General features: G+C 74.3%; 39 protein-coding genes and 1 pseudogene (2 of these 40 cut by a window edge). 10 read left to right on the top strand and 30 right to left on the bottom strand.

The features are described 5' to 3' along the window. A protein-coding gene (locus ACRAS8_RS30055) for a phytoene desaturase family protein (protein WP_438489122.1) crosses the window boundary here: on the bottom strand, positions 1 to 367 show its beginning. Its footprint begins 1259 nt before the window's first position; the window shows 367 of its 1626 coding nt (coding positions 1-367); the start codon lies at positions 365 to 367; its stop codon lies beyond the left edge, outside the window. Positions 368 to 562: 195 nt separating this feature from the next. Between ACRAS8_RS30055 and ACRAS8_RS30050 the strand changes: the two genes are divergently transcribed. Next, positions 563 to 1861: a glycoside hydrolase family 27 protein gene (locus ACRAS8_RS30050; RefSeq protein WP_438489121.1), complete on the top strand. Its 1299-nt coding sequence runs from the start codon at positions 563 to 565 to the stop codon at positions 1859 to 1861. A gap of 262 nt (positions 1862 to 2123) precedes the next feature. On the opposite strand, the gene ACRAS8_RS30045 is transcribed toward ACRAS8_RS30050, so the two are convergent. The 6 genes from ACRAS8_RS30045 to ACRAS8_RS30020 all read right to left on the bottom strand — a co-directional run bounded on the left by ACRAS8_RS30045 (position 2124) and on the right by ACRAS8_RS30020 (position 9196). Next, positions 2124 to 4112 carry a protein kinase domain-containing protein gene (locus ACRAS8_RS30045; protein ID WP_438489120.1) on the bottom strand — a complete coding sequence of 663 codons (1989 nt, stop codon included), beginning with the start codon at positions 4110 to 4112 and terminating at the stop codon, positions 2124 to 2126. Positions 4113 to 4219: 107 nt separating this feature from the next. Continuing rightward, positions 4220 to 5074 carry an oxygenase MpaB family protein gene (locus ACRAS8_RS30040; protein ID WP_438489119.1) on the bottom strand — a complete coding sequence of 285 codons (855 nt, stop codon included), beginning with the start codon at positions 5072 to 5074 and terminating at the stop codon, positions 4220 to 4222. Positions 5075 to 5097: 23 nt separating this feature from the next. Then, positions 5098 to 6297: an acyl-CoA dehydrogenase family protein gene (locus ACRAS8_RS30035; RefSeq protein ID WP_438489118.1), complete on the bottom strand. Its 1200-nt coding sequence runs from the start codon at positions 6295 to 6297 to the stop codon at positions 5098 to 5100. 216 nt (positions 6298 to 6513) lie between these two features. Further along, complete coding sequence (locus ACRAS8_RS30030) at positions 6514 to 6996, bottom strand: SH3 domain-containing protein (RefSeq protein ID WP_438489117.1); 483 nt, start codon at positions 6994 to 6996, stop codon at positions 6514 to 6516. Positions 6997 to 7137: 141 nt separating this feature from the next. After that, positions 7138 to 7902 (bottom strand): VOC family protein, encoded by a 765-nt coding sequence (locus ACRAS8_RS30025; protein ID WP_438489116.1) that lies wholly within the window; start codon positions 7900 to 7902, stop codon positions 7138 to 7140. 124 nt (positions 7903 to 8026) lie between these two features. Beyond that, positions 8027 to 9196, bottom strand: coding sequence for an FAD-dependent oxidoreductase (locus ACRAS8_RS30020; RefSeq protein WP_438489115.1), 1170 nt, complete (start codon positions 9194 to 9196; stop codon positions 8027 to 8029). Between the two features lie 406 nt (positions 9197 to 9602). Here ACRAS8_RS30020 and ACRAS8_RS30015 point away from each other — a divergent pair, with 406 nt between their 5' ends. From ACRAS8_RS30015 to ACRAS8_RS30000, 4 genes are all read left to right on the top strand, one after another. Then, a complete protein-coding gene (locus tag ACRAS8_RS30015; RefSeq protein ID WP_438489114.1) occupies positions 9603 to 9785 on the top strand; it encodes a hypothetical protein in 183 nt (60 codons plus the stop codon). Between the two features lie 145 nt (positions 9786 to 9930). Further along, positions 9931 to 10200, top strand: coding sequence for a DUF5133 domain-containing protein (locus tag ACRAS8_RS30010; protein WP_438489113.1), 270 nt, complete (start codon positions 9931 to 9933; stop codon positions 10198 to 10200). Between the two features lie 76 nt (positions 10201 to 10276). Then, positions 10277 to 11245 (top strand): LLM class F420-dependent oxidoreductase, encoded by a 969-nt coding sequence (locus ACRAS8_RS30005; RefSeq protein ID WP_438489112.1) that lies wholly within the window; start codon positions 10277 to 10279, stop codon positions 11243 to 11245. A gap of 113 nt (positions 11246 to 11358) precedes the next feature. After that, entirely contained in the window at positions 11359 to 13791 is a 2433-nt protein-coding gene (locus tag ACRAS8_RS30000) for a phosphoketolase family protein (RefSeq protein WP_438490638.1), read from the top strand. Positions 13792 to 13857: 66 nt separating this feature from the next. Here ACRAS8_RS30000 and ligD read toward each other — a convergent pair whose 3' ends face one another. After that, on the bottom strand, positions 13858 to 14790 hold the full coding sequence (ligD, locus tag ACRAS8_RS29995; RefSeq protein WP_438489111.1) for a non-homologous end-joining DNA ligase: 933 nt from the start codon (positions 14788 to 14790) through the stop codon (positions 13858 to 13860). Between the two features lie 176 nt (positions 14791 to 14966). On the opposite strand from ligD, the gene ACRAS8_RS29990 reads away from it, so the two are divergent. Next, positions 14967 to 16052, top strand: coding sequence for a Ku protein (locus tag ACRAS8_RS29990; RefSeq protein WP_438489110.1), 1086 nt, complete (start codon positions 14967 to 14969; stop codon positions 16050 to 16052). A gap of 39 nt (positions 16053 to 16091) precedes the next feature. On the opposite strand, the gene ACRAS8_RS29985 is transcribed toward ACRAS8_RS29990, so the two are convergent. Together ACRAS8_RS29985 and ACRAS8_RS29980 are read right to left on the bottom strand one after the other, a co-directional pair. Then, positions 16092 to 17678, bottom strand: coding sequence for an alpha/beta hydrolase (locus tag ACRAS8_RS29985; protein WP_438489109.1), 1587 nt, complete (start codon positions 17676 to 17678; stop codon positions 16092 to 16094). Positions 17679 to 17766: 88 nt separating this feature from the next. Beyond that, entirely contained in the window at positions 17767 to 18810 is a 1044-nt protein-coding gene (locus tag ACRAS8_RS29980) for an Lrp/AsnC family transcriptional regulator (protein ID WP_438489108.1), read from the bottom strand. A 156-nt stretch (positions 18811 to 18966) separates the two neighbouring features. On the opposite strand from ACRAS8_RS29980, the gene ACRAS8_RS29975 reads away from it, so the two are divergent. Together ACRAS8_RS29975 and ACRAS8_RS29970 are read left to right on the top strand one after the other, a co-directional pair. Beyond that, positions 18967 to 19488 (top strand): DNA-binding protein, encoded by a 522-nt coding sequence (locus ACRAS8_RS29975; protein ID WP_438489107.1) that lies wholly within the window; start codon positions 18967 to 18969, stop codon positions 19486 to 19488. Between the two features lie 41 nt (positions 19489 to 19529). After that, positions 19530 to 20459: a GNAT family N-acetyltransferase gene (locus ACRAS8_RS29970; protein WP_438489106.1), complete on the top strand. Its 930-nt coding sequence runs from the start codon at positions 19530 to 19532 to the stop codon at positions 20457 to 20459. Here ACRAS8_RS29970 and ACRAS8_RS29965 read toward each other — a convergent pair. Continuing rightward, positions 20456 to 21388, bottom strand: a complete 933-nt coding sequence (locus ACRAS8_RS29965; protein WP_438489105.1) for a LysR family transcriptional regulator — start codon at positions 21386 to 21388, stop codon at positions 20456 to 20458. The two genes, ACRAS8_RS29970 and ACRAS8_RS29965, sit on opposite strands and share 4 nt — an antisense overlap. A gap of 386 nt (positions 21389 to 21774) precedes the next feature. Here ACRAS8_RS29965 and dnaE point away from each other — a divergent pair, with 386 nt between their 5' ends. Further along, entirely contained in the window at positions 21775 to 25371 is a 3597-nt protein-coding gene (gene dnaE, locus ACRAS8_RS29960) for a DNA polymerase III subunit alpha (protein WP_438489104.1), read from the top strand. Next, complete coding sequence (locus tag ACRAS8_RS29955) at positions 25368 to 25757, top strand: DUF6300 family protein (protein ID WP_438489103.1); 390 nt, start codon at positions 25368 to 25370, stop codon at positions 25755 to 25757. Before dnaE ends, ACRAS8_RS29955 begins: the two co-directional genes overlap by 4 nt. Before the next feature lie 81 nt (positions 25758 to 25838). Here the strand turns inward: ACRAS8_RS29955 and ACRAS8_RS29950 are convergent, their stop codons facing one another. The 19 genes and pseudogenes from ACRAS8_RS29950 to ACRAS8_RS29860 all read right to left on the bottom strand — a co-directional run. Beyond that, positions 25839 to 27245, bottom strand: coding sequence for an SGNH/GDSL hydrolase family protein (locus ACRAS8_RS29950; RefSeq protein ID WP_438489102.1), 1407 nt, complete (start codon positions 27243 to 27245; stop codon positions 25839 to 25841). Positions 27246 to 27326: 81 nt separating this feature from the next. Beyond that, complete coding sequence (locus ACRAS8_RS29945) at positions 27327 to 27566, bottom strand: hypothetical protein (protein ID WP_438489101.1); 240 nt, start codon at positions 27564 to 27566, stop codon at positions 27327 to 27329. 108 nt (positions 27567 to 27674) lie between these two features. Then, positions 27675 to 29273, bottom strand: a complete 1599-nt coding sequence (locus tag ACRAS8_RS29940; RefSeq protein ID WP_438489100.1) for a hypothetical protein — start codon at positions 29271 to 29273, stop codon at positions 27675 to 27677. A gap of 13 nt (positions 29274 to 29286) precedes the next feature. Continuing rightward, positions 29287 to 30207 carry an ABC transporter ATP-binding protein gene (locus tag ACRAS8_RS29935; RefSeq protein WP_438489099.1) on the bottom strand — a complete coding sequence of 307 codons (921 nt, stop codon included), beginning with the start codon at positions 30205 to 30207 and terminating at the stop codon, positions 29287 to 29289. A gap of 3 nt (positions 30208 to 30210) precedes the next feature. Continuing rightward, complete coding sequence (locus ACRAS8_RS29930) at positions 30211 to 30606, bottom strand: hypothetical protein (protein WP_438489098.1); 396 nt, start codon at positions 30604 to 30606, stop codon at positions 30211 to 30213. A 151-nt stretch (positions 30607 to 30757) separates the two neighbouring features. Then, positions 30758 to 31945 carry a sensor histidine kinase gene (locus ACRAS8_RS29925; RefSeq protein WP_438489097.1) on the bottom strand — a complete coding sequence of 396 codons (1188 nt, stop codon included), beginning with the start codon at positions 31943 to 31945 and terminating at the stop codon, positions 30758 to 30760. Positions 31946 to 32085: 140 nt separating this feature from the next. Further along, complete coding sequence (locus ACRAS8_RS29920) at positions 32086 to 32757, bottom strand: response regulator (RefSeq protein ID WP_026247566.1); 672 nt, start codon at positions 32755 to 32757, stop codon at positions 32086 to 32088. Between the two features lie 93 nt (positions 32758 to 32850). Beyond that, positions 32851 to 33081 carry an MbtH family protein gene (locus tag ACRAS8_RS29915; RefSeq protein ID WP_438489096.1) on the bottom strand — a complete coding sequence of 77 codons (231 nt, stop codon included), beginning with the start codon at positions 33079 to 33081 and terminating at the stop codon, positions 32851 to 32853. A gap of 102 nt (positions 33082 to 33183) precedes the next feature. Further along, on the bottom strand, positions 33184 to 34179 hold the full coding sequence (locus ACRAS8_RS29910) for an ArsR/SmtB family transcription factor (RefSeq protein WP_438489095.1): 996 nt from the start codon (positions 34177 to 34179) through the stop codon (positions 33184 to 33186). Further along, on the bottom strand, positions 34154 to 35062 hold the full coding sequence (mppR, locus tag ACRAS8_RS29905) for an enduracididine biosynthesis enzyme MppR (protein WP_438489094.1): 909 nt from the start codon (positions 35060 to 35062) through the stop codon (positions 34154 to 34156). Before mppR ends, ACRAS8_RS29910 begins: the two co-directional genes overlap by 26 nt. Further along, positions 35059 to 36309, bottom strand: a complete 1251-nt coding sequence (gene mppQ, locus ACRAS8_RS29900; protein WP_438489093.1) for an enduracididine biosynthesis enzyme MppQ — start codon at positions 36307 to 36309, stop codon at positions 35059 to 35061. The genes mppR and mppQ overlap by 4 nt, the downstream gene beginning before the upstream one ends. Beyond that, positions 36306 to 37457: an enduracididine biosynthesis enzyme MppP gene (gene mppP, locus ACRAS8_RS29895; RefSeq protein WP_438489092.1), complete on the bottom strand. Its 1152-nt coding sequence runs from the start codon at positions 37455 to 37457 to the stop codon at positions 36306 to 36308. Before mppP ends, mppQ begins: the two co-directional genes overlap by 4 nt. 182 nt (positions 37458 to 37639) lie before the next feature. After that, positions 37640 to 38665, bottom strand: coding sequence for a guanitoxin biosynthesis L-enduracididine beta-hydroxylase GntD (gntD, locus tag ACRAS8_RS29890; protein ID WP_438489091.1), 1026 nt, complete (start codon positions 38663 to 38665; stop codon positions 37640 to 37642). 111 nt (positions 38666 to 38776) lie between these two features. After that, positions 38777 to 39928, bottom strand: a complete 1152-nt coding sequence (locus ACRAS8_RS29885) for an acyltransferase family protein (RefSeq protein WP_438489090.1) — start codon at positions 39926 to 39928, stop codon at positions 38777 to 38779. Positions 39929 to 40192: 264 nt separating this feature from the next. After that, positions 40193 to 41377 (bottom strand): acyltransferase family protein, encoded by a 1185-nt coding sequence (locus tag ACRAS8_RS29880; RefSeq protein WP_438489089.1) that lies wholly within the window; start codon positions 41375 to 41377, stop codon positions 40193 to 40195. Positions 41378 to 41541: 164 nt separating this feature from the next. Continuing rightward, a complete protein-coding gene (locus ACRAS8_RS29875; protein ID WP_438489088.1) occupies positions 41542 to 42918 on the bottom strand; it encodes an MFS transporter in 1377 nt (458 codons plus the stop codon). Beyond that, positions 42915 to 44252, bottom strand: coding sequence for a serine hydrolase domain-containing protein (locus tag ACRAS8_RS29870; RefSeq protein ID WP_438489087.1), 1338 nt, complete (start codon positions 44250 to 44252; stop codon positions 42915 to 42917). Before ACRAS8_RS29870 ends, ACRAS8_RS29875 begins: the two co-directional genes overlap by 4 nt. Positions 44253 to 44255: 3 nt before the next feature. Next, on the bottom strand, positions 44256 to 55229 hold the full coding sequence (locus tag ACRAS8_RS29865; RefSeq protein ID WP_438489086.1) for an amino acid adenylation domain-containing protein: 10974 nt from the start codon (positions 55227 to 55229) through the stop codon (positions 44256 to 44258). After that, positions 55226 to 57671: pseudogene (locus ACRAS8_RS29860) on the bottom strand (amino acid adenylation domain-containing protein); its annotated part runs 5801 nt beyond the window's last position; the annotation flags it as partial. The pseudogene ACRAS8_RS29860 and the gene ACRAS8_RS29865, both read right to left, overlap by 4 nt.

Genomic DNA, 57671 nt, shown 5'->3' with positions numbered 1-57671 from the left:
GGTCGGAGCCGGTGAGTCGGGCGAAGGAGGCGCGGGTGCGGGCCGTGCCGCCGCCGACCAGCAGGCCGGTGGGGCGGCCGGCGCGCACGACGGGGGTGTAGGAGGAGATGGTGCGCTTGCGGACCGCGAAGCGGAGGCCGAGGTCCCGGACGATCTTCGGCGGCAGCAGGCTGACGAGGTAGGAGTAGCGGGACAGCCGGGCGTCGATCCCGGGGAACGCGCGGGTGGAGACGGCGGCGCCGCCGGTGCGGTCCAGCCGCTCCAGCACCAGCACGCTGCGCCCGGCGCGGGCGAGGTACGCGGCGGCCACCAGCCCGTTGTGCCCGCCGCCGACGATGACGACGTCGTAGGAAGTCCGTTCCGGCATGCCTCTTGGTAGCACGGAGGTTCGGCCGCCGCCAGGGAGGAAACGCGCGGCGGCGGCTGAATGAATCGTTTGTTCCGGCCGGTGCGGCTTCTTGACCGGTCATCAGATGACTTCTAGCGTCCGGCCGTGCGCGCCCTGGAACCGCCCTGTTCGGCCGTTCTTCCCGGCCGGCCCACCCACCACGTGAGGTGACCCGTGTCCCATCCGTCGGTATTCCGCATCGGCCGCACCCTCGCCGGACTCGTCGCCGTCACCGCCTGCTCGGCGGGAGTGCTCTCGGCCCCCGCCTCCGCCGCCACATCCCGCGCGCCCGGCGCCAGACCGGACTCCGGGTACCCGAACCTGACCCCGACGCCCCCGATGGGCTGGAACAACTGGTCGTACTACCAGTGCGGCGGCCTCAACGAGCAGGTGGTCCTGGACAACGCCCGGGCCCTGGTCCGCAGCGGGCTGGCGCACAAGGGCTACCGCACGGTCACCGTCGACGACTGCTGGATGGCCAAGCAGCGCGGCGCCAACGGCGAGTTGGTCGCCGACACCGCGAAGTTCCCGCACGGCATGGCGTACCTCGGGCGGGAACTCCACAGGATGGGACTGAAGTTCGGCATCTACGAGGACGTCGGCAAGCTGACCTGCGGCAAGTACCCGGGCAGCTACGGGCACTTCGAGCAGGACGCCAAGCTCTTCGCGAGCTGGGGGGTGGACTACCTCAAGGCGGACGGCTGCAACGTCCCGGTGCCCAAGGGGCAGACCAAGGAGCGGGCATACCACGACCTCTACACCCGGCAGAGCCGGGCGCTGCGGGCCACCGGGCGGCACATCGTCTTCTCGGTCTCCGCGCCGGCCTACTTCCAGTTCGCCGGTGACGCGGTCTGGCACAAGGTCATCCGGTGGTCCGCGGAGCTGGGCAACCTGTGGCGGGGCGGGGCGGACATCGCGCTGGAGTCCAGCACCCCGGCCGCGAAGTGGGCATCCATCAACGGCAACTTCCGCTACAACGCCAACCTCGCCGACCTCCAGCGCCCCGGGCGCTGGAACGACCCGGACTTCCTGCTGGTGGGCGACTCCGGGCTGGGCCGGAACGAGATGCAGAGCCAGATGTCGCTGTGGGCGATGATGGCCGCGCCGCTCATCTCCAGCACCGACCTGGGCCGGCTGTCGCCGGAGGCGCTGGCGATCCTGGGGAACCGCGACGTGATCGCGGTCGACCAGGACCCGCTGGGCGTCCAGGGCCACATCGTGCAGCAGGACGGCGACGGGATGGTGCTGACCAAGCCGCTGCGCAACGGCGACCGGGCCATCGCGCTGTTCAACGGGGGCGGCACGGCCCGCACGCTGTCCATCACGGCGGGCGCCGCCGGACTGCCGCCGGCCCACTCCTACGTGGCGCGCGACCTGGTCACCGGACGCAGCGCCCGGACCGACCGGACGATCATCGCCCGCAACATCCCGCCGCACGCCACGGTGCTCTTCCGGGTCCGGCCGGAGCACTGAGCCGGCTCCCCCGCGCGCCGCGGCGGGGCCCGCGGGCGTCCGGTAGGGCGCTTCTGACGGATCTCCGCGGCGTCGCGGCGCCTGGCACGCACTCTCGCGGCGTTGCCGAAAGGTCTCCATAGCTCCGCTATGAAGCCATCCCGGCGCCTTGCGATCGGCTCGGCTTCCGAGGGATGGATCAAAGAGCCGAGACGGAGCGAGCGTAGAGAGCGGAGTGCACCAGACGCCGCTCCTTCCTCCACGGAGATCCGTCAGAAGCGCCCTACCGCCGGTGTCCGGCGCGCTCCCGGCGCAGCGCCGCGACCCGGCGGTGGAGGGCGTCCGCCTCGTCCGTCCGGCCCAGCCGTGCCAGGCACTGGGCCTGTTCGCCGCGGCTGGCCAGCGCGTCGAGGTGGGCCGCGCCCAGGACCCGGGCGCGGGCGTCGGCGACCTGGCGGTGGACGTCCAGCGCCTCGGCCCAGCGGCCGAGGCGGCCCAGTGCCACGGCGGTCTCGCGGCGGCTGGCCAGGGTGTCCGGGTGGTCGCCGCCGAGCACCCGGGTGCGGGCCGCGGCGACCTCCCGGGCCTCGGCGAGCGCCTCCGGCCAGCGGTCCTGGCGGCCGTAGTTGACGCCCAGGCCGTGCCGGGCGCGGAGGGTCTCCGGGTGGTGCGGGCCGTGGGCGCGGGTGCGGGCCGCGACCAGCTCGCGGTAGTGGGCCAGCGCCTCCGCGCTGCGGCCCAGCCGGCCCAGCGCGACACCGGTCTCGTAGCGGGCGGCGAGGGTGTCCGGGTGGTCCGGGCCGAGCGCGGCGGCGCGCCCCGCGGCCACCTCCTGATAGGCCGTCAGCGCCTCCGCCCAGCGCCCCAACTGCCCGGAGACGAAGGCGTGTTGCCAGCGGGTGGCGAGGGTGTCGGGGTGGTGGGCGCCGAGCACCCGGGCGCGGGCCTCGGCGACCTCGCGGGCGGCGGTCCGGCACTCCTCCAGGCGGCCCAGCCGGCCGAGGCCGACCGCGAGGTCGTGGCGGCAGCCGAGCGTGTCGGGGTGGTCCGGGCCGAGCAGCCGCTCGCGGACGGCCAGCACCTCGGTGCGCAGCTCCTGGGCCTCGAAGTGCCGGTCCGCCCCGGCCAGCGCGTGGGCCTGCGCCAGCCGTCCGGCCAGCGTGGCGAGAAGGGCGTGGTGGTCTCCGGGCGGGGCCGGGCGGTCGGGGCCGAGGGCCGGTGACGCCTCGCCGCGCAGCGGGTCGCCGGGCGGGGTCCAGACGTCGGTGAGAACCGCGACCGCCGGGTCCGCGGCGGTGCGGTGCGCCGGCCGGGTGCCGGCGGCCGGGGCGCCGGCGGTGATCCCGCGGGTCCAGGACGGCAGCCGCGGGGCGGGCACCGTCAGGTCGTCCGGTGCCGGGCCGGCGCCCCGGGGGGTGCGGCGGTGGCGGGCGTCCGCCAGGCGCTTGGCGAGTTCGTCGGCGTCCCGCGGACGGTCGTCCGGCTCCTTGGCGAGCAGGTCGAGGACGATCCGCTCGTACGCCTCGGGCAGGTCGGGGCGGACCGCGCGCGGCGGGTCCGGGACGGTGTCGCGGTGGCCGACCAGCACCGCCCAGGCGTCGCCCTGGGCGAACGGCGGAGCGCCGGTGGCGATCTCGTAGAGCACACAGCCCAGGGAGTACAGGTCGCTGCGGTGGTCGACGGTGCCGCCGCCGATCTGCTCGGGCGACATGTAGTGCGGGCTGCCCATGGCGATGCCGGTGCCGGTGAGCCGGGTGGTGAAGCCGATGTCGTGGCCGAGTCGGGCGATGCCGAAGTCGCAGATCTTGACCGTGCCGTCGGTGGTCCGCACGATGTTGGCCGGTTTCAGGTCCCGGTGCACCACGGCCTGTTCGTGGGTGTAGGCCAGGGCCGCGGCGATCTGCTCAGCGATCTCGACGACGTCCGGGACGGGCAGCGGCTGGCGCCGGTTGTCGTCCAGCAGCTGGCTGAGGTTGCGGCCGTTCAGCAGTTCCATGACGAGGAAGAGGATGCCGTCGTCCTCGCCGAAGTCGTGCACGACGGTGATGCCGCGGTGCTGGAGCGCGGCCGCGACCCGGGCCTCGCGGCGGAAGCGCTCCCGCAGCACCCGCAGAAAACCTGGTTCCTGCCGCTCCCCCATCGGCTTGAGGCACTTGACGGCGACCAGCCGGCCCAGCGACTCGTCACGGGCCCGCCACACCTCCCCCATGCCGCCCCGTCCGATGGTGTCGAGCAGTCGGTAACGCCCCTGGACAAGACTGTGCTCCGCCATCGCTGTCGCCGCCCCCGCTCCCGCGTTCAGCCGCGTGGATCCCCCTGTGTGCCGTGCCCGTCCAGTATGGCGGCGGAGTCGGCGGGCTTGTAGGGCCTGACGACGGGTCAGGGCCGGAAAGGCCGCGCCTCGGGGCCGAGCCTGGCCACCGCCCGCAGGACGTGCCGCGGCGGCAGCTGCCAGCGGACCCCGGCCGGGACCGCGCGCAGCAGCCGGCCGGCGCCGCGCAGCCGGCGGGTGACGGTGGCGGGCGGCGGCGCCGGCCGGCCGTAGAGCCGGTGGGCGTACGGGGGCAGCGCCGCGTAGGCCAGCCCGGCCACCGGCCGCCAGAGCAGGGCGCGGGCCGGGACGAGCGGGGCCGCGATCGGCGGGCGCCGCAGGAAGGCGTCGACCTGGCGGGCCTCGGGCGTCGGCGCGAGGTCCGGGCGGATCCGGTCGAAGTAGGCGGCGAGCGCGGCCGTGTCGCCGGGGACGGTGTCCGGGTCCAGGCCGACGAGCCGGGCGCTGGTGCGCTGTTCGTCGAGGTAGCGGTCGGCCTGCCGGTCGGCGAGCGGGTGGCCGGAGCGGCGCAGCACCTGGAGGTAGGAGTCGACCTCGGCGCAGTGCACCCACAGCAGCAGCTCCGGTGCGTCGATCCGGTAACGCTCGCCGGTGTCCGGGTCGGTGGCGGTCAGCCGGCGGTGCCGGCCGCGGACCGCGGCGCCGGCGCGTTCGGCGGCGTCGGTGGTGCCGTAGGTGAGGGTGCCGACGAAGTCGGCGGTGCGCATCAGCCGCCCCCAGGCGTCCCGCCGGCCCCGCTCGTCCATGCCGAAGGCGGCCGAGTTCTGCAGGACGCCGCGCACCGCGCGCGGGTGCAGCGCCTGGAGGTAGAGCGCGCGGACGCCCGCGATCCACATCATCGGGTCCGCGTGCAGCTGCCAGGTCACCGAGCGGGGCCCGAAGAGCCCGGGGTCGTCTGCCATCGGCCTCGCCTCCCGCCGGCCGGTCAGCGCCGCACCCGGGGCATGCCCAGGCCGATCCACGCGATGATCTCGCGCTGGATCTCGTTGTTGCCGCCGCCGAAGGTGAAGATGACCGCGGAGCGGTAGCCGCGCTCCAGTTCGCCGTGGAGCACCGCGCCGGCCGAGCCCTCCTTCAGCGGTCCGGCCGCGCCGGCCACCTCCATCAGCCAGGCGTAGGCGTCCCGGCGGGCCTCGGAGCCGTAGACCTTGACGGCGGAGGCGTCCTGGGGGGTCAGGGTGCCCTGCTGGAGGGCGTCGACCATCCGCCAGTTCAGCAGCTTCATGGCTTCCAGTCTGGCGTGGGTGCGGGCCAGCCGCCCGCGCACCCAGCCCAGGTCGATGACCCGGCGGCCGTCGGCGAGCTTGGTGCCGGCCGCCCAGCGCCGGACGTCGTGGAGCGCGCGGACGGCCATGGTGCCGTGGGCGGCGAGGGTGACCCGCTCGTGGTTGAGCTGGTTGGTGATGATCCGCCAGCCCTGGTTCTCCCGGCCGACGCGGCGGGTGGCGGGGACGGTGATGTTCTCGTAGTAGCTGGCGGTGGTGTCGTGCGAGGCAAGGGTGTTGATGACGGTGCAGGAGTAGCCGGGGTCGCTGGTGGGGACCAGCAGCATGGTGATGCCCTTGTGGGGTGGCACCCCCTCCTCGACGGGGCCGGTGCGCACCGCCAGCCAGACCCAGTCGGCGGTGTCGCCGTTGGTGGTCCAGATCTTCTGGCCGTTGACGACGTAGTGGCCGGTCTCCTCGTCGCCCTCGCGCACCGCGCGGGTCCTGAGGGCGGCCAGGTCGGTGCCGGCGTCCGGTTCGCTGTAGCCGATCGCGAAGTCGAGCTCGCCGGAGAGGATCCGGGGCAGGAAGTACGCCTTCTGCTCCTCGGTTCCGAAGCTCATGAGGGTGGGGCCGACGGTGTTCAGCGCCATCAGCGGCAGCGGCACCCCGGCCTGGGCCGCCTCGTCGAAGAAGATGAACTGCTCCATGGGCGTCATGCCGCGCCCGCCGTACTCCTCGGGCCAGCCCACGCCCAGCCAGCCGTCGGCGCCGAGCCGGCGCACGGTGTCGCGGTAGAAGCGCTTCCGGGCGGCCGGTTCGGCGTACCCGGCGTAGGCGTTGTCCGGTACCAACTCGCCGAAGTACGTGCGCAGTTCGGCGCGCAGCCGCCGCTGTTCCGGGGTGTAGTCCAGGTGCACGGCCCCTCCACCAGTCGTCCGGTCCAGTCGTTCCGTCGCCCGGCGGCCGCCGGGTGCTGACGGCCCGTCGGATTCCGCGGTCGGGGGCACAGTAGAACGCGTTCCAGTAATACGGAAGGGCAGTGACCGGCCGGGTGCGGGTACGCGAGGGGCCCGGCGCGGCACCTGGAGGGGTGCCGGGCCGGGCCCGTTCCTGATCCGCCGCGCGGGGCGGTGTCAGCCGGCGTGCTGGTATTCGTCGTTCGGCTGGTAACGGTCGCGGTGCACGTCCTTGCAGTACCGGACGTTGCCGTGGTTCGTCACGTGCTTGGCCGAGATCCAGGTCCGGCGGCTGCCGCGGATCAGGTACCACAGGTCGTTGCCGCGGATGCTCTGGGCGCGGACCTTGCAGACCAGGTAGACCCGGCTGCCGTTGCGGAGGTAGCCCTTGGACGAGGAGTCGGTGCTGGGGTACTCGCGCTCGTTCATCCCGCGGGAGGCGGTGATGGTGCCGTAGGCGTAGTCCTGACCAAACTCCATCTGGGGGACGGGCTGCTCCTGGGGAGCGGGCTGCTCCTGCGGGGTGGGCCGGGGGTGCGGCGCGGCCTGGGCCGGGGCCGCTGCGAGCAGCGTCGCCCCCAGGGCGACAGCCGTGGTCAGGGCGCCCGCACCGGCTGCGAGCTTCTTGCCTCGGGCCACGAGGACGTCGGTCGTGGGCATAGGGGTCTCCTGTTCTTGACGCGCGATGCGTTGCCGCGCAGTGCCACCCATCGGTGCGTTGCGGACATTACGCGCAAAAACCCCGAATAGTGTGGTGAAACGACGACCCTGCGGCCGATCGTGTGACGCGGGTGCGCGCGGTCAGCCTTCGGTTCCCGCCTGGTGGATGCCGAAGACGGCGCCCTGCGGATCGCGCAGCATGGCGATCCGCGGCCCGTCCGGGACGTCCGTCGGCGCCATCAGCAGCATCCCGCCGGTGTCGGCGGCCCGCGCCGCGGTCGCGTCGACGGACTCCACCGCGAAGTACGGCAGCCAGTGCGGCCGGACGTCCTCCCGGTCGCGCGCCTCCACAGTGCTCATCCCCCCGAAGTCGGCGCCGCCGATACCCCACTGGGTGTAGGTGCCGTGGGATCTGACGGACCATCCGAAGACCCGGGAGTAGAAGGCCACCGCGGACTCGGCGTCGCCGGTGGCCAGTTCGACCCAGCCGAGCGCGCCGGGCTCGTTCAGCAGCTCGGCACCGGCCAAGGAGCGGGCCTGCCAGACCGCGAAGGCGGCGCCCGCCGGGTCGGCCAGCACCGCGAACCTGCCCAGGTCGAAGAGGTCGCGCGGCGCCACCAGGACCCGGCCGCCGACCTCGGTCACCGCCGCTGCCAGGGCCTCGGCGTCCGGGGTGGCGAAGGTGACGGTCCAGGCGGTCGGCTGGCCCGGCGCGTACAGCGGGGCGGCCGCGGCGACCCGGGCGTCGCCCACCGCGAAGACCGTGTAACCGCCGGACTCCGGGCGCGGGTCGGTGTCGGCGTGCCAGCCGAAGACCTCGCGGTAATAGAGGGCGGCCGCGGGCACGTCCGAGGTGCCCAGCTCCACCCAGCAGGGCGCCCCGGGCGTGGGCTCGGTGATCTTCACGCGTTGCTCCGTCCGTCGGCGCCCCGGGCCGGGCCGGCGGTGCGCGGGGCCGCGCCGCCCCCCGGCGTCCTCCGGTGCCGATCGTCCGACGGGCGGTGCGGGCCCGCAACCCGGGCGGGCCGGGTCAGGAGGGGTGCGGGTGCCGGCGGCGGGGCAGGTGGTGGGCGGGGCGCGGGGCGTCCTGGGCCAGGGCGGTGTCCAGGTCGTGGGCGGCGGCTTCCGCAGCGGCGGCCGAGCGGGGGAAGAGCGCCGCCTCGTACGCCCGGACCGCCTGGTCCGGGTCGGTCTGCCAGGTATGCGCCTCGGCGAGGTGCCGGGCCAGCTCGCAGCCGTCCCGCAGGGCCAGGTCGGCACCCGGGACGGTGAGCGGCGTCATCAGGTGCGCGGCGTCGCCCAGCAGCGTCAGGCCCGGGGTGTGCGGCCAGGTGTGCGGGACCGGCAGCGCGAACAGCGGGCGGTTGGCGAAGCCCTCGTCGCTCTCCCGCAGCAGCGCCCGCAGCCCGTCGTGCCAGCCGTCGAACGCGGCCAGCAGCGCGGCGCGGACCGCCTCGGTGTCGGCGATGTTCAACCCCGCCTGCCGGGCCCAGTCCTCGGAGCAGCGGAAGGCGGCGTAGACCCGGATCCGGCCGCGGCCGTCGCGCCGGGCGAGCAGGCCCCGGGGCCCGGACAGCGCCATCATGGTGCCGCGGCCGACCAGTCGGGCGATCGCCGGGTGCCGGGCGTCGACGTCGTGGAGACCGGTCTCGACGAAGGTCACGCCGGAGTAGTGCGGGATCGCCTCGGACAGCTGCGGCCGCACCCGGGACCAGGTCCCGTCGGCGCCGACGACCAGGTCGAAGGTGGCCGTTTCGCCGTTGTCGAAGACGGCCTGGTGCCGGCCGCCGCCGCGCGGGTGCAGCGTCCGCAGATACCTGCCCCACCGGACGGTGCCGGGCGCGAGCGAGTCCGCCAGCAGCCGGCGCAGCTCGCGCCGGCCGATCTCGGGGCGCTCCGCGGCCGGGCCGGGCGCGGGGACGTCCTGGTCGAGCACGACGCCGGTGGGGTCCAGCAGCCGCACCTCCTGTCCGGCGGGCCGGGCGGCGGCGCGGAACTCCCGCTCCAGCCCGGCCGCGCGCAGCGCCGCCTGCCCGCTCGCCGGCCGCAGCTCCAGCGGACCGCCGGGCGCGGACCCCACCGGGCCGAGATCCCGCTCGAAGACGGTCACCGGCACCCCGTACCGCTGGAGCACCCGGGCGCAGAGCAGCCCGCCGGGACCTGCGCCGATGATCGCGATACGGAAGGTGGTGGGGGGCATGGCGCGGCGCTCCTCAGTACTCCTCGGCCCGCGGCCCGTCTCCCGTACCGGGCCGTCCTCGCTTCCAGAGGAGCACAGCCGCCCCGAAGACGCGATCGGTGCGGGCGGGCGGGCCGGGAGGGGGTGGCGTGGGGCGGTCCGGGAGGACATGGAACGGCCCCAACGAGGCTGTCGGGCGGGGGCGTTCGCCTGATGCGTGGTGCGGTGCCATGCGACGGGCCAAACGGGCGCGGGCCGACGGGCCAACGGGCGCGGGCCGACCGGCCGGCAGACACGCGGACAGCTCGGTGACAGCGAGGGGTTGCGCGGTGGGCGGTTTGCCGGAAGCGGTGGGCGGTTTGCCGGAAAGGGCGGCGGGCAGCAGATCGGCGCAGGATGGAACCACCCAGAAGGGAGGGCCGCCGGCATGAACAGGAGAGCGACCGGTGACGGGCCGGAGCCGGTGCCGTCCACGCCGCGGCCGGTGCCGCACGATCTGCCCGAGCCCGGGGCGGAGCCGTCGGAGGAGCCTGAGGAGCCGGAGCCGGCCCCCGAGGAGCCGCCCGGCGCCCGGCCCGGCGAACACCCGGCGCCCGAGCCGCCCGACTGAGCCCGCCGGGCGCCGCCCCGGAGGGGGCCGTCCGGTTGCAGCCGCCGCCCGACCGGCGCAAGGTGGGAGCCACTCCGGTCCGGGCGCGCGCCGACGCGCCGGTCAGCCGCCCGGGCACCCCGGGCCGAGGTCGGGAGAGAACGGCATGTTGCTGCCGGACAAGTCCGTACTCGCGCAGCTGCTGCGGCGCTATCGCGTCGGGGAGCGGGTGGTGCTCGCCGACCCGCACGATCCGGTCGCCCGGCGCCGGCTGGAGGACGTCGCGTACACCCTGTGCGTGCTGATGGGGCGGCGCACCGTCCATGAGGCGATCATCGAGGCGGAGCGCTACCTCGCGACGGACCGGATCGCGACGGACCGGACGGAGCCGATGGACCGGACGGAGCCCCGGACGCCCGAGCGGCACAACGGCTAGGGCGTGTCCGATGGGTCAGGGCCGGGGCCGGCGGCCGCGACCCGTAAGCACACGAGCAAGCACAGGTGAGGGCTCCATGGTGCGCATCGGCTACACGATGATGACCGAGCAGGCAGGCCCCCGGGAGCTCGTCGGCCACGTGGTGGGCGCCGAGCGCGCGGGGTTCGACTTCTCGGTGACCTCCGACCACTACTTCCCGTGGCTGGCGTCGCAGGGCCACTCCCCGTTCGCCTGGAGCATGCTGGGCGCCGCGGCGCAGGCCACCGGGCGGATCCCGCTGATGACCTACGTGACCTGCCCGACGACCCGCTACCACCCGGCGGTGGTCGCCCAGCAGGCGGCGACCCTGCAGCTGCTGTCCGGCGGACGGTTCCGGCTCGGCCTGGGGTCGGGCGAGAACCTCAACGAGCACGTGGTGGGCGGCGGCTGGCCCGCCCCGTCGGTGCGGCTGGCCAAGCTGGCCGAGGCGATCGAGATCATCCGGGCGCTGTTCGCCGGCGGCGCCGTCAGCCACCGCGGCACCTACTTCGACGTGGCCGACGCCCGGCTGTGGGACCTGCCCGACGAGCCGCCGCCGATCGGCGTCGCCGTGTCTGGCGAGCGCTCCTGCGAGATCGCCGGCCGGCTCGGCGACCTGGTGATCGCCACCGAGCCGCGGCCCGAGCTGCTGGCCTCCTTCGACCGGCACGGCGGCACCGGCAAGCCGCGGATCGGCCAGCTTCCGGTCTGCTACGACCCCGACCGCGCGGCGGCCGTCGCCCGGGCGCACGACCAGTTCCGGTGGGCGCTCGGCGGCTGGCCGGTCAACTCCGAGCTGCCGGGGCCGCGGAGCTTCGCCGCCGCGACCGAGCCGGTGCGGCCGGAGGACGTCGCCGAGGCCATCCCGTGCGGTGACGACGTGGACCGGTTCGTGGCCGCGGTGCGGCCTTACGTGGACGCCGGGTTCACCGAGGTGGCGCTGGTCCAGATCGGCGGGGACCGGCAGAAACCGTTCCTGGAGTGGGCGGAGGCCGAGCTGCTGCCCGCCCTGCGCGAACTGACGTGACGGAGCCGGGAGAAGGAGCCGGGAGTGGGAGCGCGCGCCGTCCCGACGACGGATACGGATGACGGACACGCACGACGGATACGGACGAACGGATACGGATGACGGATACGGATATGGGCAAGGACACGGACCGGGGCACCGGCCCCGTCCCGGCGACGGACACCCGCCCCGCCGCTGCGGACGCCGAGGGCCCCCTCGGCCCGGCCGAGCTGAGCGCCCTCGACGCGCACTGGCGGGCCGCCAACTACCTCTCCGCCGGCCAGATCTACCTGATGGCCAACCCGCTGCTGACCGAGCCGCTGCGCCCGGAGCACATCAAACCCCGGCTGCTGGGCCACTGGGGCACCTCCCCCGGACTGAACCTCGTGCACACCCACCTCAACCGGGTGATCAGGGCCCGGGACCTGGACGCGCTGTGCGTCTGGGGACCGGGGCACGGCGGACCGGCCGTACTGGCCAACTCCTGGCTGGACGGGACGTACACCGAGACGTACCCGGACGTGACCCGGGACGGCGCGGGGATGGCGCGGCTGTTCCGGCAGTTCTCGTTCCCCGGCGGGGTGCCCAGCCATGTCGCGCCCGAGACCCCCGGCTCCCTCCACGAGGGCGGTGAGCTGGGCTATTCCCTCGCCCACGCGTACGGCGCGGCCTTCGACAACCCGGGGCTGCTGGTCGCCTGCGTGATCAGCGACGGGGAGGCGGAGACCGGGCCGCTGGCCGCGTCCTGGCACTCCACCGCGTTCCTGGACCCGGTGCACGACGGGGCGGTGCTGCCGATCCTCCATCTCAACGGCTACAAGATCGCCAACCCAACGGTGCCGGCCCGCATCCCGCGCGAGGACCTCGACGCGCTGCTGCGCGGTTACGGCCACGAGCCGCTGCACGTCACCGGCGACGACCCGGCCACCGTGCACCAGGCGCTGGCCGCCGCCATGGACCGGGCGCTGGACCGGATCGCGTCGGTCCAGCGGCGGGCCCGCGAGGACGGCGGGACCGGGCGCCCGCGGTGGCCGGTGATCGTGCTGCGCACCCCCAAGGGCTGGACCGGTCCGCGCGAGGTGGACGGGCAGCCCGTCGAGGGCACCTGGCGCGCCCACCAGGTCCCGCTGGCCGGGGTGCGCGACCACGCCGAACACCGGCACCAACTGGAGCGCTGGCTGCGCTCGTACCGGCCGGAGGAGCTGTTCGACGAGGCGGGGCGGCCGCGGCCGGAGGTGCTGGCGTGCGTGCCGGCGGGCCGGCGCCGGCTGGGCGCCTCCCCGCACGCCAACGGCGGGCTGCTGCTGCGCAATCTGCCGCTGCCGCCCCTGGAGCGGCACGCCGTGGAGGTCGCCAAGCCCGGCACCGCCCTGCACGAGCCGACCCGGGTGCTCGGCGGACTGCTGGCCGAGGTGATGAAGGCGACGGCGCAGCGCCGGGACTTCCGGCTCGTCGGCCCGGACGAGACCGCCTCGAACCGGCTGGACGCCGTGTACGACGCCACCGGCAAGGCATGGCAGACGGCGATGCTCCCCACCGACGAGCATCTGGCGCGCGACGGCCGGGTGATGGAGGTGCTCTCCGAACACCTCTGCCAGGGCTGGTTGGAGGGCTATCTGCTGACCGGGCGGCACGGGCTGTTCTCCAGCTACGAGGCGTTCGCCCATATCGTCGACTCGATGGTCAACCAGCACATCAAGTGGCTGAAGACCGCGCGCGGGCTGCCCTGGCGGCAGCCGATCGCCTCCCTCAACTACCTGCTCACCTCGCACGTCTGGCGCCAGGACCACAACGGCTTCTCGCACCAGGACCCCGGCTTCGTCGACCACATCCTCAACAAGAGCCCCGAGGTCGTGCGGGTCTATCTGCCGCCGGACGCCAACACCCTGCTGGTGGTGGCGGACCACGCGCTGCGCACCCGCGACCACGTCAACGTGATCGTGGCCGGCAAACAGCCCTGCTTCGACTGGTTCACCCTCGACCAGGCCCGGGCGCACTGCGCCCGCGGCGCCGGCGTCTTCGCGTGGGCGGGCACCGAGGACGGCACACGGGCCCCGGACGTGGTGCTGGCCTGCGCCGGGGACGTGCCCACACAGGAGACACTGGCCGCCGCCGACCTGCTGCGCCGCCATCTGCCGGAGCTGGCGGTGCGGGTGGTCAACGTCGTCGACATGACCCGGCTGCTGCCGTCCGACGCGCATCCGCACGGGATGCCGGACGCCGAGTTCGACGCGCTGTTCACCCGCGACAAACCGGTCATCTTCGCCTACCACGGCTATCCCTGGCTGATCCACCGGCTCTGCTACCGCCGCACCGGCCACGCGCACCTGCACGTCCGCGGCTACAAGGAACAGGGCACCACCACCACGCCGTTCGACATGGTCGTGCTCAACGACCTGGACCGGTTCCGGCTGGTGATGGACGTGGTGGACCGGGTGCCGGGGCTGGGCGACCGCGCGGTGGCACTGCGGCAGGCGATGGCGGACGCCCGGACCCGGCACCACGCCTGGATCCGGGAGCACGGCACGGACCTGCCGGAGGTCGCGGAGTGGACCTGGTCCGGGTGACCGGTGAACGCGGACGGGTGGCGCTGCCGATAGACATCCTTACAGGGAGCGATAGTTGACTATGCGTCAGGTCAGCGCGTCCAGGCGCCTGCGGGCGGCGCGCAGTGAGCGGCCGCGCTGCGGCACGTCGGACCACGGGGCGGACCGGGCCTGCCGCAGCACGGCCGGCACGTCCCGCAGCGACCAGGTCCGGGCGGTCAGGTCGGGGTCGTCGAGCTGGGCGCGGCTGATCGGCGCGGCGACCGGGCCGCCCGGTTTCGCGCGGACGGTCCAGGGGGCGACCGCGGTCTGCGCATAGCCGTTGCGCTGGACGTCGAGGTAGAGGCGGTCGCCGCGGTCCTTCTTGCGGGCGGCGGTGGTGAGGCGGTCGGGGTGCCGGGCGACGAGCAGCTCGGCGACGTCCCGGGCGAAGGCGCGGACGGTGTCGAAGTCGCTGCGGCGGTCGAGCGGGACGACGAGGTGCAGCCCGCGGGAACCGGTGGTCATCAGGGCAGTGGGGAGCCGGAGTTCGTCGGTGAGGAGCGCGCCGAGTTCCCGGGCGGCCGCGCGGACCGGCTCGAAGGAGGTGCCCGGCGGGTCGAGGTCGAAGACCAGCCGGTCGGGGTGGTCCGGGCGGTCGGCGCGGGAGAGCCAGCGGTGAAGGGTGAGGCACGCCTGGTCGGCGAGGTAGAGGAGGGTCGCCTTGGTGTCGCAGAGGGGGTGGGTGACGGTGCCGCCCTCCTTGGCGACCTCGGCCCGGTTGATCCAGTCGGGGTAGTGGTCGGGGATCTCCTTCTGGACGAAGTGCGGGCCGTCCAGCCCTTCGGGGAGCCGCTCCAGCATCAGGGGCCGGCCGCGCAGCTGGGGGACCATGGCCGCGGCCAGCTGTCCGCAGTAGTCGGCGAGGTCGGCCTTGGTCAGGCCGTCGTCGGGGAAGAGCACCTTGTCGGGCCGGTGGATCTCCACGGTGCGGCGGCCGGCCCGCATCGTGACCGCGCGGTCGGTGTGCGAGGCGTTCATGCGAGCCGGGTACCCGGTCGGCGCAGCCGGGACGCTCCGGCGTCCGGGTGGTGGGCGCTCGCCCGGGAGGTGCCGGGCAGACCGCGCTCCTAGGCTGGAACGGCACCGCACACGGGCCGGACCGGCACCGCAGACGGGCTGGAACGGCACCGAACCGCACCACGAAGGCGGCTCCCATGCGCCCCACCGCGAAGTTCTCCATCAGCTTCGGTCTGGTCACGATCCCGGTGGCCGCCTACAACGCCACGGACACCGCCGCCTCGGTCAGCTTCGTACGGATCCACACGGCGGACGGCGGGCGGGTCCGCAACCAGCCGGTCTGCTCCCTTGAGGGGACCGAGGTCTCCGCCGACGAGATCGGCCGCGGCTACCGCACCGAGGACGACGCCATCGTCCCGCTGACCGACGAGGACCTGGACGCGCTGCCGCTGCCGACCGCCAGGACCCTGACGATCCTGGCCTTCGTCGCGGGCGGCGACATCGATCCGCTCCAGATCGGCAAGGGCTACTACCTGGGCGCGGACAGCCCCGCGGCGGCCAAGCCCTACGCCCTGCTGCGGGACGCGATGGAGCAGCACCAACGGGTGGGCCTGGGCAAGATCGCGCTGCACGGCCGGGAGACCCTGGCCATGATCCGGCCGGTGCAGGACCTGCTGGTCATGCAGGTGCTGCTGTGGCCGCACCAGATCCGGCCGATGACCGGGGTACTCCCGGAACGGGACGTGAAGGTCGCCGCCAACGAGGTGCGGGCCGCCGAGACGCTGATGGACTCCTTCGGCGAGCTGTCCGAGGAGGACGTGCACGACCACTACCGGGAGGCCCTGGAGGAGATCGTCGCGGCCAAGCTCGCCCACCGCGAGCCGGAGTTCGAGGCCGGCGAGGAGGCCCCGACGGGCCAGGTGATGGACCTGATGGCGGCGCTCCAGGACAGCGTGCGGGCCGCGAAGCGGGCCCGCGGCGAGCTCGACGAGGAGACGGAGGCGGCCGGCGGCACGCGCGCGGCCGGCCGTACGGCGACGAGGACCGCGAAGAAGTCCGCGACGAAGGCCGCGAAGAAGACGGCCGGGGCAACGACGAGGACGGCGACAAAGGCGACGACCAAGACGACGGCAAAGGCGACGGCCGGCACCTCGAAGAGCGGCTCCGCGGCCGGGAAGAAGACCGCGGCGGCGAAGAGCGCCGGCGCGAAGAAGACGGCCGGCGCGGCCCGGAAGTCCGCCACGGCCGAACGGACCGCCGGCCGCGGACGCAAGGCGGGCTGAGCGCCGCGGGCGGGCCGGCGGCCGCCGGGTGCGGGCCGCTCAGCGGCAGCCCGTGCCGCCCGCGGGCAGCACCCCGTCCGTCAGGTACGCGGCCACCTTCTGCCGTATGCAGGGGTCGCCGGAGGTGTATGCCGCGTGTCCCTCGCCGTGGTAGGTCAGCACCACACTGTGGTTGCCCAGCGCCCGGGCCATGTGCGCGGCGCCCTCGTAGGGGGTGGCCGGGTCACCGGTGGTGGCGACGAGCAGGGCGGGCGGTGCGTCGGGGGCGGCCACGTCGCGGACGGCGTCGTCGCCCGGGACGGGCCAGCCGTAGCAGTCCAGCAGGGTGGGGGCGATTTCCGGGCCGAACAGCGGGGAGGCTTGGGTGAGTTCGCGGACGGCGCGCGGGTAATCGTCGGGGCCGTAGCGCTCGGAGGTGTCCCGGCAGGTGACCGCCCGGAGGGCCAGCTGGTCCTGGGAGGGCAGGGCCGCGGCGGCGGCACGTCCGGGGGCACGCCCGCCGTCCCGGCCGGAGTGGCCCGTGGCGCTGCCGCCGCTCCCGCCGCCGCTGAGCCGCGCGATCCCGCTCGCGTCCCCGTGCTTGAGCCGCGCCAGCGCGTCCCGCAGGTCGGGCCAGCTGCTCCGGCTGTAGAGAGCCTCCCGCAGCGCGTAGACATAGGTCGTGCCGTCCACCTCGGTGCCCTGCGCCCGTATCGGATGATTCGTCAACTGCTGGTACCAGTCGGCGAGTTGGCGCTGCGCGGCGGCGGTGTCCGGGCCGATCGGGCAGTGGCCGGCGTGGACGCAGTCGGTGGCGAAGTCGTCGAGCACCCGCTGGAAGCCGGCGGCCTGGGCGACCGCGGTCTGCCAGATGTTCCTGGTGGGGTCCTCGACGCTGTCCAGGACCAGTCGGCCGGCGTTGCGGGGGAAGGTGTGGGCGTAGACCGAACCGAGCCGGGTGCCGTAGGAGAACCCCAGGTAGGCGAGCTTGCGGTCGCCAACCGCGGACCGCAGGACGTCCATGTCCCGGGCGACGGTCGGGGTGCCGACCCAGGGCAGCAGCGCGCCGGAGTACCGGCCGCAGCCCGCGTTGATGCGCTGCTCGTCGGCGGCGAGAGCGGCCGGGCCGGCGCCGGTGGCCGGGGTGTAGCCGCTGCCGCAGGAGATCGGCTCGGTGCGGCCGGTGCCGCGCGGGTCGAAGCTCACCAGGTCGTAGCGCTGACCGAGATCGGCGAAGCCGTCGCTGTTGCCGATGAGGTAGTCGACCCCGGAATCGCCGGGGCCGCCGGGGTTGATGACGAGCGAGCCGAGCCGCTTGCCGGGCCCGGTCGCGGGCAGCCGGACGAGCTGCACCCGCAGCGTGCCGCGCTCGGGGTGGGCGTAGTCGCGCGGGACCTCCAGCCGGGCGCACTGGAAACGGCTCGCGGCCGGCCGCGGCGCGGCGCCGGGTGGTGCCGGCGGCGATCCGCGCGGGGCCGGGGCGGCGCCGGTGAAATCCGCGGGGCAGGGCTGCCAGGCCGGCTGCTGCGCGTAGAAGCGGGTGAGGTCCGGGCCGCCGGCGGCCGCTGCCGGGGCGGGAACCGCCACCAGGGCGCCGGCCAGCGCGCCCGCCGCCAGCACCGCGAGGGACCCGCGAAGACCCGGCATACCCCGAGGGTAGGACCGTGCCCCCCGGCGGGCATCCGGACGCCGGGGCGCCACCGGGCCCGGGCGTCCTGGCCCGGCTGCCGCCCGCTCAGCGCGGCAGCGGCAGCAGCGCCCCGGCGCGCTTGACGGTGCGGATGACCGGGGCGGTCTCCATCGTGCGGATGGCGTCCGACGACGCGATTCGCTCGGTCAGACAGCGGGCGAGGTCGAGGGAGTCCCGGCAGGTGACGGCGGCCACCAGGTTGGTCGGACCGGTGGTCATGGCGGCGAACGACACCTCGGGGTGGCCGGCCAGCCGCGCGGCCACCGCGGCGAGCCGGGACGGCCGTACCGACATCCACAGGCGGGCCTCGGCACGGAAACCGAGGGCGGCCGGCGGGATGTCGACGAGCAGGGCGAGCACACCGGCCCGGCGCAGCACGGCCAGCCGCCGGCGCACCGTCGACTCGGACACCCCGGCCGCGGCGGCGAGTTCGGTGTGGCCGGCCCGGCCGTCGCGGGACAGCACCTCGAAGAGCGCCCGGTCCGCGGGCCCGAGGGCGAGCCCGCCCGCCTCGCCGGCCGGTGGGTCCCCGGCCGGGTCGTCGGCAGCCGGCGGGGCGAGCAGCGCGGCCTGCTCCGGGGTGAGCCGGCCTTGCCCGGCCGCGGCGCCGGGCAGGGCCACGGGCGTACCGCCGGGGCGGCCGGCGTCGCGGCCGTGCGGCAGGCCGAGCAGCAGATGGGCGGTGACGGAGGTGACCCGGCTGGTCCGGGGGAGCTTGTGCAGCAGCAGCGCCTCGCCGCGCTCGGCGCTCGGCGTCTGGACGCTGCAGGAGATCTCGGTGCCGCCGGAGAGCAGATGGACGTAGGAGGTGTCCGGGCGGGCGGCGAGCGCGTCGGCGAGGGCGGTCGCCGCGTCCGGGGTGCACCGCAGCCGGACGGTCCAGGCGCTGTGGCCGAGCCGGGCGCCGTTGAACGCGCCGACGACGCGCAGCACGCCCGCGCCGCGCAGCCGGCGGTAGCGGCGGGCGACGGTGTTCTCGGAGACCCCGAGGGCGGCACCGATCAGCCGGAACGGAGCCCGGCCGTCGATCTCCAGGGCGTGCACCAGCTGTGTGTCCACCGCGTCCAGCGTGACGGTTTCCGGCTTCATCTCACGCAGTCTGCCAGCATTCGCCGTCGGTCGGTGACCGCAGGGTGGGGCGGCCCGGGACCGCAGGGCGGGTGCCCCGCGCCCCCTCGGAGCGTTGAACACATCGTTCACAATAATCCGTTGACAATGCATCGTAGAAACGGCCATCCTGACGCCATGTCACCGAAGTCACCGAAGCCAGAGCAGCCACCGCGGCCGGCCTCCGCCACCCCCGCCACCCCGTCCGCCGAACCCGTCGAGCCCGCCGACCCGTTCACGCCCCCGGACCCCGGCCAGGCCCGTGCGCACCGCGCCCATGCCGCGCTCTTCCGGATCGCCGAACGCCATGCGGCCACCGACGAGCAGCGCCGCCGCCAGGTCCACCCCGCGATCCTCGGGCCCCATGAGGCGGTGCGGCTGGTGTCGTTCCTGCTCAGCGGGGCCGCCCGGCTCCACGACGGGGAGGCGGAGGTGGACCGCGCCGACATCACCGCCGCGCTGAGCCTGCTGCCCATGGTGCGCGGGGAGATGGACGAGCTGGAGACCGGACTTCTCCAGATGGCCCGCGGCCGCGGTATGACGTGGCAGGAGATCTCCTTCGGCCTCGGCCTGGGCACGCCGCAGGCGGCGCGGCAGCGTTACGAGCGGCTGGCCGGCCGCACCGGTACCGACGGCGACAGCGACGGCGAAGGGGAGTGAGACGGTGGCGGGCCCGGCCGCGCCGCGAGTAGCCTGCGCGGATGCCTGATCCCTTACCGGCGCTGCCCGCCGGCTATCGGGCGCGGCCGGTGTCCGCCGACGACATCCCGGCGCTCCACGGCCTGGTCGCCGCCTGCGAGCGCGCCCTGCACGGCCGGGCGCAGACCGACCCGGGCGCCCTCGCCGCCGACCTCGAACGGCCCGGCCTGGTACCGGAGTTGGACACCCTGCTGGTCCACGACCGGGCGGGGCGGCCGGCGGCCCGGGCCTGGGTGAACCGGCGCTCCGAGGTGGACGTCCACCCCGCACACCGGGGCCGGGGCCTGGGGGCGGCACTGCTGGACTGGGCGGAGGCGCGGGCCCGCCGGGCGGGCAGCGAGGGCATCGTCCAGACCGTGCCGGACGAGGACGCGCCCGCCGTCGCCCTGCTGCGCTCGCGCGGCTACCGGCCCCTGGTGACCGCCTGGCGGCTGGAGTTCGCCGTGCCGGACGAGCCCGCGGTGCCCGAGCCGCCCGCGGGCGTCACCGTCCGGCCGTTCCGCGCCGGCGACGCGCCCGCCGCGCACCGGCTCGTCGAGGACGCCTTCGCCGCCTGGCAGCCGCGCCGCAGGTCCTACGAGGAGTGGGCCCGGCACACCGTCGACCGGCCCGCTTTCGCCCCCGGCCTGTCGCCCGTGGCCTTCGCCGGCGGCAAACTCGTGGGCGCGGCCCTGGCGTCGGACCTCCCGGAGATCGGCGAGGGCCACCTCGAACAGCTCGCGGTCCACTCCGGCCACCGCAACCGGGGCATCGCCCGCCTCATGCTGCGGCACGCCTTCCGCGCCTGCCACCGGCGGGGCCGGCGGGCCTGCACCCTGTGGACCCACTCGGACACCGGCGCGCTCGACCTGTATCTGCGGGTGGGCATGACGGTGGGCCGCAGCTCGACGGTCTTCCGGAAGGACCTGACCGCGCCAGGCCCAGCCTCCTAGCGCAGGGCCCAGTCCGGCCGCCAGGTGCCGGCGTCGGGGCGGTTGGGGTAGCGGGACGTGAGGTGGTCGCGGAGCGCGGTGAGGCCGGGGTGCGGGTTGTCGTCGCGCCAGAGCAGCGCGTGCGGGTAGACCGGGGTCGGGTCCCGCAGCGGGATGCGCCGCAGGTCGTGGCCGGCGGGCCAGACGAGCGGGGTCCGCTCGCCGAAGAAGCTCACCACCGTCGCGGAGTCCGCGAGGGCGTCGAGGAGGGCCTCGACGCCGAAGTCGGGGCCGATCGTGTCGATGGTGAGGCCGAACGCGGCGGCGAGGTCGTCGTAGTAGGCGCGCCACTCCGTGCCGGGTGCGTTGGAGGGCATCCAGATCCGGTGGCCGGCGAGCTGGGCGAGGGTGAGCGCCTGGGCGGTGGCGAAGGTGTGCGCCGGGCCGGCGCACAGCTGGAGCTCCTCGTCGAAGACCGGGGCGGCCCGCACCTCGTCGGGCAGTTGGCTGCCGGGCCGGGTGACGGCACGGAAGGTGGCGTCGATGGTGCCGGCCTGGACGGCAGCGACGGCCTCGTCGGCGCCGAAGAGGGTGACGACGTCGAGGGGGATCTCGGGGTGGGCGCGGTGGAAGGAGCGCAGCAGGCCGGCGGCCGCGGTCCGCCGGCCGACCACGTCGACGCGGAGCGCGCGGCTGCCCGGCCGGACGGAGGCGGCGGCCCGCTCCTCGGCCTGGAGCAGCGCGCGGGCGTGCGGCAGGAACGCCTGCCCGTCGATGGTGAGGCCGGCGCCGCGCGCGGTGCGGGTGAACAGCCGCACGCCGAGCTCCGTCTCCAGGGCTCCGACGCGCTTGGAGACGGCCTGCTGGGTGAGTGAGAGGTCGACGGCGGCCTTCTGGAACTGCCCCGTCTCCGCGACCGCGACAAAGGTGCGCACAGCGTTGAGGTCCACGCCGCACACCCTATAGGCACAACGCGACGTTGTGGCTCGCCGACGTGGCGGTTGTTTGATCCACCGGGCGGTCGGGGGCTTTGATGACGGTCGCCAACGGGGAACCCGGGCGGGACCGCGCGAAGTATGGGGCATGTGTGGGGCTGTTCGGGCGGATTGGGCACATGCGCGGGGCGAGGTCCGGGATCACCGGCCGGCACCGGGGACTCTTGCCGTGCCACGGACGGCGAGAGCGACCGACAGGACATGTCACAACCATTGGTTGTGCGATGCCTGTCAGGTTGTGTCCCTCCGCGCCGTCCGGCCCCCGTTGACGCAGTCGGCCACCCAGGCCCGCCCGGCTCCGGCCGGGTGGGCCGCCCACTCGTCCCGGAGGTGACGCAGCCGTGCCGGACTCCTTCGTCCATCTGCACAACCACACGGAATACTCCATGCTCGACGGCGCGCAGAGAATGGCGCCGATGTTCGCCGAGGTCGCCCGGCAGGGGATGCCGGCGATCGCCATGAGCGACCACGGGAACATGTTCGGGGCCTATGAGTTCCAGCAGGTCGCCAAGGACTTCGCGGGCGTGCGGCCGATCATCGGCATCGAGGCGTATGTGGCGCCGTCCTCGCGGTTCGCCCGGAAGCAGGAGTTCTGGGGGCCGGGCGGCCGGCGCGCGGTGAGCGACGACGGCGAGGGGTCCAAGGACGTCTCCGGGGGCGGCCGCTTCACGCACATGACCATGTGGGCGCGGAACGTCCAGGGCCTGCGGAACCTCTTCTGGCTCTCCACACAGGCGAGTTACGAGGGCCAGTTCCCGGCCGGCAAGCCGCGGATGGACCGGGAGCTGATCGCGCGGCGGCCGGACGGCATCATCGCCACCACCGGCTGCCCCTCCGGCGAGATCCAGACCCGGCTGCGGCTGGGCCAGTACGAGGAGGCCAGGGCGGCGGCCGGTGCGTACCGGGAGATCTTCGGGCCGGAGAACTACTTCCTGGAGCTGATGGACCACGGCCTGGACATCGAACGGACCGTCCGCGACGGCCTGCTCCGCCTGGCCGGGGAGCTGGACCTTCCGCTGCTGGCCACCAACGACGCGCACTACGTCACCGAGGACCAGGCCGACGCCCACGACAACCTGCTGTGCATCGGCGTCGGCAAGAACAAGAACGACCCCGGCCGCTTCCGCTTCAACGGCTCCGGCTACTACCTCAAGCCGGCCGCCGAGATGCGCCGCCTCTTCGCGGAACTCCCCGGCGCCTGCGACAACACCCTGCTGGTCGCCGAGCGCGTCGAGCCCTACGACGAGGTCTTCGACCACGTCGACGAGATGCCGCGGTTCCCCGACGTCCCCGAGGGCGAGACCCAGGAGTCCTGGCTGCGCGGCGAGGTCCTCAGGGGCCTGGCGATGCGCTACGGCGACCCCGTTCCGCCGCACGTCCTTGCGCGGTTCGAGACCGAGATGGCGGTCATCGGGCCGATGGGCTTCAGCTCGTACTTCCTGGTCGTGGCGGACATCTGCCGGTACGCGCGGGAGAACGGGATCCCGATCGGCCCGGGCCGCGGTTCGGCCACCGGCTCGCTGGTGGCCTACGCCACCCGGATCACCGAGCTGTGTCCCCTGGAACACGGCCTGCTCTTCGAGCGCTTCCTGAACCCCGAGCGGATCAACCCGCCCGACATCGACCTCGACTTCGACGACAGGCAGCGCGACCGGATGGTCCGCTATGTCACCGAGAAGTACGGCGACGCGTACACCGCCATGGTCAACACCTTCGGCAAGATCAAGGCCAAGAACGCGATCAAGGACTCCTCGCGCATCCTGGGCTACCCCTTCTCGCACGGCGAACGGATCACCAAGGCCCTCCCGCCGGACCAGAACGGCAAGTCCGCACCGCTGGCCGCGCTCTTCGACCCCGCACACGAGCGGTACGCCGAGGCCGGCGAGATCCGGCGGATGTACGAGAGCGAGCCGGACGTGCGGCAGGTGATCGACACCGCCCGCGGTGTGGAGGGGCTGACCCGCGGCACCGGCGTGCACGCGGCCGCGGTGATCCTGTCCAAGACCCGGCTGACCGACCGGATCCCGCTGCACATGCGGGCCGCCGACGGCGCCCGGATCACCGGCTTCGACTACCCGTCGTGCGAAGCGATGGGCCTGGTCAAAATGGACTTCCTGGGGCTGCGGAACCTCGGCGTCATCGACCAGGCGCTCGCCAACATCCGGGAGAACCGCGGCGTCGCCCTAGCCACCGTGGACCCGATGGACGGCGACCCGTCCACCGTCGTGATTCCCCTGGACGACGCGAAGACGTACCGACTGCTGGCCGAGGGCAACACCTTCGGCGTCTTCCAGCTCGACGGCGGCGGCATGCGGGCCCTGCTCAAGCTGATGGCACCCACCCGCTTCGAGGACATCGCGGCGGCCAACGCCCTCTACCGGCCGGGCCCGATGGCCGCCAACGCCCACACCAACTACGCCCTGCGCCAGAACGGCAAGCAGGAGCCCACCCCGATCCACCCGGAGCTGAAGGACGCCCTGGAACCGATCCTCGGCTCCACCCACCACCTGCTCATCTTCCAGGAGCAGATCATGGCCATCGCCCGGCAGCTGGCCGGTTACACGCTCGGCGGCGCGGACATGCTGCGCCGCGCGATGGGCAAGAAGAAGCCGGAGGTACTGGCAGCGGAGTGGGAGAAGTTCCACGGCGGGATGCGCGCCAACGGCTACTCCGACGAGGCGATCCGGGCACTGTGGGACGTGATGCTGCCGTTCTCCGGCTACGCCTTCAACAAGTCCCACACCGCCGGCTACGGCCTGGTGTCGTACTGGACCGCCTACCTCAAGGCGAACTACCCGGCCGAGTACATGGCCGCCCTGCTCACCTCCGTCGGCGACGACAAGGACAAGGCGGCCGTCTATCTGGCCGACGCCCGCAAGAACGGCGTCCGGGTGCTGCGGCCCGATGTCAACGAGTCCGTCGCGGAGTTCACCGCGATCGGGGACGATGTGCGCTTCGGGCTGCGGTCCGTCCGCAACGTCGGCGACGGTGTCATCGAGGCCGTCGTCGAGGCCCGCCGCCGGAAGGGGAGATTCACCTCCTTCGCCGACTTCGTGGACAAGGTGGAGCTGCCGGCGCTGAACAAGCGGGCGGTGGAATCCCTGGTCAAGGCCGGTGCGTTCGACTCGCTCGGCCACACCCGCAAGGGCCTGACCGCCGTCCACGAGGCCGCCATCGACGCGATCATCCCCGTGAAGAAGGCGGCCGGCTTCGGCCAGGACGACCTCTTCGCCGGACTCGGCGGCGGGGACGGCGGCGGGACGGCCTTCGGCCTGGACCTCTCCATCGAGGAGACGGAGTGGCCACGCCGCCAACTCCTCTCGCTCGAACGCGAGATGCTGGGCCTCTATGTCTCCGCGCACCCGCTCGACGGCGCCGAGCACGTCCTCGCCGGCGCCCGGGACTGCTCGCTCGCCGAGCTGCTCGCCTCCGGCCGCACCACCGGGGAGGTACGGCTGTCCGGGCTGATCACCGGCGTCCAGCGCAAGGTGACCAAGCAGGGCAACGCCTGGGCCGTCGTCACCCTCGCGGACCGGGACGCCGCCATCGAGGTGCTGTTCTTCCCCGCCGCCTACCAGCTCGTCCAGCAGTCGCTGACCGAGGACACCGTCGTCACCGTCAAGGGCAGGATCGAGGACCGCGACGGCAGTCTGAACGTCTTCGGGCGCGAACTGGGCGTGCTGGACGTCTCCTCGGCCGGGGACGGCGGACGGCCGCCGGTGCGGCTGGCGTTCCCCGTGCACCGGATCACCGCGGACGGGGTGCGCGAGCTGAAGCGGATCCTCGCCGACCATCCGGGCGAGAGCCCCGTGCACCTCAGCGTCCGCGCTCCGCGGCGGACCACGGTCTACGCGCTGGGCGCCACGGTGAACGCCACCGGCCTCGCCTCGGACGTGAAGGGCGCGTTCGGCGCCGAGGCATGGGCGGGGCCGGCATGACGGCCGGCATGACGGCGGGCGCGGAACGGCCGGCGACGGTGACGCTGCGGATGCCCGCGTCCGCTCCCCCGCCCTGTCCGCGCTGCGACACCCCGGTGCTCCTGGTGGCCCGTTATCCCCACTCCTGGCACAACCGGTCCGGGGCGCGCGTCGACGGCTTCCGGGAGAGCGTGCTGTGCGCCGGCTGCGACACCGGTGACCCGGCGGCCGAGGGTCTGCTGGCGCTGTTCGCGGGGGTCGGGCACGAGGGTGAAGTTGGGTGCGGGGCCAGCGAGTTCGCCGTCCGCCTGGACGCCTGGCTGACGGCCGTACGGCGCCGGGTGCCGCAGCAGGCCGCCCGGGCCGCGGAAGCCGAGGAGGCCCGGTGGCGGGCCGGCGAACTGTAGCCGCCGGCGGGCCGGTTCCGTGAACGGGCGCCCCGACCAGGGACGGGGGCTCCTGGTCGGGGCTGATCGGGGGGGCGGGCGTCAGAGGGTGGTCAGGTCGACCGCGGAGGCCATGGCCAGGTAGCCGGCGTCGCTGGGGTGCAGGCCGTCCTGGGAGACGTAGCCGGGGCGGGTGCGGTCGGGGTCCTGGGGGTCGGTCAGGACCCGGGCGGCGTCGAGCACCGCGTCGTAGGCGTGACTGGTGCGGATCCAGTGGTTGAGCTCCCGGCGGGCCTCGATGCCGGCCGGGTCGGTGAAGGGGAAGACCGCGCCGGCCAGCGGGGGAAGCGTGACGCCGATCGCCTTGATACCGCGGGCGTGCGCCTCGCGGATCAGGGCGCGGTGGCCGTCGATCAGCTGGCGGGCGGTCACCGGCCGGCTGTTCTCGCCGCAGGAGTCCCCGTCGGACAGCCGCGAGAGGTCGTTGGCGCCGAGGTGGACGAAGACGGCCCGCAGCCCGGTGTGGCCGCGCAGCTCCCGCACGAAGCGGGCGGTGCCGCTCTCGCCGAAGCAGGGGGAGTCGTGGAGCAGCCGGTCGCCCGCGAGGCCGGCGTTGGCGATGCCGGTGGGGCGGCCGGCGGCGATGAGGCGTTCGGCGAGCTTGTCGGAGAAGCGGTCGTCGGTGCCGGGGCTGGTCCCCACGCCGTCCATCAGGGAGTCGCCGAAGACCATGACGGACGCGGCGGAGTCGGGCCCGGCCGCGAGCACGTCGGCGCCGGTCAGGTAGTACCAGGCGTGCGAGGTCCGGCGGTCGAACGCCTCGTCGGCGGTGCTGTCCAGCCGGTCGCCGGGGGCGCGGTAGGACGTGGCGGTGGTGAAGCGGTGCATGGTGGCCGGGCCGGTGGGGGTGGTGAAGCGCAGGGTGACGGTGAGCTTTTCGAGGTTGGCGGTGGGCAGGGACACCGGGTCGGTGACGGCGGTGCCTCCGGCGGGGACGGTGCGGGAGCGGGCGTGGTCGAAGGTGAGGGCGCGGGCGGTGCCGGGGCGCGCCTTGGCCTGCCCGTCGGACCTGGCGACCGTGGCACCGGCGAGGTGCAGCGGCCGGGTGCCGTAGGCGTTGGAGAAGCGGAGCCGGAGCGCGGAGCCGCCCACGCTCAGTCGGATCACCTGGCGCAGGCTCTCGTCGTGGAACCCCTCCCGGGACCAGTTGGCCGCGCCGTCGGTGCCCTTGGTGTCGTCGGTGTGGTCGGTGTAGTCCGTGGCCTGCTGCATGGTGGCTCCCCAGGAGGCCGTCCACTGCTGGGCGTTACGGGCGGCTGTACGGGGGCCGGGGGACGCGGCTCCCGCCGTCTTCAGGGCCGGGTCGGCGGGGGAACAGGCACCGGTGAGCGCCGCGGCCAGGGTGGTGGCCAGTATGGCGGCGGCCGTCGCGCGGAAGGGACGGACACCGGTGTGCGGGTGCCGGCGGGCGGGGTCGGCCGCGCTGGGGTGTCGGCGCCGCAGTCGCATCGGAGCTCCTTGTGTGTGGTCGGTTCGTGTGCGGATATCACCCCCGTTGTGGTCGTGTCCGCCAGCTGAGCTGACGCTCCGTCAACTATCGCTGGGTGCGGACGTTCTGCCCGGTATGCAGTGCGGGACGTGATGCCTGCTGTAGTAGGTGGCGACGGACAGCAGGATCGCGTTGGCGCTGCGCAACTCGTCGACCTCCCGCTCCAGTTCGGCGATGCGGGACGCGGTCCGCGACGGGCCGGCGAGGCCGGTCGGACCGGTGGCGTCGGGGTCGGCGAGGCGGGCGGGGTGGACGGGGTGGCTGCGGGCGGATTCGGGCATGGATCTCTCCTCGCTCGGGGCTCGGTGATCTCTCGCGCGGGGTGGGGCGCGGTGCGGGGTGCGGGCGCGGGTGCCGGGCGCGGGTGGCGCGCCCGGCGGCCGGCCGGATCAGTCGCGGCTGAAGCGGCGCAGCACGGTGGCCGCGAAGACGACGGCCATCAGGGCCGCGGCCACCATGATCGTCATCGGCGGCTGTACCTTGGCCAGTTCGCTGCTGTCGCGCAGGGCGCCCATGAAGTCGAAGATCGGCAGTCCGTTGGCGACGGAGTACCACAGCGGTACGTAGACCGCCTGGAAGAGCCGGTGGGTGCGGCTGAGCGTGCCCAGGGCCATGGCCAGCGACGGGATGAACAGGGCGCCGCCGGTCCAGCCCGCCAGGGCGAGCCAGTCCCCGGCCGCGATCAGGCGGATGAGGGGGCCGATGCCGGCCACGACGGTGACGGTCAGGCCCGCGGCCCACTCGGCCAGCACCCGGCGGCGCACCGCGGGGTAGGCGGCGAGCATGCCCTCGACGCCGTGTTCGTGGCGCTGGGTGCCGAGCCGGGACCAGATCAGGACCGGCCAGATCCAGGACAGCGGCAGCATGACGCGGGTGATGCCGTGGATGGCCGGGGCGGTCAGCCCGCAGATCATCAGGAAGGCGGCGCCCAGCCACCACCACCAGCGCACGCCCTGGAGCAGGATGCGGACCTCGCCGGCCCACAGCCGCAGGGTGACCGCGCCCGGTTCCGGGCGGGTGCGCAGCACGCTGCCCACGGTGGGCCGGGAGCCGGCGTCGGGCCCGACCTCGTCGACGAAGACCGGCTGGACGCCGCCGTCGGCCGCGTCCTGGACCTGCTGGACGGCGGGCCGGTGCCGGCGGCTGCGTGCGGGGTCGAAGCGGCCGAACCACAGTGTCGGGAGCAGGGCGACGAGGGCGGCGATCAGCAGCAGGGTCACCCGGCCGAGGACGTAGCCGGCGGTCGGGGTGAACCCGTGCCAGGTGAACAGTCCCAGCGGCTTGTCCAGATAGGTCAGGCCGAGGCTGAACGCGCCGGTGACGTCGATGTGTTGGGCGACCATGTCGGTGTACATGGACTTGACGACGCTGTTGACGCCGATGCCGTCGAGCGGCAGCCCGGGGCCCTGCCCGGCGGTCGAGACGACCAGCCAGATGCAGAACCACAGGATGTTGCCGACGCCGGTGCGCAGCACGGGGAGCGACTCGAAGAGCAGGGCGCAGGCGGCGGTCAGCGCGACCAGCGGCAGCGCGATCAGCGCGAACGGCTGCCACAGGGCCACCAGGTCGAGGTCCGTGGACTCGCCGCGGGCCAGCTGCATGACCAGGGCGGTGACCGCGAGCACCCCGAGCATGGAGGCCAGCAGCAGCAGGTTGCTGAGGAACTTGCCGGCCATGTACGCGGGGGTGCGCAGCGGGGTGGCGGCGAGCAGCTGGCCGACGCGGGTGCTGCGGTCGCGCTCGATGGAGTTGCGGACGATGTAGAAGCCGCCGAGGGTCAGCCACAGGCCGGCCGCCAGGGCCGTCACCATGCCGACGTAGGCGCTGTTGTAGATCCCGCGGTGATCACCGACCTGCATGATCATCCATTTGGCGTCCGAGGACGGCACCGCCACGTATCCGAGGGCGACGGCGGCGGCCAGCACCACGAGGTAGGCGGGGCGGCGGATCCGGTCGCGGAAGTCGGCCACCGCGAGCCCGGTGAGCATCTGGAGCACCGTGTCACACCGCCCCGGCCCGCAGCGTCCGCCCGCCGAAGCCCTGGGCCGGCCGGCCGCCCTCGGCGGACCGGATGATGCCGAGGTAGGCGTCCTCCAGGTCGGGCGTGAGCGGGGCGGCACCCTCGTAGGGCTGTTCGTTCGACAGCAGCCGGATCCGGACGCCCTCGGCGGTGCGCACCAGGCGGCTGACGATGTACTGCGCCTGCACCGCCGGCACGGAGGACGGGTCGACCAGCACCTCCCACACCTGGCCGGTCACCGAGCGCAGCAGGTCCTCGGGGGAGCCGCGGCGCTGGAGCCGGCCGCCGGCCAGCACCGCGATGTCGGAGGCCACCGATTCGACGTCGGAGACGATGTGGGTGGAGAGCAGGACGACCTTGTCGGCGGCCAGGTCGCTGAGGAGGTTGCGGAACCGGACCCGCTCCTCGGGGTCGAGGCCCGCGGTGGGCTCGTCCACGATGATGACCTGCGGGTCGGCGAGCAGCACCTGGGCGATGCCGACCCGGCGCAGCATGCCGCCGGAGTACTTGCCCAGCGGCCGCTTGACCGCCTCGGTGAGGTTGACCAGCTCCAGCAGTTCGTCGATACGGGCCCTGGCGGTGCGGGCCGAGACGCCCTTGGCCGCGGCCATGTACCGGAGGAACTCGCGGGAGGTGAGGTTCGGGTAGACCCCGAAGTCCTGCGGGAGGTAACCGAGCGCCCGGCGCAGGGTGTTGGGGCGGGCCACCACGTCCTCGCCGTGGAAGCGGACGGTGCCGCTGGTGGGCCGGGTGACGGTGGCGGCGATCCGCATCAGGGACGACTTGCCGGCGCCGTTGGGCCCCAACAGGCCCACCATGCCCGATTCCAGACGTAGCGTCAGGTTGTCGACGGCGCGTTTGCCGCCCTTGTAGACCTTGGTGACGTCGACGAGTTCCAGCACGGTTCAGCTCTTGCCGCTCAGGGTCTGCTCGCCGTCCTTGGACACCGTGATGCCCTTGGGGACCTCGACCTGGAACTTGGCGTCGCAGATGGCGATGCCGCTGCAGCCGGCGTCGATGTCGAGGGTGTTGCCCTTCAGGACCCACTTGAGGTGCTCGGTGCCGGCGGCGGAGTCGAACCAGCGGGTGACCTTGATGTCCTTGCGGTCGGCCGCGACGATCTTGGTGGCGACCTCGTGCGTGGTCACGTTCAGCGACTTGCCGGAGTAGGCGAAGGTCTTCGTCACGGGCGTGGCCTTCGAGGCGTCCACCGAGCAGCCGGTGAGGCCGAACGCGGCGACGACGGCCGCCGCGGCGGCGACGAGTGTGACGGGCCGCTTCGCGCGGGCGCTTGAGAACATCGGTTCCTCCAGGGTTACGGGCGGTGCACTTGCGGGCGGTGCGGTGATGAGCGGTGCACTGGTGAAAGGATCTCGGTTCCCCGGCGCCGGCACATCTGCCGATCGGCAGATATCGGCTCGGCGGGATCCTCGGCTCGGCGGGGCTGTCGACTCAGCGGAGTGCGGGCGCCGGCAGCACGCAGCGGACCCGCCATCCGGGGCCGTGCGGGCCGGCCTGGAGGGTGCCGCCGAGGGCGCTGACCCGCTCGTCCAGTCCGGCCAGGCCGGTGCCGCCGCCCTGCCGGGTGCCGGCCGGGGCCGCGGAGCCGGCGTCGTCGGCGACCGTGACCTCCACCGCCCGGTCGGCGGTGCGGCCGGCGAACACCGCCACCCGCCCGGCCTGCGGCGCGTGCCGCCGTACGTTGGTCAGGGCCTCCAACACCACCCGGTAGGCGGTGTCCTCGGCCTCCCGCGACAGCGTGCCGGCCACCTCGTCCTCCAGCGACAGCGCCACCTCGGCGGCGGCCATCGAGGAGAAGCGGCCGACGAGTTCGGGCAGGTCGGCGAGGCCGTAGAGGCGGGTGGGCGGCGGCTCGCCCCACTTGCGGCTCTCCGCCTCGCGCAGCGCGGCCACCGTCTGGTCCATGGAGTCCAGGGCCCGCAGCCCGGCCTGCTCGATGCGCTGGAGCAGTGACCGGTACTCCTCGGGGCCCGCGCCGTCGTCGAGCTGTGCCGCCTGGGCCTCCAGGACGATGCCGGTCACCTCGTGGGCGACGAAGTCGTGCAGGTCCCGGGCGACTTCCAGGCGCTGCTCGCGCCGGGCCAGGGCCACCGCGTGCGCACGGCGGTTGTCCAGCGACCGCAGATACAGCCCGATGCCCGCCGCGACGGCCACCGGGAAGAGGGCGAAGAGGGCGCCGGCGACCGACTCCTTCAGCCCCGCGGTGGGGGCGTGCAGGGTGAACCGCAGCGGCAGCAGCACCGCGGCGGCGCCGGTCAGCGGGGCGACGAACGCCACCTTGGGGCTGGGCACATGGCGTACCACCCGCTCCAACAGGACCAGCAGCGCGACGGTTTCGCACGGGTACCACAGGATCACCAGGCCCGGCGGCCCGAAGTAGCCGGCGTCGACGGCCAGGGAGAGCAGTGCCGCCCCGGCCGCCGCCCGGTCCAGCGAGATCCGGCCGATCGGCCAGACCAGCAGGGCCACGGCGAGCGTCAGCGCGGCGAGGACCGCCGCCGGTGCGGCGCTCGGGGGCGACACGAGGGCGGGGACGAGCATCGCGCCCGCCGCGAACCCGGCCCAGCGGCGGCGCCGTTGCCGCCGGCGCTCCGGGAGCGGAAGAGTTTCGTCATCCATGGGGTGAGGTTACGCACCTTCCCGGGCGCCGGCGGCGGCGAGCACGGAACGCATCGTGCGGCATCTGCCGTACGGCAGATATTTCCGGCGGGCGGCCCCGGACCGTTACGGAACGGTGTCCGTTCCGGGGCCGGGGAATGTCAGCCGGGCAGCTGCCCGGTGGCATAGCCCAATTCCCAGGCCCGTACCGCGATCCCGACCCGATTCCGGACCTGGAGCTTGCGCTGAATGCTGGCGACATGTGTCTTGACGGTGCCCGCCGAGATGAACAACTCGCGGGCGATATCGGAATTGGACTTGCCCTCGGCGACCTTTCCGGCGATCTCGGCCTCGCGCTCGGTCAGTACCGCGTCGCGCTGCTTCCGGGCCCGCCGGCCGGTCGCCGGGCCGGTGACGTGCTGCAGCAGCCGGGCCGTGATCTGCGGGCTGATCAGGCTGTCCCCGGCCACCGCCGCCCGGACCGCCTCGACCAGCAGTGCCGGACCCGAGCGCTTGAGGACGAATCCCGAGGCGCCGAAGCGCAGTGCGGGATAGACGTATTCGTCGAGATCGAAGGTGGTGACGACGACGACCCGGACCGGATGCGGAAATGCGGGATCGACCAGCCGGCGGGTCACCTCCAGGCCGTCCATCCGCGGCATCCGGATGTCCACCAGCGCGACGTCGGGGCCGAGTGTGCGGGCCAGTTCCACGGCGTCCGCGCCGTTCGCCGCCTCACCGACCACCGTCATGTCGGACTGGCTCTCCACGATGCGGCGCATTCCCCGGCGGACCATCTCCTGGTCGTCGGCGATCAACAAACGAATAGTCACAGGCGGGAATTCTGCCGTATGGCGGGACGGGCCGGGGCGGCTTTCCGGCGGGACCTTCTGCCCGGTGCCGCCGCCAACCGGTGTGACGCCCCGTCAGGCGGTCGTGGCCCCTTCCTGTTCCATGGACAGCACCAGGCTGCGGGGCCGCATGTCGGTCCAGTGCTCGGTGATGTGGTCGAGGGCCGACTGGCGGTCGGTCTCCGCGAGGGCCACCGTCCAGCCGGCGGGCACCTCGGCGAAGGCCGGCCAGAGGGAGTGCTGGCCCTCGTCGTTGATCAGCACCAGGAAGCGGCCGTCGGGGTCGTCGAAGGGGTTTGCGCCCATCTGTTCTTGTGTCCTCTCGTGTTCGGGGTGCGAGCGGTGCCGGGGGGCCGGTGGTGCCGGGACCTGGCGGCGGCCCGGGGGACGGGGCCGCCGCCAGGAGATTCAGACCGCCTGCCGGTCGGCGCCGGGGCCCACGGGCTTGAACGGCATCGCCCGCGTGCGCTGCGGCGGAATGATCGGTAACGGAGCGGGGGACCGCGCGGGGAGGCTGTCGCCGCCGCTGTGGCGCAACAGGGCGGTGCCCAGGGGTGTGAGGGCGTGCAGGGCGGTGTTGCGGTTGCGGGAGGTGGTCACCAGCCCGGACCGGCGCAGCACCGCCGCGTGCTTGCTGGCACCGGCCAGCGAGATGCCCAGCCGTTCGGCCAGTTCGCCCGTGGAGCAGCCCTCGGTGAGCGCTTCGAGCGCGGCCGCCCTGGTGTGGCCGACCAGGGCGCCCAGCGCCTGCTCGTCGTGTTCCGGCGTCCCCCAGATGTCGCCGCGCGAGGAGATCTTCACGGGGTAGACGAGGACCGGCGGGGCGTCCTTGCCGACCGCCGGGACGAAGGCGCAGGACTGCTCGGACAGGAAGAACGACGGGCACAGCAGCAGCCCGCGGCCGTCCAGGTGGATGTCGCGGTGCGGTCCCTGCCGCACCTCCAGCACCGGCGCCCGCCAGCGGACCTTCGGGTGCAGCGAGCTCAGCAGCCGCTCGACGCCGTGCGCGATGGCCACCCTGCCCCAGCCCTCCCGGGCGCCGTCGAGATGGCCGCGGATCAGGCTCCAGTGGGGCAGTACCGCCACCCGGCACAGTTCGGCCAGCAGCCGGGTGCCGCCGCGTTCCTCGCCGGGCGCGATCTGGTCGGGATCGGCACCGGAGGTGAAGGCGTCGGCGAAGGCTTCCGGCAGCTCCTCCAGCGTGCGGAACTGCTGGGACAGGGCCATGAACCGTGCCGCGTCCCGGCCCAGTTCGGCGCGGACGGTGCGCCGCCACTCGTGGAAGGCGACGTCGCCGTTCCGGCCGAAGAGGTAGAGCGCGAAGGCGCTCTCCGCCAGCGGCCCCAGGGTCGCCAGCATCCTGGTATGGGCCAGGTCCTCAACTGTGAAGTGGATCCTCAGCACGTGCTCCCCCATTGTCATCACTGATGTCGTGCGCGCTCGACGAGTAGTCGCTGAGCAGTCGGCCGCCGTGCAGGGTCTCCCCGTAGGCGAACACGTGGCCGTCCCCTACCTCCAAAGGCGCGAGCGTTCGGAAATCATCCCCCAGGCCCTCGAAGAACGTGAGATCGCCCGATCCGGTCCAGATCGGGGAGAACTCCACGTCGCTGACCTCGGACGCGACCAGCCGCGGCCGCGGGCCGGCCGCCGAGGGCACCCACTCCGGGAAGACCAGGGTGTGGGCCAGGGGGACGTCGTGCAGCACCGGCCGCCGGTCGGTCTGCCGCTCCACGGTGACGGCGGCCTCCACGACCCGCCGTCCGTGGACGGAGAGCGCGCCGTCGAACCGGCCGCCGGGCGCCAGCCGGGAGCCCGCCCGGCCGACCGTGACCGGCCGGCTCTGGTGGATCACGCCGAACTGCTTGGGCATGCCCTGCACCCAGCCGCGCATCATCGGCACGGCTTGGTCCACCCAGGCGTACGGGGCCCGGGCCATGGGACGGCCCTCGAACTCGCAGCCCAGCAGGATCAGGAACTCCCCGAACTGGCACCGGGCGGGGTCGGTCAGCTCCGCCCCGTCCTGGGAGCACCACTGCCAGGTGGCGAACACCGCGGCCGCGGCACCGGGGTCGGCGCCCGGCTCCAGTCCCGGCGGCAGGAACCGTCGGGCCGCGTCCGGGTCGACGCGGTACTCGACCATGACCACCTCGCCGGAGAAGTGCCACGGCGGCGGGGTGAGCATCGCCGACTCCCCGGTCGGCGAGAGCGGCAGGCTGTAGCCGATGGGGCCGCCGTCGCCCGGACCGGCCGCCGTGGGCCGGCCGTTGGTCCCGATGCTGGTCGTCACGATCTCACTCCGATCCGGGGCTCCGGCATGCTGCCGGCCCATGCGGTGGTCAGCCGCTGTGCGGCCTGCTCCAGTACAGCGGGCGGGTTGAAGCTGAAGGCCAGCCGGACGCCGGCCTCCTGGGGGGTGCCGAAGCGCGAGCCGGCGGCGATGCCGACGCCGGCCCGGGCGGCGCCGGCGAGCAGCGCGGACTCGTCCGCCCCGGCCCCGAAGCGCAGCCACAGGAAGAACCCGCCCCGCGGCACCCGGAGTTCCAGCCGCTCCCCCGCCGTCCGGCGCAGGGCGCCCACCAGGGCGTCCCGCCGGTCCCGCAACCGCGCCCGGAACGACGTCAGATGACGGTCGTAGGCGCCGCTCGCGAGCAGCGTGGTCACGGCGAGGGAGGTGGTGTGGTTCAGGGCGCCGCCGCTGACGAACAGGCCGTGCGCCACCAGCCGGCGGGCCAGCGCCCGGTCGGCGAGCAGCCAGCCCAGGCGGAGGCCCGGGCCGAGGGTCTTGGAGAAGCTGCACAGCCGCACCACACCGTGGTAGCCGGCCAGGGAGGCCAGCGACGGCGGCGGGGTGTGCCCGTCGTCCAGCGGCAGTTCCGCGTAGGCGTCGTCCTCCACGATCAGTACGTCGTGCCGGGCGGCCACCTCCAGCAGCCGGCGGCGGCGCTCGGTGGGCATGGTGTGGCCCACGGGGTTGTGGTGGGTGGGGGTGAGGTACACGAAGGCCGTGCGCGCGCCCTCGGCCGCCGTCCGGGCCAGGGCCTCGTCCAGCGCCTCGGGCAGCATCCCGGAGCCGTCCATGGCGACCGGGGCCGGCCGCAGCCGGCAGTCCCGGAAGATCTGGCGGCCCAGGTCGTAGCAGAGCTCCTCGGTCAGCACGGTGTCGCCCGGGGCCGCCAGGGCGGTCGCGAGCAGGTACAGGGCCTGGGAGGTGCCGGCGGTCAGCAGGACCTGTTCGGGGTCGCAGGGCCGCCCGTCCGCCGCGGCGGCGCGGGCGGCCAGCAGGGCGCGCAGCGGCTCCGCGCCCGGGTTGTGGCCGTAGCCCAGCGCCGCCGCGCCGTACTCCGCCAGCGCCTGTGCGTACGCGTCCCGGAGGAGCGGTACCGGCAGCAGCGCGGGCTCGATGTAGCCGGGCCCCAGGTCGAGCACGTCGGCCGGGGCGACCTCCTGCACGACGCCGGGCCGCCACTGCCGGGTGTGCGCCAGCGCGGGCTCCGCGTCGTTCGGGGGTCCGGCCGCGTCCAGTGGCGCCCTCAACGCTGCTGCAGAACGTGGCGCAGCGCGCGCACGGACTGGGTCAGCGGGTCCGTGGAACGGGCCAGGGCGAGCCGCAGGGTGTGGTCGCCCTGGGACGGGTCGGCCCAGTGGAACGCGCGGCACGGCAGGGCGTAGACGTTGTGTTCCCGCAGCCGCTCCCAGACCTGCGTGCCCGTCAGGTCCGTGAGGCCGATCCGCTCGACGCTGGCGCGGCTGTCGGGGTCGGGGACGTAGACGCCGGGCAGGCCGGCCAACTCCTCGCGCACCATGGCGCGGTGGCCCGCGATGAAGCGGTGCAGGTCCTCGAGGCCGCCGGCGGCCGCGTCCTCGGAGAAGCGGCGGACCATGGCGAGGATCAGCGGGGAGACGCCGAGCAGGATGTCGGAGTAGATCTTCTCCACGGGCAGCGCGAGGTTCTCGGAGTGGACCAGCATGCCGACCTTCAGGTCCAGGGTCGGCCAGAGCTTGCCGGTGTCCTCGATGACCACCCAGCGCGCGCCACTGGCCTGGAGGACCTCGTAGTGGTCGTAGTGGGCCCGGGTGTCGAAGCCGCGGAAGGAGGTGTCCAGGGCGAGCACCACGCCGTGGGCGGCGCACTGCTCGGCGAGCCGGGTGAGCCGCTCCTTGGAGACGACCCGGCCGGTGGGGTTGTTCGGGGTGGTGACGAAGACACAGCCGACCGAGGTGAGCAGGTCGGTGTCGAGGTCGTCGCCGTGCAGCGGGTCCTCGGCCAGCGGCACCAGCTTCAGGCCGTTGCCGCGCAGCAGGTCGGCGATGTTGTCGAAGGTCGGGTGGACCAGGGCCACCGACCCGGTGGTCTCGGCCAGCGCGCGGGAGAGGATCTCCATGGCGACGGACGAGGAGTAGCAGCTGAGCACCCGGCCGGGGGCCGAGGGGTAGCTGTGCTGGCCGAGCGCGGTGAAGAAGGCGGCGTGCGCCTCGCGCTCCAGCTCCTCGACGGGGCGCTTCTCGCCCTCCTCGAAGAGCAGCGGCAGCTCGGCGACGATCTGGCTCTGGCCGGCCGTGAGCGACTGCCGGGCGTGGCCGTCGGCGAGGTTGAACTCGCTGTTCAGCGCCAGGAATTCGAGTTGTGTGAGGTTTCCGGTAGCACCTTCGGAGTTCCCCCGAGCGGCGTTTTCTTGCTGCATTCCGGACACAGGTGTACCTCGCAGAGACATGGGTGTTCCCCGGTTGCGGGATGACGGGGTCCGCGCGGCCGCCGGCGCGGGAGTGCTCCCGGACGGGGCCGTGCGGACGACACGATGTGATGCGGGTGGTGGCGGCGGCAGGTCGATGAGCCGGCACCTTGGTGGCGATGCCGCGGCGGTGGTCAGTAGATGACGCGGGTGTGCGCGGCGAGCCGCGAGCCGCGCGACGCGCGCAGATCACGGGCGACGTTGAGCCGGCGCAGCCAGCGGTCCGTGCCGTCGAAGCGGGCGCGGAACGGCTTGCGGCCGTGGACGACGCGGTAGTTGTCGATGAAGACCATGTCGCCGGGGGTGAGGACGACACCGGACATGGCGTCGTCGATGGCGGCGCCGATGGTGTCCAGCGCCTGCTGCTCGGCCTCGCCCTGGACGCCCCGCATGTAGTGCGGATCGATCCGCAGATAGGGGTCGTCGGGGTCACCGAAGAGCACGGCGACCGGTTCGGGCGACTCCATGGCGGCGTCGACCCGCTGCCGGCTGCGGGTGCGCAGGGCGGCCTCGCGCGGGCTCTCGTCCGCCGGCGCCTGCCCGGAGATGCGGTGCGCGTCGTCGGGCAGGATGCGGAAGCGCTCCTGCGCGAGGATCTCGCGGGTCGCGTCGTCCAGCCGGACGTCGGCGATGTCGCAGGCGGTGGTCTCGACGCCGTCCGGGTTGCGCAGGCACATCAGCCCGAGGTAGTCGGTGCGCAGCGGGTGGAAGGCATCCTCGGTGTGCCAGGTGAGGGTCTCCTCGCTGCCCCAGCCGATCTGCTCGTGCTCGAAGCCGCGGACGGGGTAGATGTCGTGCATGATCAGGCCGTCCTGCTGGGTGGCCCAACCGATGGGGTCACCGAGCAGGTTGGCTATCAGGTAGAAGGCGATGTCCTGGCGGAGGGACGTGGACGGTCCCGGCTTGTGCCGGCGTTCGGCCGGCGTCGGCCCCAGCGCCGCGTCGTCCACGGACAGCCCGCGCACGACGAGGAGACCGGACTTCTCGGTGCTGCGGTACTCGTGCAGCGCCTGACGCACCCGACGCGGTAACTCGTCGGCGAAGAGCCGGCTCTCGGCCTGGAAGTCGGTGGACTCCACGGTGTCGTAGCGCCGGCTGAGTTCGTCGACCACGGTGTCGATCGCGGCGACGTCGTCATCCTGCAGATGGTGCGTCAGCACGTACTCGTCCCTTCGGATAGGGCGCCGGAATGTGGGGCTCCGGCACCGAACGGCCGGTCAGTCGAATCTTTGACGCTTTCGAGGGGTTGTTCCATGTTATTTACTCGCCAGCTAAATTGCCCCGTCCTTCACAGGGATTCCACTGGCCACACCAGTCACAGGAGTCACTCTGGCCCGGGACCAGCGGCGCATCACCGGCTTCTCCACGCCGTTGTGCAGCAGCCAGGCGAGCAGCAGGGACACCGCGAAGCCGGCGGCGATCACCACGATGCCCAGCGGCGTACTCCAGGTGCGGCCCACCAGCTCGCCGTCCTGCTCGCTGTGGCCGAGCAGCAGATGGCCGTACTTGAGCACCAGGTTGTGCAGCAGGTAGAAGGCGAAGGAGAGATCGCCGAGCCAGACCATGAGCCGGCTGCCCAGGAAGGTGCCGCGGCCCCCGGCGTCCCGCGCCGCCAGCGCGGCGGTCAGCAGCGCCACCGGCACCACCGTCATCGCGCTCAGCCGGAACAGGTACGGCACGTGCTGGGCGAGCGCGTACGCGAGCACCAGCAGCAGCGCGGCGGCCGTCGCCGGCAGGCGTATCCACTTGCCGGTGAGCACGATCCGCGCCATCAGCATGCCGAGCACGCACTCCAGCATCCGGAAGAGCGGGAAGAAGTAGGTGAACCAGTACTGGGTGACGGAAACCCCGCCGAGCGGCATCTTCGGGGTGTCCGGCAGCGCGGTGAACGCGATCGCCGGGACCGCGGCCACGCAGAGGACCGCGCCGGCCGCCCAGAACCACAGCCGATTCGGCTTGATCTTGTTCACCAGCACCAGCAGCACCGGGAAGAGCGCGTAGAAGACCACGTCCACCGCCAGCGACCAACTGACGCTGTTGCCGGTGTCGGTGAACGCCGGGTCGTCGACCCAGGACTGCACGAGGAGGACCTGGGTGATCGACGGCAGCACCTCGACGGTCAGCCCGACCGAGAGGATCAGCACCAGGGCGAGCACATAGGCCGTCAGATGGTTGGGAAAGACCCGGAAGAAGCGCCGGCGCCAGAACTTCCGCGCGGTGTCCGTGGGCCGGTACGACCACGTGATCACGAAGCCGCTCAGCACGAAGAAGAACGACACCGCCGTGTAGCCGATGGTCCCCATGCCGTCGAGGAAGCCCCAGCTCAGCTTCGCGTCGCTGAAGACCCCCTCGAAGGCGGCATGGGTGAGGAACACCGGCAGGGTGGCGACGAAGCGCAGCCCCGTCAGGGACCTGAGGTTCACCCGGGGCGGCGCCGGCCGGGGTCTTGGCTGGGAACTTTGCTGGGCACTCGTCTGCATGCGGACCTCCGCCGGACGGGCGACGGGCGGTGCGGACGGCGCGGGTCCGCGGCGGCCGCACCACCGTCTGCTGTTGGATGACCCGGGTGCGGTCGCCGGCACCGGATCTCCACCGCGCACGGACGTCTGGCAATGGTTGCCCCGCTCCCCCGTTGAGCCGGAGTTTGGCCGAGATCGTTCGCTCGCTCCACATCTTTCACCTGGCGGCTAAGTTGCCGTGCTCCGGGGGCGGGACCAGCGGCGCATCGCCGGCTTCTCGACGCCGTTGTGCAGCAGCCAGGCCAGCGCCATCGACAGCACGAACGACCCGGCGATCAGCGCGATGCCGGCCGGGGTGTCCCAGGTGCGCGGTACCACCTCGCCCCGGTCGTTCCGCGCGCTGACCAGGATGTGCCCGTAGGCCAGGATCGGCTGGTGCACGAGGTAGAAGGCGAAGGAGAGTTCACCGAGCCAGACCATGTGCCGGCCGCCGAGGAAGGTGCCGCGGCCCTCGGCGTCCGCCACCGCCAGCGCGGCGGTCAGCAGCGCCAGCGGCACCACCGGCACCGCGCTCAGCCGGTAGAGGAAGGGGACGTACTGGGCGAGCACGTACGCGGCGACCACCAGGGCCGCGGCGGCCGTCACCGGCAGGCGTATCCACTTGCCGGTGAGCACGATCCGCGCGAACACCATGCCGATCACGCACTCCACGGCGCGGGAGAGCGGGAAGAAGTAGGTGAACCAGTACTGGGCGCGGGAGGCCCCGCCGACCGGCATCACCGGGCTGTCCGGAAGCACCGACAGGGCGACGGTCGGCAGCGCGACCACCACGAGCACCAGGGCACCGGCCCAGTACCACAGGCGAGTTGGCCTGATCCTGTGCACCAGGACGAACAGCAGCGGGAAGAGCGCGTAGAACGCGACATCGGCGCCGAGCGACCAGGTGACGGTGTTGCCGGTGTCGATGAACAGCGGATCGGGCACCCACGCCTGCAGCAGGAACAGCTGGGCGAGCATGCCCGGCACGTCGAAGGCGGAGCCCACGGCGACCATCAGCGCGACCGTGAAGACATAGGCCACGAGGTGGTTGGGGAAGACCCGGAAGAAGCGCCGGCGCCAGAACTTCCGCGCGGTGTCCGTGGAGCGGTACGACCACGTGATCACGAAGCCGCTCAGCACGAAGAAGAACGACACCGCCGTGTAGCCGGTGCTCCCCATGCCGTCGAGGAAGCCCCAGCTCAGCTTCGCGTCGTTGAACACGCCCTCGAAGGCGGCATGGGTGAGGAAGACGGGTAACAGGGCCAGGAACCGTAATCCGGTCAGGGACCGGAGGTTGGGGTTGGGGGCCGTACCGGACGGCCGGGCCGTCGCCGCGTCCGGCGCCGGACGCGGTGGGTGGGGGGTGGTCTGCATACGGGGCCCTTCGCCTGGCCGCGCGCACACACGCCGGAGTGGCCGGGGCGGGTCGCGCGGACCGGCCCGGGACCCCCTGCACCGAGGTCGCGCGGACATCTCCAAGTGATGATCTCCGAGCATCGCCGGAAGCGGAGGGGCGTTCCACCTTCTTTCCCGTGGAGTCAAGTTGGCAGGTCGGCACCCGCGGGAGCCGGGAAGCGGCGCAGGGTCGGGCTGAGGGTGGCGGCGAGTGCGACCATCAGCAGGCAGCCGGCGCAGAGCAGCACGGCGGTGACGCCGCCGCCGGCCAGCCCGGTCAACGCGCCGCCGAGCGCCGGGCCCAGCACGCCGGCGCCCCCGGAGCAGAAGCCGGCGACCCCGCTCATCCGGCCGCGCAGGGCGTCCGGGGTGACCGTCAGCTGATGAGTGAGCACAGTGGTGTTGGCGAGCGGGGCGAGGAAGGCGAGGACCGCGAGCAGTCCGCCCTGGGGCAGGCCGGCCGGCACCAGCGCCATCACGGCGGTGGCGGCCACCGCGGTCCAGGCGAAGCCGAGGAGGATCACCGGTGGCCGGACGGCGGTGTGCAGCCGGGCCGCGAACAGCCCGCCGAGCAGTCCGCCCACGCCGAAGCAGGCCATCGTCAGGCCCAGTTCACCCGGCCCGACCCGGTCCTCGCCGGAGAGCGCCAGCAGCACGATCAGCAGCGCGCCGAACACCAGGTTCGTGACGAGCATCCAGGCCATCGTGGTACGGATCACCGGCTGCCCGAGGACCCAGCGGAATCCGGCCGCGAAGCCGGCGCCGGTCCCCGGCACGTCACCGGCCACCCCCTCCCGGTCTGCCGCCTCCCGGTCCGCGGGCCGTCGTTCCGCACGTTCGCCGGTGCGGCCGCGGGGCAGCCGCAGAAAGCACAGTGCCACCGACGACAGCACGAACATCGCCGCGTTGGCCAGGAACGGGCCCGACGGCAGTGCCGCGAAGAGGAAGCCGGCGACGGCCGGGCCGACCAGGGTGGCGACATAGGGTCGGGCGGCGTTGCGGGCCACCGCCGTGGAGAGCTGGGCGGACGGCACCACCTGGGGCAGCGCCGCGTGCTCGGCCGGGTCGAAGACCGAGCCGAGGAAGCCGTCCGCCACCACGACCAGCAGCATGTGCCAGAACGCGTACCGGCCCAGCAGCAGCGCCCCGGCCAGGCTCGCCATCCCCAGCACCCGCAGCAGCTGGCAGCCCAGCATCAGCCGCCGGCGGTCCCAGCGGTCGGCGAGCACCCCGGCCGGCACCACCGCGATCATGTGCGCGGCGGCCAGCGCCGCGGACGCCAGACCGAGCTGCACCGGCGACCCGTGCCGGGCGAGGATCAGCAGCGGGACGGCCACCGCGGCGATCTCCAGGGCCAGTTCGGACAGCAGCTGGCTCGTCCACAGGACGTTGTAGTCGCGGTTGCGGGACAGCGGGACGGCCGGGCGGCCGGGCCCCGCCCCGGTATCGGCACCGGCACCGGCATCCATGACCTCCGCTGGATCCGTGGCGTCCGTCGCGTCCCTGGGCACCGCGGTCATGCCGGGCCGCTGTCGTCGCCGGTGCGGGCGGCCAGCCGGCCGGTGATCTGGAGGTAGTCGATCCGTTCGGTGAGCGGATCGGCGACGAACCGCCCCGGCGAGCACGTACCGCTGCCCAACTCCCGCATGACGAAGCGGAGTCCGGGGTCGCACAGCAGCTCGGCGCGCGGCGCGCCGCCGAAGCCGAGCAGCAGCCCGCCGCCGGCCGCGCGGGTCACCTCGAACACGGTGTCGCCGTTGGCGTACCGGCCCAGGCAGCCGGCCGGGGCGGGTATCGGCCCGGCGGGCGCCCCGGGCTCCGGCCGGTCCCCGACCGGCAGGCCCAGCTCCCGCAGCCGGGGCGCCAGGTCCGCCCACAGCCGCGCCCCCGTGTTGGCGTTCGCGGTCAGCGCCACCGCGCTGCCGTTGGACGGGTCGAACCGCAGCGAGCAGTGCGTGCCGTCGCCGGTGCCGTCATGGCCGTAGACGTCCGCCGCGCCGTCGTCGTAGCGCGCCCAGCCCAGCCCCCAGCCGTCGGCCATGCCGTACGGGCCGACGGCGATCGAGGAGAGCTGGTCGAAGCACATGTCGTCGGCGGTCGCCCGGTCCAGTGGGGCCGGGTCCGGGCAGCCCGCGAAGTACCGGCGGGCGAAGGACACCAGGTCCGCGGCGCTCAGCGCCAGCCCGCCGTTGGGCAGTTCCACCTCGGGCAGGTCCTGCTCGGCGACCGACAGCACCCGGCCGCGGGCCGCCTGGACGGCGTGCCCGGCGGCCACCGGGCGGCCGGTGCGCTCCGGTCCCGCGACGAACGCCGGCCGGATGCCCAGCGGTTCGAGCAGCACCGCGCCGACCGCCTCCTGCCAGGTCATCCCGGTCACCGCCTCGACCAGCCGGCCCACCACCACATAGCCGACGTTGGAGTACGAGAAGACCGTCCCCGGCGGATGCGCCAGATCCTCCGTCCGACAGTGGCGGGCCACCCACCGGGCGCGGTCGCCGGTCCCGGCCGTGCCCTCCGGCACGTCGGAGGGCAGGCCGGCGGTGTGGCTGAGCAGCTGCCGCAGGGTGACCAGGCAGCCCGCGCCGAACTCCGGGAGCGGGCCGTCCAGCGGATCGTCGAGGTCCACGTCCCCGTCGGCCACCAGGATCATCGCCAGGGCGGCGCCGAACGGCTTGGTCAGCGAACCGGCCGGGAAGGCCGTGTCCGCTTCCACGGGCGCGCCGGTGGCGGTGTCGGCCACGCCGGTGTGCACCAGGAAGCGGTCCCCGCCGTGCAGGACGGCGAGTTGCGCACCCGGCACCTGGTGGCGGGCGGCCAGCTCGGCCAGGACGCGGTGCAGTCTGTCAGGGTCCATGGGTCAGCGCTCCTGGACGTGTCGGGCGAGGGCGCGCAGCGCGTCGGCGAAGTCGTCGGCCACCTTGGCGACGGTCGCCCGGTGGTGCACGTTGCGCGAGAAGTACCAGGTGAAGCGGAGCCGTCCGGCCTGGACGGCGCCGACCACCTCAAGCGGGTGCCGGACCACCTCGTCCGGTCGCTGCTCGCGGCCGATCGGGTCGCCGAAGGCGTGGTAGAGCCGGCTCTCCCCGGTGCGCTGGGCCTCGTCGGCCTGCCCGTGGTAGTTGAACACCAGCTGGGCCGGGGCGCGTTCGGCCAGCGCGGCGCCGGGCGAACCGGCCGGGCCGAGCCGGCGCAGCGCGCCGTAGCCGAAGCCGTTGCCGGGCAGCGCCCGCAGCTGCCGGCGCACGCTCTTGACGAGCGCGGGCCAGTCGTCGGGATCGTCGCCCACGTCGAGCGCGACCGGGTACTCGGTGGTGAACCAGCCGACCGTACGGGACAGGTCGAGGTCCTCGAAGAGCTCCTCCCTGCCGTGCCCCTCGGTGTCGAACACCACCCGCCGCTCGCCCGTCCAGCGGGACAGCACTCCGGCCAGCGCGGCGAACAGCACCTCGTGGAAGCGGGTACGGAACACCCCGGCGGACCGGCGCAGCAGCACCTCGCTGAGGTCCTCGGGCAGCTCCACCGTGACGGTCTGCACGGACTCCACCACCGCGGGGCCGGTGCCGTCGCGGGGGACCTCGGTCGCGGGCGGCAGCCCCTGCCAGTACGCGGCCTGGGCGTCCAGCGCGCCGTCGGCGACGTGCCGGGCGAGCCGGTGCGCCCAGCGGCCGAAGGTGCTGCCGGGGGCCGCCAGGGACACCGGTGCGCCACCGTGGGCCTGCGCGTAGCCCTCCTCCAGATCGGCCAGCAGGATCCGCCAGGAGACGCCGTCGACGACGAGGTGGTGGGCGGTCAGGAACAGCGCGGGACGCTCCCCCGGCCCGAAGGTGAACAGCAGCGCCGCGAACAGCGGGCCGGAGTCCAGTGCCAGCCCGGCGTCGGCCTCGGCGGCCAACTCGTCCATGGCGGCGGCCCGTCGGTGTGCCGGTACCTCCGACAGGTCGTGCCGCCGCAGGACATCCGCCGCCCGCGGCGCGGTGGCGTACTGCCGCCATGCGCCGGCCTCGCGGACGAAGCGGTGGCGCAGCGCCTCGTGCCGGTCGACCAGCGCGGTCAGCGCCCGGCGCAGCGCCGCCTCGTCCGTGCCGGCGTGCAGCTCGACGAGGACGGACTGGGTGAAGTGGTGCGGGGCGAGCGGGACGCCGGCGAAGTAGTCGTGCTGGGCGGGGGTGAGCGGGATCGGGCCCGCCGACGGGGCGTCCTCGGCCACCGGGGCCGGGGCGGTCTCCGCGGGCCCCGCCGGGGCGCGTTCCGTGGCCACGGCGGCCAGCGGCCGGATGCTCTGGTGGACGAACAGGTCCTTGGTGGTCACCGCCAGGCCGGCCTGCCGCATCCGCTGGACGGCCTGGATGCTCAGCAGCGAATCGCCGCCCAGCTGGAAGAAGTTGTCGTCGGTGCCGACCCGGGGCACGCCCAGGACGGCGGCCCAGATCTCCGCCAGGGTCCGTTCGGCGTCGGTGGCGGGCGCGCGGTAGGGCGCGGCCGCCTCCTCTGCCGCGTCGTCGTCCGGTTCCGCGTCCGGGCCGTCGTGCCCGGCCGGTCGGGTCACCGGGGACGCCGCCGGGTCGGCCGGGTCCGCCGGCACCAGCTCGGCCGCCGGGCGGGGGTCCTCCGGCGCCGCGGCGAGCAGCGCCAGCAGCCGGCCGGCCAGCCGTTCGACGGTCGCGTCGTCGAACAGCGCGGTGCTGTAGCCGATCGCGGCCCGCAGGCCGTCCGGCTGGTCCACGAAGTCGAAGCTGAGGTCGTGGCTGACCTCGTCGCTGACGTACGGGACCTCGGTGACCGTCAGGCCGGGCAGCGCCGGGGGTGCCGAGCGGTCCGTCTCCAGCCCGACGAACACCTCGACCAGCGCGTTGCGGCTCGGGTCGCGGCGCGGCCGGAGCTCCTCCACCAGCCGGTCGAACGGCACCTCCGCGTGCTCGAACGCCTCCAGCACGGTGCCGCGCACCGACTCCAGCAGCTCGCCGAAAGTGTGGTCCGGCTCGACGGTGGAGCGGATCGCGACGGTGTTGACGAACAGCCCCACCACGCCTTCGAGTTCCTGCCGGGGGCGGCCGGCGGAGGGGGTGCCGACGACGATGTCCGGCCGGCCGGTCCAGCGGGCCAGCAGCAGCTGGACCGCGGCGGTCAGCACCATGAACAGCGTCGCGTCGTGGCGGCGCGCCAGCTCCTTGAGGCCGGCTGCCACCCGCGGCTCGATGTCCACCAGCAGCATCCGGCCGGCGGAGCTGCGGACCGCCGGCCGGGGCCGGTCGGTGGGCAGCGCCAGCGGGCGGACCCCGGCGAGCCGTTCGCGCCAGTAGGCGAGGTGGCCGTCCAGCGCCGGCCCGGACAGCATCCGGCGCTGCCAGGCCGCGTAGTCGGCGTAGCCGAGGGGGAGTTCGGGCAGGGCGGGGGCGGTGCCGGCCAGCTCCGCGGCGTAGAGCACGCCGAGTTCCTCGCAGAGCACCGCCATCGAACCGCCGTCGGTGGCGATGTGGTGGATGACCAGCAGCAGCAGGTGGTCCCGGGCGCCGAGCCGGAAGAGTTCGGCACGCAGCACCGGGCCCTCGGCCAGGCGGAACGGCCGGGCCGCGGCGCGCGCCACCTCCTCGCGCAGGGCGTCCTCGCGCCGCTCCGCCGGCACCCCGGACAGGTCCGTACGGGCGCAGGGCACCTCGGCCGCCGGGTGCACGATCTGGCGGGCGCCGCCGTCGACGGCCTCGTAGGTGGTGCGCAGCGCCTCGTGCCGGGCGACGAGCCCGGTCAGCGCCCGCTCCAGCGCCCCGGCGTCCAGCGCGCCGCCGAGCCTGAGGCCGGTGACGATGTGGTACTCGCTGCTGTCCGGGTCGAAGTCGTGCAGGAACCACTGGCGTTGCTGGGCGGACGACAGCGGCAGCGGGGCAGCGCGGTCGGCGCGGGTGAGCGGCGGGCCGGCGTCCTCGGGGGGCGCCTGCCGGCCGAGGGCCGCGGCGAGCGCGGCCACCGTCGGGGTGTCGAAGAGCTGGCGGGGCGAGGGAGCCACGCCCAGGGACGCCCGGATGCGGGAGATGACCCGGATGCTGAGGATCGAGTCGCCGCCCAGCTCGAAGAAGTTGTCGTGCACGCCGACCCGTTCGACGCCCAGCACCTCCTGCCAGATGCCGCACAGCAGCAGTTCGGTGCCGTCGGCGGGCGGGGCGTACGGCCGGGCCGGGTCCTGGCCGCCGGCCGGGGCCGGCAGGGCGCGCCGGGCGACGGTGCCGCTCGGTGTCATCGGCAGCGCGTCCAGCACCACGTAGGCGGTGGGCACTGCCGGGGCCGGCAGCCGCTCGGCGGCGAACGCCCGCAGCGCGCCCGGGTCCGGGGTCCGTCCGGCGGCGGGCACGACATAGCCCACCAGGCGGGCCGGCCCGCCGTCGTCCCGGCGGACCGCGGCGGCCGCCGCCACGACGTCCGGGTGCCGGGCCAGCACGGCCTCCACCTCGCCCAGTTCGACCCGGAAGCCGCGGACCTTGACCTGGTCGTCGACCCGGCCCAGGCATTCGAGGTTCCCGTCGGCGCGCCAGCGCGCCAGGTCGCCGGTCCGGTACATCCGGGCGCCGGGCTCCGGCGCGAACGGGTCGTCGAGGAAGCGTTCGGCGGTCAGCTCCGGGCGGCCCAGATAGCCGCGGGAGACGCCGTCGCCGCCGATGTAGCACTCGCCGACGACGCCGGTGGGCACCGGGCGCATCCGGGCGTCCAGGACGTAGATCCGGGTGTTGGCCAGCGGCCGGCCGACGGGGACGAACGCGGCGTCCCCCAGCGGGTCCCGGCCGAGCTGGAAGACCGTGGAGTCGACCGTGGTCTCGGTCGAGCCGTAGGCGTTGACCAGCACCGTGCCCGGTGCCAGCCCGTCGAGGATCTCGGCGGCGGCGTCGGCCGGCCAGCCCTCGGACCCGACCATCAGCACCCGCAGCGCCTCCGGCCGGATCCCGCGCCAGGTCAGCTCGGCGACCACCGCGCGCGCCAGCGTCGGCACGGTCACCATCAGCTGGGCCTCGCTCGCCAGCAGCAGGTCGGTCAGCGCCACCTGGTCGGCGACCGCGTCCTGCGGGCAGATCACCATCGTGCCGCCGAAGAGGGCGGAGAGCAGGAAGTCGCTGAAGAAGAGGTCGACCGAGATGCTGGAGACCGACAGCGCCCGCGGCCGCAGGGCGGCCAGGCCGTACCGCCGGTCCCAGCCGTGCAGCATGTGGTGGACGTGCCGGTGCTCGACCATCACGCCCTTGGGCCGGCCGGTGGTGCCGGAGGTGTAGATGACGTACGCCAGGTCCCCGGGCGTGACGGCGGTCTGCGGCGGTCCGGTGGGAAGCCCCCGGAGCAGCGGCTGTTCGCGGTCCAGGCAGACCGTGACCGCGTCGTACCCGGCGGTGCGGTCGAGCAGCCGTTCCTCGGTCACCACGACCGGGACCGCGGCGTCCGCCAGCATGATCCGCAGCCGTTCCGCCGGATAGGCCGGGTCCAGCGGCACGAACGCGCCGCCGGCCCGCAGCACACCGAGCAGCGCCACCACGGCGTCCACCCCGCGGTCGGCGCAGACCCCGACCAGGGTGCCGGGGCCGACGCCCAGGCCGACCAGGTGGTGGGCCAACTGGTTGGCGCGGGCTTCCAGTTCGGCGAAGGTCAGCCGGCGCTCGGCGTCGGTGACCGCCACCGCGTCCGGGGTACGGGCGGCCCGCTCGGCGAACAGCTCGTGGACCGGCCGGGGCGGCGGGAAGGCGGCGGCGGTGTCGTTCCACCGCACCAGGAGGCGCTCGCGCTCCGCCGCGTCGAGCAGCGGGAGGTCGTCCATCGGGGTGTCCGGGGCGGTGACGATGCCGTCGAGCAGCGTCGCCAGGTGCCCGGTCAGCCGGCGCACGGTGGCCTCGTCGAACAGGTCCGGGTCGTAGCCGAGGTTGAGGTGCAGCGTGTCGGCCGCATACGCGGTCAGGGTGAGCGCGTAGTTGGTGACCTCGTCGCCCTGGAACGTGCCCAGCCCGAGGCCGTACCCGGCGGCGGCGTCGCCGTCGTAGGGGTAGTTCTCGAAGACCACGATGCTGTCGAAGAGGTTGGTGCCGGCCGGGACGCCGCTGGCGCGCTGGATCTGCGCCAGCGAGACGTGCTCGTACTGCCGGGAGTCGAGCTGCGCGCCCTGGAGGTCGCGCAGCCACTCGACGGCCGGGGTGCCGTCGATCCGCGCCCGCACCGGAACGGTGTTGATGAACAGGCCGGCCATCGCCTCGGCGCCCGGCAGGGTCGCCGGCCGGCCGGAGACGGTGGTGCCGAAGCAGACGTCGTCGGCGCCGGAGTAGCGAGCCAGCAGTGCCGCCCAGGCGCCCTGCACCAGGGTGTTGACGGTCAGCCGGGCCGCCCGGGCGGCCTCGGTCAGCCGGGCGGTGCGCTCGGCGGACAGCGTGACCTGCACCTCGCGGGAGGAGCGGGTGCCGTGCGCCTTCACCGGCTGCCGGTCGTAGGGCAGCGGGGTCGGCACGGTGAAGCCGTCGACCACCGACCGCCAGTGGGCCCGCGCCGCCGCCTCGTCCTGTTCGCCCAGCCAGCGCACGTAGTCGCGGTACGGGCGGCGGGCCGGGGCGGCGGTGCGCGGGCCGTCGGTCAGCGCGGCGTAGCCGGCGCACACCTCCGACAGCAGCCCGGCGAAGCTCCAGCCGTCCATCAGGATGTGGTGCGAGGTCCAGTACATCTGCACCGCGGTGTCGGTCAGCCGCACCAGGGTCAGCCGCAGCGCGGGCGGCTGTGCGAGGTCGATGACGGTGTCGGCGCGCCGGGCCCACAGCTCGTCCAGCGTCGCCTGCCGGTCCTGCTCGGTCAGCGCCCGCAGGTCGTGGTGGGTCACCGGGACGCGGGCGGTGCGGTGCACCACCTGCAGCGGCTCGGCGACGTCCTGCCAGACGATCGCGGTGCGCAGCGCCGGGGTGCGGTCCACGACCTGCTGCCAGGCCGCGGCCAGCGCCCCGGGGTCGGTGACCCCGTCGATCCGGACGCCGAAGTGCCCGGTGTACGGGTCGCGTCCGGACTCGCTGAGCGCGTGGAAGAGCATGCCGCTCTGCATGGGCGTGAGCGGGTAGACGTCCTCGACGGCCCGGCCGTCGCCGGCGATCCGGTCCACGGTGGGTTGGTCGAGGGCGGCCAGCGGGAAGTCGGAGGGGGTGGCGCCGCCGGAGCCGGGCTCGGCGCAGTGCGCCACGATCGCCTCCAGCGCGGCCATGAACGCCGCCGCGAGCCGCTCGACGGTCTCCGCGTGGTGCCGCTCGGTGGAGTACGTCCAGGCGAACTCCAGCCGGCCGCCGGTCACCTGGCCGTTGATCTCCAGCAGGTGGTGCCGGCGCTGGCCGGCGGCCCGTTCGGCACCGGGGCTGTCCAGCAGCGCGCGGGCCAGGCCGCCGGGTCCGGCGGTGGCCTCCAGCCGGCCGAGGTAGTTGAAGCCGACCTCCGGTTCCGGGCCGGTGGCGAGCCGGGTGCCGGGTCCCGCGAGGTGGCGCAGCACGCCGTGGCCCAGGCCGTTGCGCGGTATCGCGCGCAACTGCTCCTTGACGCTCTTGAGGACCGTCCCCCAGTCGCGGTCGCCGGGCAGTCGCAGGGTGACCGGGAAGACGGTGGTGAACCATCCGACGGTGCGGCTGAGGTCGACGTCGTCGAAGAGGTCCTCCCGGCCGTGGCCCTCCAGGGCGACCAGGACCCGGTCGCCGCCCGTCCAGTCGGCCAGCACCCGGCCCAGCGCGCTCAGCAACACGTCGTTGATCTGGGTGCGGTACGCCTCGGGCACCTGGCGGAGCAGGGCGTCGGTGGCCTCGGCGGAGAGCCGTGCGGTGACCGTACGGGCCGAGCCCGCGGTGTTGCCGTCCGGCGCGCCGGTCACGTCCGCCGGGAGCGGTGCGGCCTGGCGTGCGTCGGCCGACGCGGCTTCCCAGTACGGGAGTTCGTCGCGCAGACCGTCCTCGGCGGCGTGCCGGGACAGCCGGCGCGACCAGTCGCGGAAGGAGGTGGTCCGGGGGCCCAGGTCGACCGGCCGGCCGGCCAGGGCCTGGCGGTAGCCGGTCTCCAGGTCCGCCAGGAGGATGCGCCAGGACATCCCGTCGACGACGAGGTGGTGGGCGACGAGGTACAGCCGGGCCGGCCGGCCGGCCCCCAGGGTGAACAGCCGGGCGCGCAGCAGCGGTCCCGCGGCCAGGTCGAAGCCGCGCTGGGCGGCGTCGATCGCGGCCGCCATCGCGGCGTCCTGGGCCTGCGGGGCGAGGCCGGACAGGTCGACGGGGACGAGGATTTCGCCGGTCTCGGCGGCGGCGTGGTGCAGCCGCCACCGGTCGCCGTCGGGCTCCGCGCGCAGCCGCAGCGCGTCGTGGTGCGCGGTGAGCGCGGCCAGCGCGGTGCGCAGCGCCGCGTGGTCCGGGTCCTCGGCCAGCTCCAGGTACAGCGACTGGTTGAACTGCTCCAGGCTGGCGCCGAGGGTGTCGAAGAACCAGTGCTGGATGGGGGTGAGCGGCAGCTCGCCGGTGACCGGCCCGTCGTCGGCCGGTTCCGGCGCGACGGCCTCGGCCTCGGCGACGGCCTCGGCGGCCAGGTCGGCGATGGTCTGCCGCAGGAAGGTCTGCTTGGCGGTCACCCGCAGTCCGGCGGCCCGGGCCCGGGCCACCACCTGGAGGCTGAGGATGGAGTCCCCGCCCAGGTCGAAGAAGTTGTCCTCGACGCCGAGGTCGTCGACCCCGAGGACCTCCGACCAGATGCGGGCCAGGGTCCGTTCCGCCGGGGTGCGCGGGGCGACCCGGGGGGCGTGGCCGGTCCGGCGCAGGTCGGGGGCCGGCAGCGCCCGCCGGTCGACCTTGCCGTTGGCGTTCTGCGGGAGGCGGTCCAGCAGGACGACGACCGAGGGCACCGTGTGCTCGGGCAGCGCCGCGCGGGCGAACTCCCGCAGGCGGGCGGCGGCGTCGGTGTCCGCGGGGCCCGTGGGGGCGGCCGGGACGGCGTAGGCGACCAGGCGGCGGGTGCCGCGCTCGTCCTTGTGGACAGCGGCGGCCACCGCCGTGACGCCGTCGTGGCGGGACAACACGGCCTCGACCTCGCCGAGTTCGATCCGGAAGCCGCGCAGCTTGACCTGGTCGTCGGTGCGGCCCAGGTAGTCGAGGTCGCCGCCGGGCAGCCAGCGGGCGCGGTCGCCGGTGCGGTACATCCGGCTGCCGGGCGGGCCGTACGGGTCGGCGACGAAGCGTTCCGCGGTCAGCGCGGTACGTCCCAGGTAGCCGCGGGCCAGGGCGATGCCGGAGAGGTACACCTCGCCGGGGACGCCGGCCGGCACCGGGCGCAGCCGGTCGTCCAGGACGCTGACCCGCAGGCCGGGCAGCGGGCGGCCGATGGGGACCGCGGCACCGACGGTGCCGGGGGTCAGCGGGCGGCTCATGCTGGCGCAGACGGTGGCCTCGGTCGGGCCGTAGGCGTTGATCATGCGGTGGTGCGCGGACCAGGCGCGGGCCACCGCCGGCGGGCAGCTCTCGCCGGCCACGATCAGCGTCAGGTCCGCGGGCAGCGTCCCCGGGGTGAGCGCGGAGAGCGCGCCGGGCGGCAGCGTCACATGGGTGACCCGGTATGCGGTCAGCACCTCGGTGAGCGGCGGGCCGGGCAGGATGCGTTCCTGGCCGACGACCACCAGCGCGCCGCCGGACAGCAGCGCCATCCCGAACTCGGAGAAGCCGGCGTCGAAGCCGAGGGCGGCGAACGACAGCACCCGGGCGCCGGGACCCGAGCGGAAGTGCGCCGACTGTCCCGCCGCCAGGCCGTGCGCACCGGCGTGGGTGACCACCACGCCCTTGGGGCGGCCGGTCGAGCCGGAGGTGTAGATGACATACGCCGGGTGTTCGGGCAGCAGCGGGGCCGGCAGCTCGTCGGCGGTCAGCGGGGCACCGTCGTACCGGGCGGCGCCGGCCTCGGGGCCGTCGAGCAGCAGCGCGGGCGCGCCGAGGTCGGTGCCGCCGTCGAAGCCGGACACCGTGAGCACCAGCAGCGGGCGGGCGTCCTGGACCATCAGCCGGTTGCGTTCGGCCGGGTTCCTCGGGTCCAGCGGCAGATAGGCGGCGCCGGCCTTGAGGACGGCGAGGATCGCCACGACGGTCTCCGCGGAGCGCGGCAGCGCCAGCGCCACCAGCGTCTCCGGGCCGGCGCCGCGGGCGAGCAGCAGCCGCGCCAACCGGTTGGCGCGGGCGTCCAGTTCGGCGTAGCCGACGGTCTCCTCGTCGGTGACCAGGGCGTCGGCGTCCGGGGTGCGGGCCACCTGCGCGGCGAAGAGTTCCGGGATGGTGCGGGGCGGGCGGCCGGGGCCGGAGTGCGGCCACTCCTCGGTCACCTCGCGGCGCTCGCCGGCCGGCAGCACGGCCAGTTCCGCCACCGGGACGGCGGGCCGCGCCGTCAGGTCGTCGAGGAGGGTGAGCAGCCCGGCGGCGGTGCGGGCGGCGGTGTCCGCGTCGAACAGGTCGGTGTTGTAGGTGAGATGCCCGTCGAGGCGGCCGTCCCGCTCGGTGAAGTCGAAGGCCAGCTCCATGCTGGAGGTGACCACCGGCGGCAGCAGCTCCTCGACCCGCAGGCCCGGGATCTCGGTGCCGGCGCGCGGGGTGTTGTGGAGGTTCACCGCGACCTCGGCCAGCGGCGGCCGGCTGGGGTCGCGCTCCGGCCGCAGCGCCTCGACGACCCGCTGGAACGGCACGTCCTCGTGCGCGAAGGCGTCCAGGACGGTGCCGCGCACGGCGGTCAGCAGCTCGGTGAACGGGCGGTCCTCCGCGATGCGGGTACGGAGCACCAGGTTGTTGACGAAGAAGCCGACGAGGTGCTCGGTCTCCGGGCGGCCGCGGCCGGCCGCCGCGGTGCCCACCGCCAGGTCCAGCTGCCCGGTCCGGCGGGACAGCAGCAGCTGGACCGCGGCGACCAGTGTCATGAACAGGGTGGCGCCGTGCGCCCGGCCCAGGGCCCTGAGCCGGGCGGTGAGCTCCTCGGGCACCTCGAAGGTGTGCAGCGCGCCGGCGCTGGTGCGCACCGGCGGCCGCGGGCGGGTGGTCGGCAGGTCGAGCGGGGTCAGTCCGGCCAGCGCGTGGCGCCAGTGGTCGAGCCCGGCGGCCAGCCGCTCGGCGGTCAGCCGGTCGTGCTGCCAGGCGGCGACGTCGGTGAAGCGCACCGGGAGTTCGGGCAGCCGGGCCGGCTCCCCGCGTACCGCGGCGGTGTACAGGGCGGTCAGCTCGCCCTGGAGGACACCCGTCGACCAGCCGTCGGTGACGATGTGGTGCAGACCCAGCGCCAGGACGTGGTCGTCGGCGGCCAGCCGGATCAGCCGGGCCCGCAGCACCGGGCCGCGGCGCAGGTCGAACGGGCGCCGGGCCTCGGCCAGCAGCAGGGTGCGCAGCGCGTCGTCCCGCTCGTCGTCGGCCGCCGCCGACAGGTCGACGAGCGGGAACTCCGGCTTCCCGGGCGGGTGCACGGTCTGCCGCGCCCGGCCGTCAAGGGAGTCGAAGGTGGTGCGCAGCGCCCCGTGCCGGGCGACGACGCCGGTCAGTGCCCCGGTGAGGGCGTCGAGGTCGAGCCGGCCGTGCAGCCGCAGCACCCGCAGGGTGTTGTACTCGTTGCTGTCCGGTTCGAGTTCGTGCAGGTACCACAGGCGTTCCTGGGCGGGCGAGAGCGGGACCGGGCCGTCGTGCCCGAGGCGCGGGATCGGCTCGGCGCCGGGCGCCGCGGCCGCCTTGCCGGCGAGCCGGGCGCGCAGCAGCTCCCGGGCGTGGGCGGGCAGCGCGGCGGTGCGTGCGGCCCGGGACGCCGGGGCGGTGGTCGGGTTCTCGGGCTGGTCCGCTGCAGAGCTGGTCATAGGGCGCCGCCTCCGACGGCTTCTTCCAACTGCGCCAGGATCGTGTCCTCCAGGCGCTCGGCGAGTGCGGCGATGGTGGGAGCGTCGAAGAAGTCGCGGGGCGAGACCTCCACGCCGAACGCGCCGCTCATCCGTGCCATCAGGCGCAGGCTGGTGACGGAGTCGCCGCCGAGGTCGAAGAAGTTGTCCTCGACCCCGACCTGGGCGAGGCCCAGCAGCTCCGCCCAGAGGGCGGCCAGGGCCTCCTCCGTGGGGGTGCGGGGGGCGACCGGTGCGGCGGCGGCCCGGCCGGCCGGGTCCGGTGCGGGCAGCGCCCGGACGTCGACCTTGCCGGTGGGGCCGAGCGGCAGCGCCGCCAGGGCGACGAGGGCCGACGGCACCATGTAGCCGGGCAGTTCGCCCGCCAGGGCGCGCAGCAGTGCGGTGGTGTCCGCCGCCGCGCCGCCCGCCGGGCCGGCCGGGTCCGTGACGACGTAGCCGACCAGCCGCTTGTGGCCGGTGCCGTCGTCCCGGGCGATCACCGCCGCCTCCGCGACGCCGGGCTGCCGCAGCAGGGCGCTCTCCACCTCGGCGGGCTCCACGCGATAGCCGCGGATCTTGACCTGGTTGTCCACCCGCCCGGCGAACTCCAGCCGGCCCTCGGGGGTCCAGCGCACCAGGTCGCCGGTGCGGTAGAGGCGGCTGCCGGGCGGGCCGAACGGGTCGGCGACGAAGCGCTGGGCGGTCAGGTCCGGGCGGCCCAGATAGCCGCGGGCCAGGCCCGCGCCGCCGAGGTACAGCTCTCCGGTGACGCCGACCGGTACGACGGCCAGCCGCTCGTCCAGGACGTAGCAGCGGGTGTTGGGCACCGGCGGGCCGAGCGGTACCCGGCGGCCGGCCGCCTCGGGGTCGACGCGGTGCAGCGCCACCGACAGGGTCGCCTCGCTGGGCCCGTAGATGTTGAACAGCCGTCGCCCGCGCGCCCATTCACGGGCGAGCTCGGGCGCCAGCACGTCGCCGGCCAGTCCCAGGCTGCGCACGCCGGGCAGGGCCGCCGCGTCCAGCACCGCGGCCACCGCGGGCGGCAGCGTCAGCGCGCTGATCGACTCCGCGCGCAGCTGCTCGGCGAGCCGGGCCGGGCTCTGCCGCGCCTCGGGCGTGGCGATGACGAGGGTGGCGCCGGACGCCAGCGTCAGGAAGACCTCCCAGACGCCGCCGTCGAAGCTCATCGTGTAGAACTGCAGCATCCGGCTGCCGGGGCCGAGGTCGTAGAGCCGGATGGCCTCGGTGACGATGTTGAACAGCGAGCGGTGCTCCACCATCACCCCCTTCGGGCGGCCGGTCGAGCCGGAGGTGTAGGTGACGTACGCCAGGTCACCGGCGTCGCCGGGGCCCTCCGGGGCGGTGTCCGGCTGTGCGGCGACGGCCGTCAGGTCCCGGTCCAGGCAGACCACGCGGGCGTCCGTCGGGGGCAGTTGGGCCCGCACGTGTTCCTGGGTGAGCAGGACCGCGGGGCGGGACTCGGCGAGCATGGCGGCCAGCCGCTGCGCGGGGAACTCCGGGTCGAGCGGGACGTACCCGGCGCCCGCCTTGAGGGTGCCCAGGATGGCAACCACGACCTCGATGCTGCGCTCCACGGCGATCCCGACCAGCGCGCCCCGGCCGGCGCCGGCCGCCCGCAGGTGGTGCGCCAGCCGGTTGGCCCGCCGGTCCAACTCGCCGTAGGTCAGCCGCCGTTCGCCTTCGACGACGGCCACGGCGTCCGGGCGGGCCGCGGCGCGTGCGGCGATGACCGTGTCGAGCCGGCGGTCGACCGGGTACGCCGAGGCGGTGTCGGTCCAGGTGTCCACGATGGTGTGCCGCTCGGCCGCGGTGAGCCAGGGCAGCTCACGGACCCGGCGGTCGGGGTCGCGGGCGGTCTCCGTCAGGAGGGTGCGCAGGTGCCCGGTCAGCCGCTCGACGGTGCCGTGGTCGAACAGCGCGGTGTCGTAGGCCAGCACCACGGACAGTTCGTCGCCGGCGTACACGATGGCGTTGAGCGGGTAGTTGGAGGTGTTGCTGGCCTCGATGGCGTCGAGCCGGAGGCCGTACCGGCGGGCGACGCCCACCTCGGCGGGGAAGTTCTCGAAGGCCAGCACGGAGTCGAACAGCGCGCCGTCCGAGCGCTCCGGGGCCCATCCCTGCACCTGGGCGAGGGAGACCTGCTCGTGGTCGCGTGCCTCGGCCTGCTCGTCCTGCACCCTGCGCAGCCAGGCCGGCAGGGCGGCGTCCGGATCGACCTCGACGCGCACCGGCAGGGTGTTGATGAACAGTCCGATCACCGACTCGGCGCCGGCCAGGTCGTCCGGGCGGCCGGCGACCGTCGCGCCGAACAGCACGTCCCGTTCTCCGCTGTACCGGGCGAGCAGCAGTGCCCACAAGCCCTGTACGACGGTGTTCAGCGTGACCCCGGCGCGGCGGGCG

Origin of the sequence: Streptomyces sp. S186, assembly GCF_051603415.1 — a bacterium.
GTDB lineage: Bacteria > Actinomycetota > Actinomycetes > Streptomycetales > Streptomycetaceae > Streptomyces.
Note: the sequence above shows the minus strand (reverse complement) of the source record. Positions and strands in the feature narration are given on the sequence as shown.

Coding starts and splice junctions, on each gene's coding strand:
- ACRAS8_RS30045 (WP_438489120.1), bottom strand. CDS start 4,112: ATGGCGGAGCACAGTCTTGTCCAGGGGCGTTACCGACTGCTCGACACC.
- ACRAS8_RS30040 (WP_438489119.1), bottom strand. CDS start 5,074: ATGGCAGACGACCCCGGGCTCTTCGGGCCCCGCTCGGTGACCTGGCAG.
- ACRAS8_RS30030 (WP_438489117.1), bottom strand. CDS start 6,996: ATGCCCACGACCGACGTCCTCGTGGCCCGAGGCAAGAAGCTCGCAGCC.
- ACRAS8_RS30020 (WP_438489115.1), bottom strand. CDS start 9,196: ATGCCCCCCACCACCTTCCGTATCGCGATCATCGGCGCAGGTCCCGGC.
- ACRAS8_RS30015 (WP_438489114.1), top strand. CDS start 9,603: ATGAACAGGAGAGCGACCGGTGACGGGCCGGAGCCGGTGCCGTCCACG.
- ACRAS8_RS30010 (WP_438489113.1), top strand. CDS start 9,931: ATGTTGCTGCCGGACAAGTCCGTACTCGCGCAGCTGCTGCGGCGCTAT.
- ACRAS8_RS30005 (WP_438489112.1), top strand. CDS start 10,277: ATGGTGCGCATCGGCTACACGATGATGACCGAGCAGGCAGGCCCCCGG.
- ACRAS8_RS30000 (WP_438490638.1), top strand. CDS start 11,359: ATGGGCAAGGACACGGACCGGGGCACCGGCCCCGTCCCGGCGACGGAC.
- ligD (WP_438489111.1), bottom strand. CDS start 14,790: ATGAACGCCTCGCACACCGACCGCGCGGTCACGATGCGGGCCGGCCGC.
- ACRAS8_RS29990 (WP_438489110.1), top strand. CDS start 14,967: ATGCGCCCCACCGCGAAGTTCTCCATCAGCTTCGGTCTGGTCACGATC.
- ACRAS8_RS29985 (WP_438489109.1), bottom strand. CDS start 17,678: ATGCCGGGTCTTCGCGGGTCCCTCGCGGTGCTGGCGGCGGGCGCGCTG.
- ACRAS8_RS29980 (WP_438489108.1), bottom strand. CDS start 18,810: ATGAAGCCGGAAACCGTCACGCTGGACGCGGTGGACACACAGCTGGTG.
- ACRAS8_RS29975 (WP_438489107.1), top strand. CDS start 18,967: ATGTCACCGAAGTCACCGAAGCCAGAGCAGCCACCGCGGCCGGCCTCC.
- ACRAS8_RS29970 (WP_438489106.1), top strand. CDS start 19,530: ATGCCTGATCCCTTACCGGCGCTGCCCGCCGGCTATCGGGCGCGGCCG.
- ACRAS8_RS29955 (WP_438489103.1), top strand. CDS start 25,368: ATGACGGCCGGCATGACGGCGGGCGCGGAACGGCCGGCGACGGTGACG.
- ACRAS8_RS29950 (WP_438489102.1), bottom strand. CDS start 27,245: ATGCGACTGCGGCGCCGACACCCCAGCGCGGCCGACCCCGCCCGCCGG.
- ACRAS8_RS29945 (WP_438489101.1), bottom strand. CDS start 27,566: ATGCCCGAATCCGCCCGCAGCCACCCCGTCCACCCCGCCCGCCTCGCC.
- ACRAS8_RS29940 (WP_438489100.1), bottom strand. CDS start 29,273: ATGCTCACCGGGCTCGCGGTGGCCGACTTCCGCGACCGGATCCGCCGC.
- ACRAS8_RS29930 (WP_438489098.1), bottom strand. CDS start 30,606: ATGTTCTCAAGCGCCCGCGCGAAGCGGCCCGTCACACTCGTCGCCGCC.
- ACRAS8_RS29925 (WP_438489097.1), bottom strand. CDS start 31,945: ATGGATGACGAAACTCTTCCGCTCCCGGAGCGCCGGCGGCAACGGCGC.
- ACRAS8_RS29915 (WP_438489096.1), bottom strand. CDS start 33,081: ATGGGCGCAAACCCCTTCGACGACCCCGACGGCCGCTTCCTGGTGCTG.
- mppP (WP_438489092.1), bottom strand. CDS start 37,457: ATGCAGCAAGAAAACGCCGCTCGGGGGAACTCCGAAGGTGCTACCGGA.
- ACRAS8_RS29880 (WP_438489089.1), bottom strand. CDS start 41,377: ATGCAGACCACCCCCCACCCACCGCGTCCGGCGCCGGACGCGGCGACG.
- ACRAS8_RS29875 (WP_438489088.1), bottom strand. CDS start 42,918: ATGACCGCGGTGCCCAGGGACGCGACGGACGCCACGGATCCAGCGGAG.
- ACRAS8_RS29870 (WP_438489087.1), bottom strand. CDS start 44,252: ATGGACCCTGACAGACTGCACCGCGTCCTGGCCGAGCTGGCCGCCCGC.
- ACRAS8_RS29865 (WP_438489086.1), bottom strand. CDS start 55,229: ATGACCAGCTCTGCAGCGGACCAGCCCGAGAACCCGACCACCGCCCCG.